We start from the raw sequence: 57,671 nt of genomic DNA, 5'->3' as shown, positions 1-57,671 counted from the left end.
GAAATCGTCTGCGGTCACCGGCTTGTCGGTGTGCAGCAGGAAGTGGCAGATGTAGCAGTCACGATGGTTGACCCCGGCGCGGTGCATCATGCCGGTCATGCGCGCCACTTCAGCGATCAGCGCGCGCTTGAGTTTTGGCTCCGGCGGCTGCTTGGACCAGTTGATGCTGAAATCTTCAAGGCTGACGGTCGGCGCCAGCTCTTCGGTGACGATGAACGAATGCTGGTCCGCCGGGTTGCTGCCTTTTTCGCCATAGGCGACGGCGGTCATGGTAGGCACGCCGACTTCCTGCAGGCGCTGGATGGCCTTCCACTCCTGGCCGGCACCCAATACCGGCAGCTTGGCGGTGAGCAGGTTCTTGAAGATCTCGCCCCAGCCGATGCCACGGTGGATCTTCACGAAAAACCCGTTGCCGTCCACCTCGGTGCGCAGGGTACGGCGAGCTTCGAGCTCACGGTACACCTCGCCCTGCAATCCCTCGACTTCGGCGAACGGGTCGCGTCCGGCCCAGAGGCTCTTGAACGGTTCAGCCAGCATCAACTTCATTTAAGCGTGCTCCGCCAGAATCACATCGGCCGCATGTTGCGGCATGCTGTAGAGGTCGGCCGTCTCGGCGAAGGCCACACCGTTGCGGCTCCAGGCCGCCCTTGCTTGAGCGTCGTTCAACATGCCGGTCAGGTACTGGGCCAGCTGGGCTTGATCGAACGGCTCGTCCAGCACCAGGCCAGCGTCGGCCTCGGCGATGTAATGGGCGTACCCGCAGACCGCGCTCACCAGCACCGGCAGCCCGGCCACCAGCGCTTCGAGCAGCACGGTACCGGTGTTTTCGTTGTAGGCCGGGTGGATCAACAGATCGGCGCCCAACAGGAAACGCGGAATATCGCTGCGGCCCTTGAGGAACGTCACGTTGTCGCCGAGCCCCAGCGTGGCGCTCTGCATCTGGAATAACTTGGGGTCGTCCTGGCCAATTACAAACAGCCGGGTGCGCTTCTTCAGATCAGCGGGCAATGCCGCCAAGGCCTTGAGGCTGCGATCCACACCCTTGGTCTTGAACCCGGAGCCGATCTGCACCAGCAGCAAGTCATCGTCCTTCAGATTGAATTCGGCGCGGAACCCGGCGCGAATCTCGTCCGCATCCGCCGGCCGACGACGATCCTGTGCAATGCCTGGCGGCAGCAGGTGGAAGCGTTCCAGCGGCGTGCCGTAATGCTTGATGAACAGCGGTTGCTGGACCTCGGAAATCATCAGCACTTCGGTCTTCGCCTCTTTGGCGAACACCGCCCGCTCGTACTCGGCGAAGTGGCGGTAGCGGCCCCAACGTCGGTACAGCGAGTTGCGCAGGTTCTGCGCCTTGTCTTCGAAGCAGCCGTCGGCGGCGTAGTAGACATCCAGGCCCGGCATCTTGTTGAAGCCGATCAAGCGGTCCACCGGACGCTTGGCCAGGTCCGCTTCCATCCACTCGCTGAGCTTTTCGTTGCGTCGATGGTTGAAGAAGGCCTTGACCGGCGCCACCAGCACTTCGAAACCCGGCGGCACCTCACCTTCCCAGATCAGCGTGTAGACGCGGATCTGATGGCCGCGCTTCTGGCACTCCAGGGCGATGCGCATGAAATCGCGCTGCAGGCCACCAAAGGGAAAATACTTGTACAGGACAAATGCCAATTGCATCAGCGCAGCTCCTCAGCCAGTAATAACGTGCTCAGTCGGCTCGCGACACGCTCGGGATTCAGACGCGTGAAGCACAATGGCCACTCGCGTTTCAGGTCAAACTGACGGGCATCTTCGGCCGTCGGTTGATAGGTGCATTTCTTTTGCAGGCACGGCGCGCAGGGGAAGTCGCTGGCCAGGTGTATCTGCGACTTGCCGTAGGCCCCGGTCAGGCCCGGATTGGTCGGGCCGAACAGCGACAGCGTCGGCACATCCAGTGCCGCGGCCAGATGACCGAGACCGGTATCCACCGCCACGCAGGCTTGCGCGCCAGCCAGGACTTTACCGACCCCGGCCAGATTCAGCTTGGGCAATACCTCGGCGTGTTTGAAGCCGGCGGCGATGCGCTCGGCGCGGGCCTTCTCCGCCGCGTTGCCCCACGGCAGTTTCACGCCCACCCCGAGATATCCGACCCGTTCGGTCAACTCGCGCCAGTAGGCTTCGGGCCAGTGCTTGGTGTCCCAGGTGGTGCCGTGCAGGAACACCACATACGGATTCTTGCGCGGCAGCTCGACCAGGCGTTCGACGTTCAGGCCGTAGTCGCCCAGGCCCTTGGGCAGGTCATAACCCAGGGCGATGGCGAACAGCTGACGCACCCGCTCCACCGCATGCTGTCCGCGGGCAACCGCCAGGCGACGGTTATAGAACCGCGCGGCGACGGGCTCGCGTGCCGAACTTTTATCGAGACCCGCCACCGGGGCTTTCACATACCGGGTGAGCAAAGCGCTTTTCAGCAGGCCCTGGGCGTCGATGACCAGATCGTATTGGCTGGCGCGCACGTTTTGCTTGAAGCGCTTCCACTCGCCACTCTTGATGGTCTGCCAGATGTTCTTGCGCCAGCGCCGGATCGCCACCGGGATCACCTGGCCCACCGCTGGGTGCCAGCTCGGAATTTCGGCAAAACCTTCCTCCACCACCCAGTCGAACGTGATGCCGGGGATGGCCCGCGAGGCGTCGGTCAGCGCCGGCAGCGCATGAATCACGTCGCCCAGCGATGAAGTCTTGATCAGCAGTACCCGCAAACTATTTGACCTCGACCACAGTGCCCTGCAAACGCTGCAAGGCTTCGTTCACCGCTTGCGGCATCAGCTGGCGCAGGCAGTTGTAATGGCCGAAACGACATGTGCGGTCGAAGCATGGGCTGCATTCAATGCCCAGGCGCACGATCTCGACATGCTCGGCCAGCGGCGGCGTGAAGCCCGGTGACGTCGAGCCGTAGACCGCCACCAGCGGGCGGTTCAGCGCAGCGGCAACGTGCATCAGGCCAGAATCGTTGGACACCACGGAATCGGCGCAGGACAACAAATCGATGGCCTCGGCCAACGATGTGCCGCCACTGAGGTTCACCGACTCTTCACGCAAGCCGGGGATCAGCCGCGAACGGATGTCTTCACCCACGGCATGATCGTTCTTCGAACCAAACAGCCAGACTTGCCAGCCTTCGCGAATCTTCGCTTCGGCGACTTTGGCGTAGTGCTCCGACGGCCAGCGCTTGGACTCGCCGAACTCGGCACCGGGGCACAAAGCCAACACCGGACGGTCGAGGGCCAGGCCGAACTTGGCCAATGCGGCCTCGCGAGTCACCGGATCGATCCGCAGGCTCGGGCGCGGGTAAGGCTTGGGCAGTTCAACGCCCGGCTCATAGGCCAGGGCCATGAAGCGCTCGATCATCAGTGGGTAACGTTCTTTGTCCAGCGTGCGCACATCGTTGAGCAGGCCGTAGCGGAACTCGCCACGCCAGCCGGTGCGCTTGGGGATGCCGGCAAAGAACGGCACCAGTGCCGACTTCAGGGAATTGGGCAGCAGGATCGCCTGGTCGTACTGGCCGCCCAGGGATTTTCCGATGCGTCGACGCGTGGCCAGTTCCAGTGCACCGTGGCCGAGCGGAAAGCTCAAGGCCTGGCGAACTTCGGGCATGCGCTCAAGAATCGGCCGGCTCCACTCGGGGGCCAGCACGTCGATTTCGCATTGCGGGTGGCGTTGCTTGAGACACTGAAACAGTGTCTGCGCCATCACCATGTCACCGACCCAACTGGGCCCAACGATCAGAATTTTCATGTGGTTTCCATAAACGAACCGGGGAGGCCTACGCCTCCCCGCCTCGAGAATCACTGTGGGGCAAGGCGGCTTGCGATGGGTCATCACCTCCAACATTGCTGTCGACTGTCACTCCGCTATCGCGAGCAGGCTCGCTCCCACATTGGGTATTGGTGTACCTCGACCTGCATGACACTGCAGATCTACTGTGGGAGCGGGCTTGCTCGCGAAGGGGCCATCACATCCAACATTGATGTTGCCTGACACTCCACTTTCGCGAGCAAGCCCGCTCCCACATTTGAATCCAGTCGCTCCGACAGGCGCGTTTCAGCTTAGCCCCAGCCCACGCCAGATCCTCATGACCTGTCGCCGCTCGTCCGCGAACTGGTCGCCCGGTATCACCCCGGCATCCTTCTGCAAAGCCTGCCGGTGGGCGGCGGAGCGGTAGGCTTTATAAGCCTCACGCAACAGGCTGGCATCCTCGACGGGCATCAGCCCTGCCTTCTCCAGCTCTTCCAGAATGCGGATGTTGTCCGTCCAGCGCAGCAGTGGCGGGTGTGTTTCGGACCACGCCAGGGCCGCGTATTGCACCATAAATTCAATATCGACGATACCTCCGGCGTCCTGCTTGAGGTCGAAGGGCGCCGTGGCCTCGAAGGCATTTGCCCCGGTGCCGGCCGCGGTACTCTTGCTGCCCAGGTTATCGCGCATCTTGGCGCGCATCTCGCTGACCTCCTGGCGCAGGGTCGGCAAGTCGCGCGCCTTGCCCAGAATCGCCGCGCGAACCTGCTCGAACGCCCGACCGACATCCTCGCTCCCCACCAGCACCCGCGCCCTGACCAGCGCCTGATGCTCCCAGGTCCAGGCTTCATTTTCCTGATAGCGGGCAAAGGCCCCCAGCGAACTCACCAGCAGCCCCGATGCACCGGACGGCCGCAGGCGCATGTCGACTTCATAGAGCTGACCGGAGTTGGTCTGCGCCGTCAGCAAGTGAATGATCCGCTGCCCCAGCCGGGTGAAAAATTGCGCGCCATCGATCGACTTCGGCCCGTCGGTTTCTGCCTGTGGATCGCCATCATGGATGAACACCAGGTCCAGGTCCGAACCATGCCCCAATTCCAGGCCACCGACTTTTCCATAACCGACAATGATGAAGCCGGGATCGCACAAGGTGCCATCGGTGCGCAGCGGTGTGCCGTACTTGGCGACCGTTTGCCGCCAGGCCAGGGCCAGCACTTGCTCCAGGATCGCTTCGGCGAGCCAGGTCAGGTAATCGCTGACCTTCATCAACGGCAGGCTGCCGGCGATTTCCGAAGCGGCGACCCGCAAGCGGTGCGCCAGCTTGAAATGCCGCAAGGCTTCCATTTGCTGCTCGAGGTCGTCCTCGGGAATCCGCGTCAGGCGTTCGCGCAACTCGGCGGCCAACTCCGGCGCCAACGGCGGTTTGAACAATCGGCCTTCGTTGAGCAACTCGTCGAGCAACAGCGGAAAACGGGTGATCTGTTCGGCGATCCACGGGCTAGCCGCGCACAGGGTCAGCAAGCGTCGCAGTGCGCCGGGGTTTTCGGTCAACAGCACCAGGTAGGCAGAACGACGCGCCACGGCTTCCACCAGTGGCAATACCCGTTCCAGCACCAGATCCGGATTGGCATGCTCTACGGCCTGAGCCAGCAAGCGCGGAATAAAGGCATCGAGACGTTCGCGCCCCAGACGCTGCATGGCGCGCAACTGCGGGCTGCCACGCAAGTTGGCCAAGGCCTTCAATGCTTTGCTGGCATCAAGGAAGCCGCCCTCCTGCAACTGACGGCAGGCGGCTTCTTCATCCTGGGCTTCCTCCCACAACGGCAGCCATTCACCGCCCACCACCACTTCGCTTTCGGCACCCTGCTCTTCATCGGGGTCGGCGATCACCTGACCGAAATGCCAGGCCACACGGCCACGCCAGTACATCAATTGCTCATGGAACGCCGACCAGTCGGCGAAGCCCAGCATGAAGGCAATGCGCGCCTGGTCCTGGACACCGTCGGGCAGCATTTGCGTCTGGCGATCGGCAATCGCCTGGATCGCGTGTTCGGTATAACGCAGGAATTCGTAGCCTTCGCGCAGTTCACTGATCACCGCTGGCGGCAGGTAACCTTGACCCTCCAGCGTACTCAGCACTTTTAATAATGGACGCTGTTGCAGACTCAGATCGCGACCGCCATGAATCAGCTGGAAGGCCTGGGCGATGAACTCCACCTCACGGATGCCACCGGAGCCGAGCTTGATGTTGTCGGCCATGCCCTTGCGCCGCACTTCCTGCTGGATCAGCTGCTTCATGGTGCGTAGCGCTTCGATGGCGGAAAAGTCCAGGTAGCGCCGGTAAACGAAGGGGCGCAGCATCTCTTGCAGCTGCGCACCGGCCACTTGATCGCCGGCGACCACCCGCGACTTGATCATCGCGTAGCGTTCCCAGTCGCGACCCTGGTCCTGGTAGTACTGCTCCAGCGCGTTGAAACTCAATACCAGCGCGCCCGACGATCCATAAGGTCGCAGGCGCATGTCGACGCGGAACACGAAACCGTCGACGGTCATCGGGTCCAGGGCCTTGATCAGGCGCTGGCCGAGACGAATGAAGAATTCCTGGTTATCCAGCGAGCGTTTAACGCCGACCGTTTCGCCGCCTTCGGGGTAGGCGAAAATCAGGTCGATATCCGACGACAGATTCAGCTCAACGGCACCGAGCTTGCCCATGCCAAGGACGACCATCTGCTGCGGCTCGCCGCTGCGGCGGCCGGTCGGCACGCCGAACTGCTGACAATGCCGCGCGTATAGCCATTGATAGGCTTGATCGATGCTGGCGTCGGCCATGTCCGAAAGGTCGCGGCAGGTCTGGATCAGATCAGCCTGGCGGGTCAGGTCCCGCCAGATGATTCGCACTTGGTGGCGCGCCCGTTGGCGGCGCAACGCCCGACCGAGTTGATCATCGGTTTCGGCCAGGTTCACGGCTGCCGCAATTTGCGCGCACAACTCGCCGGAGGCAAAGCTTCGGTCCAGCTCGCCGGACTGCACCAGTTCCAGCAGCATCCGCGGATCACGCACGCTTTGTTCAGTGACGAAGTCGCTGGCAGCGGTGACGCGGGCAAATTGCGCCCAGCGTTCAGGTGTCCACGCGGACAGGCGATGGTCGTCATCCAATGCCTCGACGGCAGTACGGAACGACTGCTCGGCGCGAGTGACAAACGGCAACAGAATGGCGGGCAGGTCGGCAAGCGGGGGCAGGCTCATGGTCTATCCTTGATCGGCGTGTGACGGTCAGCATGTAGTGAATCTCGCAAACCCACTACCTGAAGGAGTGTCGAACAAAGGTTAGAAATAGCTGAAAATTCTTTTTTATCGGCAGCGAACATCAAGCTTTCACCTTTTTCGGTTGGCAAAATACCAACCTTAACGATTATTCTCACAACGCAGCCGGGGGCCACAAGCCGCTCATCTGTAGTTTTACTACTCGTATATACATTAGCAAGGCTGAAATGCCGGATGATTTGTAGTAAAACTACACACCGCCGGACCAACCTATCGGCAATCCAAGAATTCATAACGTCTGCCCACAAGGCCAGTCGCTAACTCAGGCAACCGATTCTGGTAGCCTTTCCGCCCTGGAGCAAGCCATGCAAGACCTCGATCCCGTCGAAACCCAGGAATGGCTGGACGCCCTGGAATCGGTTCTCGACAAAGAAGGCGAAGACCGTGCTCACTATCTGATGACCCGTATGGGTGAACTCGCAACCCGCAGCGGTTCGCAGTTGCCTTACGCCATCACCACGCCTTACCGCAACACCATCCCGGTAACCCACGAAGCACGCATGCCTGGCGACCTGTTCATGGAACGCCGCATTCGCTCGCTGGTACGCTGGAACGCGATGGCCATGGTAATGCGTACGAACCTGAAAGATTCTGACCTCGGCGGTCACATCTCCAGCTTCGCTTCCAGTGCGACCCTGTATGACATCGGCTTCAACTACTTCTTCCAGGCCCCGACCGACGAACACGGCGGCGACCTGATCTACTTCCAGGGCCACACCTCGCCAGGCGTTTACGCCCGTGCGTTCATGGAAGGCCGCATTTCCGAAGACCAGATGAACAACTTCCGTCAGGAAGTGGACGGTCAGGGCCTGTCGTCCTACCCGCACCCTTGGCTGATGCCTGACTTCTGGCAGTTCCCGACCGTATCCATGGGTCTGGGCCCGATCCAGGCGATCTACCAGGCGCGTTTCATGAAGTACCTGGAAGCCCGCGGCTTCATTCCTGCCGGCAAGCAGAAAGTCTGGTGCTTCCTGGGCGACGGCGAGTGCGACGAGCCGGAATCCCTGGGCGCGATCTCCCTGGCTGGCCGCGAGAAGCTGGACAACCTGATCTTCGTCATCAACTGCAACCTGCAGCGCCTCGACGGCCCGGTTCGCGGCAACGGCAAGATCATCCAGGAACTCGAAGGCGTGTTCCGCGGTGCCCAGTGGAACGTGACCAAAGTCATCTGGGGCCGTTTCTGGGACCCACTGCTGGCCAAGGACGTCGACGGTATCCTGCAACGTCGCATGGACGAAGTCATCGACGGCGAGTACCAGAACTACAAAGCCAAAGACGGCGCGTTCGTGCGTGAACACTTCTTCAACACGCCAGAACTCAAGGCGATGGTCGAAGACCTGTCCGATGACGAGATCTGGAAACTCAACCGTGGCGGCCACGACCCGTACAAGGTCTACGCGGCGTACCACGAAGCGGTCAACCACAAGGAACAACCGACCGTCATCCTGGCCAAGACCATCAAGGGTTATGGCACCGGTGCCGGCGAAGCGAAGAACACCGCGCACAACACCAAGAAGGTTGATGTTGAAAGCCTGAAGCTGTTCCGCGATCGCTTCGACATTCCAGTTAAAGATGAAGAGCTGGAAAACCTGCCGTTCTTCAAGCCGGAGCCAAACAGCGCCGAAGCCCGCTACCTGAGCGAGCGCCGCACTGCACTGGGCGGTTTCGTGCCACAGCGTCGCGCACAAAGCTTCAGCGTACCGACGCCGCCACTGGATACCCTCAAGGCTATCCTCGACGGCTCGGGCGATCGTGAAATCTCCACCACCATGGCCTTCGTGCGCATTCTCGCGCAACTGGTCAAGGACAAGGAAATCGGTCCGCGCATCGTGCCGATCATCCCGGACGAAGCCCGTACCTTCGGTATGGAAGGCATGTTCCGTCAGTTGGGCATCTACTCGTCCGTCGGCCAGCTCTACGAGCCAGTCGATAAAGACCAGGTGATGTTCTACAAGGAAGACAAGAAGGGCCAGATCCTCGAAGAAGGCATCAACGAAGCGGGCGCCATGAGCTCCTTCATCGCTGCCGGTACTTCGTACTCCAGCCACAACCAGCCGATGCTGCCGTTCTACATCTTCTACTCGATGTTCGGTTTCCAGCGTATCGGCGACCTCGCGTGGGCCGCTGGCGACAGCCGTACCCGTGGCTTCCTGATCGGCGGTACCGCCGGCCGTACCACCCTGAACGGTGAAGGCCTGCAACACGAAGACGGTCACAGCCACCTGCTGGCCGCGACCATCCCGAACTGCCGCACCTACGATCCAACCTACGGCTACGAGCTGGCGGTGATCATTCAGGACGGCATGAAGAAGATGACCGAAGAGCAACAGGACGTCTTCTACTACATCACCGTGATGAACGAGTCCTACCAGCAGCCAGCCATGCCGGCCGGTGCCGAAGAAGGCATCAAGAAAGGCATGTACCTGCTCGAGGAAGACACCCGCGAAGCGGCGCACCACGTCCAGCTGATGGGCTCCGGCACCATCCTGCGTGAAGTCCGTGAAGCGGCGAAGATCCTGCGTGAACAGTTCAACGTCGGCGCCGACGTGTGGAGCGTCACCAGCTTCAACGAACTGCGTCGCGACGGCCTGGCCGTTGAGCGCACCAACCGTCTGCACCCTGGCCAGAAGCCTAAGCTGAGCTATGTGGAAGAGTGCCTGAACGGCCGTAAAGGTCCGGTCATTGCCTCGACCGACTACATGAAGCTGTTCGCCGAGCAGATCCGTCAGTGGGTACCGTCCAAGGAATTCAAAGTCCTGGGCACCGACGGTTTCGGCCGCAGCGACAGCCGCAAGAAACTGCGTCATTTCTTCGAAGTTGACCGTCATTTCGTGGTGTTGGCAGCCCTGGAAGCACTGGCTGACCGTGGTGACATCGAACCTAAGGTCGTGGCTGAAGCCATCGCCAAGTTCGGTATCAACCCGGAAAAACTCAACCCACTGGACTGCTGAGGAGAGATTCTGTGAGCGAACTCATTCGCGTACCTGACATCGGCAGCGGTGAAGGTGAAGTAATTGAACTGTTTGTGAAGGTCGGCGACCGTATCGAAGCCGAGCAAAGCATCCTGACGCTGGAATCGGACAAGGCGAGCATGGAAGTGCCTGCGCCGAAGGCCGGTATCGTCAAGAGCCTGAAAGTTAAGCTGGGCGATCGCCTGAAAGAAGGCGACGAACTGCTGGAGCTGGAAGTCGAAGGTGCCGCTGCTGCTCCTGCGGCTGCAGCTGCGCCTGCTGCTGCAAAAGCAGAAGAGAAACCGGCCGCCGCACCAGCGCCGGCCGCTCCTGCTGCTGCGCCTGCTGCCGCTTCGGTTCAGCAAGTGCACGTGCCGGACATCGGTTCGTCGGGCAAGGCACAGATCATCGAGATCCAGGTCAAGGTCGGCGACACCGTCGCAGCTGATCAGTCGCTGATCACCCTGGAATCCGACAAGGCCAGCATGGAAATCCCGTCGCCTGCCGCTGGCGTGGTCAAGGCCATCAGCGTCAAGCTCAACGACGAAGTCGGCACCGGCGACCTGATCCTGGACCTGGAAGTGGCGGGTGCTGCGGCACCGGCTGCTGCCGCTCCGGCCCAGGCTGCCGCTCCTGCTGCCGCTGCTCCTGCGCCAGCCGCTGCCGCTCCGGCTGCTCCGGTTGCCGACAGCGTCCAGGACATCCACGTTCCGGACATCGGTTCGGCGGGCAAGGCCAAGATCATCGAAGTGTTGGTCAAGGCCGGCGACACCGTTGAAGCCGACCAGTCGCTGATCACCCTGGAATCCGACAAGGCGAGCATGGAAATTCCATCGCCTGCCGCTGGCGTGGTGGAGAGCGTCTCCGTCAAGCTGGACGACGAAGTCGGTACCGGCGACCTGATCCTCAAGCTGAAAGTCAAAGGCGCTGCCCCGGCAGCTGCTGCGGCACCTGCCGCTGCCGCTCCGAGCGCTCCTGCTGCCGCTGCGGCTCCTGCTGCTGCAGCACCTGCGGCTGCCGCACCGGTTGCCGCTCCAGCCAGGCCTGGCGCCAAGGTTCACGCCGGCCCTGCCGTGCGTCAACTGGCCCGCGAATTCGGTGTCGAGCTGAGCGCCGTTGGTGCCAGCGGTCCTCACGGTCGCATCCTCAAGGAAGACGTGCAGGTTTACGTCAAAGCCATGATGCAGAAGGCCAAGGAAGCACCGGCCGCTGCTGCTGGCGCTACCGGTGGCGCGGGCATCCCGCCGATTCCGGTCGTGGACTTCAGCCGCTTCGGTGAAATCGAAGAAGTGCCGATGACCCGCCTGATGCAGGTCGGCGCCGCCAACCTGCACCGCAGCTGGCTGAACGTGCCGCACGTGACGCAATTCGACTCGGCGGATATCACCGAGCTGGAAGCCTTCCGTACCGCCCAGAAAGCCGTCGCAGAGAAGGCCGGCGTCAAGCTGACCATCCTGCCATTGCTGCTCAAGTCCTGCGCGCACCTGCTCAAGGAACTGCCGGACTTCAACAGCTCGCTGGCGCCAAGCGGCAAAGCGATCATCCGCAAGAAATACGTGAACATCGGCTTTGCCGTCGACACCCCGGATGGCCTGCTGGTACCGGTCATCAAGAACGTCGACCAGAAGAGCTTGCTGCAACTGGCCGCCGAGGCTGCTTCCCTGGCTGAAAAAGCCCGGACCAAGAAGCTCTCGTCGGACGAGATGCAAGGCGCCTGCTTCACCATTTCCAGCCTCGGCCACATTGGCGGCACCGGCTTCACGCCGATCGTCAACGCGCCGGAAGTGGCGATCCTCGGTGTTTCCAAGGCAACCATCCAGCCAGTCTGGGACGGCAAAGCCTTCCAGCCGAAACTGATGCTGCCGCTGTCGCTGTCCTACGATCACCGTGTGATCAACGGCGCCGCTGCTGCACGCTTCACCAAGCGTCTGAGCGACCTGCTGGCGGACATCCGCACCATCCTGCTGTAACACCGGCCGGCCCTCCCTTACCGGAGGGCCTGTCGCGTTTCACGTTTTCCGAGCGCCACGCTCGTACCTCAACCCCGCCAATTTGGCGGGGCTTTTTTTGCCCGGTGTTTTTTACTCATTAGATGAGTTCCTACATTTGTGGCTGATATCCCCCACAAGTCGAGTCCATTTCAGCCCGGTATTTTTCAAGGCCAAATAACTAGCCTGCTTGCACGGCCATTTAAAGCCGATTGCTCGTTAATACCAACCGAATGGATTCGAACATGTTTAAACCTACAGTCGGGCCAATCATTGGCCACACCACAACTAACCACGCACGCATCTTTTTGCGTGGAGAGGCAAATAAAGACGCACGTGCATTTGCCGGCATTCGTTATCGGCGCCTCGGTGACGAGAACTGGTCAAAGGGTACTTTCGCCGAACTCGAGAAAGCCCGTGACATGTCCGCCGTCCTGGTTCTCAACAACCTGACCGCCGACACCGTGCATGAATATCAAGCCGGCTGGTTCAACCCGATCAAGCCTGTTTCCTCTGTAGAGACAATCCAGGAACTGCCCTTGCAGTGGCCTCGGCAAATCCATCGTCTGCGCACCCGCTCGAGCCAGGCCGCACAACCCAAGGCCTATGTCACGGGCTCTTGTCGCTATCTGCGGCTGACCGCAGGCATTGCGGCCGAACCGCATCTGGGTGACAGGATATTCGCGTCAATAGCAAGACTGGCCGAGCAGGCCGATCCGCCTGTCAGTGCAATGTTGATGACCGGTGACCAGATCTACGTCGATGATCTGAACTTCATTGCCCCGGACCGCGAACTCAAGGATATTCTTCGCAAATATCGCGTGGCCTTTTCACAGCCACACATCGCAAAGTTAATGTCAGCCCTGCCAACTTATATGACCCTCGATGATCATGAGATCGAGGACAATTGGCCAGCCAACAGAAACAAGTCCGATGACTTTCTATATGCCAATGCGATGAACGCCTATGAGTTGTACCAGGCCAGCCATGGCCCGGCATACGAACTCTGCGCCGATGGGCAAATCAACCGAAAACTGGACAAATACTGGTACCAGTTCACCGACGGTGATATCGAATGGTTCGTCACCGACACCCGTACCCGACGCAATCTTGCAGCCAGCGACCGACGCATCCTCGATATCGAGCAGGAGCAGGCCTTGTGCGAGTGGCTGATCAACAGTTCGGCCCGGGTCAAATTCGTGGTCACCAGCGTCATGTTCTACCCCGACAACAAACGCCCGGACAACGACGCCTGGCAAGGCTTTCCCGCGCAACGACTACGGCTGCTTGAAACGATTCGCACATACGCCATCAAAAATGTCTTCATCATTTCAGGCGACGTCCACGGCTCATTGACCAGCCGTCTGACCCACAGCACGGACCCGAGCTTCGAAGTGCATACCATCGTCTCCTCGCCCCTGTGCAACAGCAAGCTGCTGCCCTATGCCAAGGCCTCCACCTTCATCCTCGATAAACCCCTGGCCCGAACCGCTGGGGGCGATTACCGACACGCGCTGACCAGTGATGTGATCAGCCAGGATAACTTCGCGCACCTGATCGTCGATTCGGAGCAGGTTCATGTGCGCTATCACGACCGGGATGGCGGCCTGTTACAGGCGGTCAGTATTTTGCTGCGTTAAACGCAAAAGATCGCAGCCTTCGACAGCTCCTACAGGAGTACACAACCCCCTGTAGGAGCTGCCGAAGGCTGCGAACCTTTTGGCCTAATACAATCTTTCAGTCGTGCGCTGGAGAAATCTTCACTGCTGCCGACATATTCTTATAGCACTTGGCCTTCATCTCTCTTGTCAGTCAGTGTCGCAATGATGCAACCTTGCCGCAGGCAACAGTAAAGAGGGCGAGAGCCCGGCGCGATCAGCATATTCGAAGCGAGTTTCCCTCCATGAAAAGCCAACCCGATGCCGCCAGCCGTATGGTGGCCGAGGTAGTGACGCAGCTGCCTGTGCCCTCGCGGCTCGGCATGCTGCGTTTCGAACGGCTGAATGAACCAAGCTGGGCGCTGCTGTTTCTCGACCCCAATTGCGAACGCCAGTTCGGCCTGCCGGCGGTGGAGCTGTGCGCCCTGGTCGGCTCGCCCTACGCCAGCCTGATGGAGCCGGAAGCTCGCTATCAGCTGCACGATGCGATTCAGGCGCAGTTGAGCGAAAGCACCCACTATCTGATCCGCTACACCCTGCACACCGCCTCTGGCTCGCTGAGCCTGCTGGAACTGGGCGAAGCCTACAAACAACACAATCGACACCTGTTGCGCGGTTACCTGCTGGTCATTGACGGCCTGTTCGAGGATGACCCGCTGCTGCCGGCGCTGGACCTCGAAACCCAGAACTCGCGCCTGCAAATCGCCCTGGAGCTCAACCAGCGCGCCCAGCAGGAGCAACTGCAACATCTGGACCGGGCGCGTGCCCAGCAGGACCTGATCCTGCTGCTGACCCGCCAGCGCTACAGCAGCAACAATTCCCTGCGGGAAGCCGCCGAACTGATCACGCGCAGCGCCTGCGAGATTTACCAGATCGACTGCGCCAGCCTGTGGCACCTGGAAGGCTCGATGCTGGCGCCCATCTCGGCCTATCACCGCTCGACCCAGGAATACCTGTTGCCGGCGCCGATCGACGTCAGCATATTCCCCGATTACCTCGACGCCCTGCATACCGGCCGCGCCATCGATGCCCACAACGCCATGCGCGACCCGCGCACCCGGGACATGGCCGAAAGCCTGCGCCCGCGGGACGTCAATGCGATGCTCGATGCCAGCATCCGTGTCGACGGCCAGGTGGTCGGCGTGTTGTGCCTGGAACAAACCGGTGCGACCCGCGCCTGGCAGTCGGACGAAATCGCCTTTGCCGGCGAGTTGGCGGATCAATTCGCCCAGGTCATCAACAATCACAACCGACGCACCGCCACCAGCGCCCTGCATCTGTTCCAGCGGGCGGTCGAGCAAAGCGCCAACGCCTTTTTGCTGGTCAATTGCGATGGCATCGTGGAGTACGTCAACCCGAGCTTCACGGCGATTACCCAGTACACCACCGAAGAAGTCCACGGCCAGCGCCTGGCGGAATTGCCGGCACTGGAGAACCTCAGTGAACTGCTGTTCGACGCGCCCTCCGCGTTGGCCAAGAGCAACAGCTGGCAGGGCGAGTTCAAGAGCCGCCGCAAAAACCTCGAACCCTACTGGGGCCAGCTGTCGATCTCCAAGGTCTATGGCGACAACCGCGAGCTGACCCATTACATCGGCATCTATGAAGACATTACCCAGACCAAGCTCGCCCAGCAACGCATCGAGCGCCTGGCCTACACCGACAACCTGACCAACCTTGGCAACCGCCCGGCCTTCATTCGCAACCTCGACGAACGCTTCGCCCGCGACAGCGACGCGCCGATCAGCCTGTTGCTGGTCGACATCGACAACTTCAAGCGGATCAACGACAGCCTCGGCCATCAGACCGGCGACAAGCTGCTGATCAGCCTGGCCCGGCGCCTGCGCAACAGCCTCAACCCGGGTGGTAGCCTGGCGCGGTTTGCCAGTAACGAATTCGCGGTGCTGCTGGACAACACGGGCCTTGAACTCGGGCAGCAGGTCGCCAACCAATTGCTCACGACCCTCGACAAACCGATGTTCGTCGACAACCAGCTGATCAGCGTGACCGGCTCGGTCGGCCTGGCCTGTGCCCCCTTGCATGGGCGCGACCCGCAGACCCTGATGCGCAACGCCGGGCTGGCCCTGCACAAGGCCAAGGCCAACGGCAAACATCAGGTGCAGGTCTTCACCGAAGCCCTGAACGCCGAGGCCAGCTACAAGCTGTTCGTCGAAAACAACCTGCGTCGCGCCCTGACCCAGAACGAACTGGACGTGTTCTACCAACCCAAGCTCTGCCTGCGCAGCGGACGCCTGCTGGGGATGGAAGCGCTGTTGCGCTGGAATCACCCGGAAAAAGGCATGATCCGCCCAGACCAGTTCATCAGCGTCGCGGAAGAAACCGGCCTGATCATACCGATCGGCAAATGGATCGCCCGCCAGGCCTGCCGCATGAGCAAGGCGCTGACGGCCGCCGGCCTGGGCAACCTGCAGGTGGCCATCAACCTGTCACCCAAGCAGTTCTCCGACCCGGACCTGGTGGCGTCCATCGCCAACATCCTCAAGGAAGAAGCGCTGCCGTCGCGCCTGCTGGAGCTGGAACTGACCGAAGGCCTGCTGCTGGAAGCCACCGAAGACACTCACCTACAACTCGACCAGCTCAAGCGCCTGGGCCTGACCCTGGCGATGGACGACTTCGGCACCGGTTACTCGTCGCTCAGCTACTTGAAAAAATTCCCCATCGACATCATCAAGATCGATCGAAGCTTCATCCACGAGATCCCGGATAACCAGGACGACATGGAAATCACCTCCGCGGTGATCGCCATGGCCCACAACCTGAAACTCAAGGTCGTGGCTGAAGGCATCGAGACCGCCGAGCAGTTGGCCTTCCTGCGTCGCCACCGTTGCGACGTTGGCCAGGGCTACCTGTTCGACAAACCGATCCCGGGCCTCGACCTGATCGACAGGCTCAAACGCTATCCGCGCGGCCCGATCGCCTGACAGCGAGCCAACACTCGGGCACACTGCATCTCTAACTATTTCAATGACTGAGAGGACTGAAGATGGTTCTGCGCTCGGAAATTCTGGTGAACAAAAACGTGCTCCCTACCAAAGAACAAGCTCTGCCTGGCCGTGAAACCCCCATGACCGTGCCGGAAAAACACTTCGTCCACGACGCGCCGCTGCTGGGTCCGTTCGCGATGGACGTGGATTTCGCGATCTTCGGCCTTGGCTGCTTCTGGGGCGCTGAACGCAGGTTCTGGCAGCGTGAAGGCGTGGTCAGTACGGCCGTGGGTTACGCTGGCGGCTTCACCCCGAACCCGACTTACGAAGAAGTCTGCTCTGGCTTGACCGGCCATAGCGAAGTCGTGCTGGTGGTCTACGAGCCGGCAAAAGTCAGCTACGAAGCGCTGCTGAAGATGTTCTGGGAACTGCACAACCCGACCCAGGGCATGCGCCAGGGCAATGACCTCGGCACCCAGTATCGCTCGGTGATCTACGCGACCAACCCGAGCCAACTGGAAGCCGCGAAAAAAAGCGCGCAGGTGTTCCAGGTCGAACTGACCAAGGCCGGCAAGGGCACCATCACTACCGAAATCGACGAAGCGCCGACGTTTTTCTTCGCCGAGGCTTATCACCAGCAGTATCTGGCGAAAAACCCGGAAGGCTATTGCGGGATTGGCGGTACCGGTGTGACCTGCCCTATCTGATCTGACGCAAAATCACTTGTAGGAGCTGGCTTGCCAGCGAAGGCGGCGGGAAGCCTTACGGTGATCTCCCGGACGCCTTCGCCGGCAAGCCGGCTCCTACAGGCCGAGCATTACTCGGCAATCAACCAATCCATCCGCCACCCGCCCTGCGTCTGCCCAAGCTTCTCGGACAACCACGGCAGCAACTCACGCAACTCTTCCTCCAGCCCCCACGGCGGATTGGCAATCGCCAAACCGGAGCCGTTCAGGCTGTTAGGCGTATCCAACGGATGCACCAGCAACTCGACCCGCAACAACTTCGGCGCACCGGTACCGGCCAGATCCTGATAGAAACGCCGCAACGCGCGCTGATCCTTCACCGGATACCAGATCGCCGCCACGGTCTGGCGCATCCGCCCCACAGCCTCTTTCAAGGACGCTGCACAGCGCTGCATCTCGTCGAGCTTTTCGAACGGCGGATCGATCAACATCACCGCGCGCTTCTCGGGCACTGGAAGCAACGCCCGCGGCACATGCCAGCCTTCACCAAGATGCACCTTGACCCGCCGATCCCCGGCCATATTGTCCTTGAGCAACACGCCGTCTTCCGGGTGTTTCTCGTTGAGCAACACACGGTCCTGCGCACGCGTCAGGCGCCGCGCCAACTCCGGCGACCCCGGGTAATAGCGTAACTGTCCATCCGGGTTCATCTCATGCAGCACCTGCATGTAATCAGCCGTCAGGATCGGCAGATCCGGCTGATCCCACAAACGCGCGATGCCTTCCAGGTACTCACCGGTACGGCTGGCCTGATCGCCTTGAAGGTCGTACAGACCAATGCCGGCGTGAGTGTCGAGATAGGCAAACGGCTGCTCCTTGCGCGACATCAGTGCGATGAGGCGGGTCAAGGTCAGGTGTTTGAACACATCGGCGTGATTGCCGGCATGGAAGGCGTGGCGATAATTCATGGTTGCTCCTGCGAAGGCCGGCAAGTTTACCTTTTACCGGCCAGCAAGTCAGGGGTTGGGGGCTGAGTGGCCCTCAACGTCAAAAGATCGCAGCCTTCGGCAGCTCCTACAGGGATCGCGCAAGATGGATCTGACACCTGTAGGAGCTGCCGAAGGCTGCGATCTTTTGATCTTGATCTTGATCTTGATCTTGTGACGATGCCTACGCCCCTGCTGAAGGCCACGCCCGCAACCGCCGCCCAACCACATCCAGCACGTCACAGCCATCGCGCAGCGGAATAGCGCAAAGCAAGGCAAAGTCGCTGAGGATAAAGGACTCACACTCGATGGAACCGCGCATCGACAGGTTCTCAAGCACCTGGGTAACTGCGCGTACTCTGTAGTTTGCGGCGTCCGCAAGGACGTCGAGTGGCGCGTGGGTGTCGACGAATAGGGTGGGCATATCGGTGCAGTTGCTGGTCAATGCCATGAAGCGGTTGTCGGGATAGGGAGTTGGTTTTTCGTAGGGCGGATCGGGGTGAATTGTTTTCATTAGTAGCTCCCAAAGATGAATCGGAGCTGCCATCAGCCTTCCTACAGGCTAGGGTGGCAGCTAAGCGCGGGGTAGGAATATCGAGACCTTGGGAAAACTCGACCACGCCGAAGCGTGCCCGCGCGTAGCCGCCGCAACTGATCTTACGGACGCATATAAACGACATCTTTAAGCTGCAGAGGCCGACTAGAAAATCTCCATTTCAACCATCGCTGCGAGGCAGAACATAATCAATAGAAGAACGATCACAGACCACTGCAATACAATCAGCCTAAATCTAAGTGATGACGGTAGGCTTCTTATATCGTCGGCACTGATACGACCGCGTTTAATGTAGAAATCGGGGAATGTCACAAACCCGGAGATCCCCCCTACCACCATCAATTTCCCCCAAGGTCCGCCGCAGCTTAGAGGTGCAAGACTTATAACGGCAGGGCTGTTTTGGAAATAACCCAGCAAGACCTTCATTTTTGTATAGGCCAGGTACAGGGTAAATCCAATGCATGCGATGAGCCCTCCGAAATCAATTAGTCCGACTACGAGAAATAATGTATCAGCTGTGCTCAAAGTCACTTCACTAACTCATAAATTTTCTCAGCGATATTCTCACCAACTTTTTCACCCGCTTGACCTGCAGAAAAGGTTGCTCCTCCGACCACCAAAACTCCGCAAGCCAATACGGATAATCCTCTGGTATAACCACCAAGGCCCACGCAGAGCCCTCCAACTACAGGGGCACTTAACACAATACCGGATGCCCAGCCACCGGCCAGACCTCCAGCAAAGCTTCCCGCCTCAGTGAATTTGACTCTCTCACAAGCTTCGGTGTTTCCCGCAGAACACACATCCTGAACCGCCGCAGGAAACGCGGTCGCCTTCACGCGCATGGGCGATACCAAACATCATGACGCGGGTGTCGGCTTCCAACACCTTGCCGCCGCAAGTGGTCTCGTCACCCAGGCGAATGAAATGTCCTTTGGCCATTGCTGATCTCCCTCTCTGCTGGCGCCCCAGTCATGGAAAGCGCACCACTGTTAACCATCGATAAGCCGACTCGGGATGAGCGGCTTAACGCAAAGTACGTGGACAAAGAGGAAACTCAAGACGGTCTAGAAAATCAGGAAATGCCTTACGAGCTGGACGGAAAAGGACCACGGAAACGGGATGACTAACGCCGGTTTTCGGTCCTGGCACGCCAAAAAAAACGGCCCGCACCTTGAGGCTGCGAGCCGTTCTTTCATCAGCGATGGGGAACGTTCACCCCATCACTTATCACTTGTTCAAACGGAAATCCGCCTCGGCAGCAGCAAAGCGCGAAAGCATGCCGGCAGTCGGCGTGCCCAGCTTGCTGACGATGTAGATCGCCAGGCTGGCGAAGATGAAGCCAGGGATGATTTCGTACAGGCCCAGCAGTTCGAAATGCTTCCAGACGATCACGGTGATCGCGCCGACCAGGATGCCGGCCAGTGCGCCGTTGCGGGTCATGTCTTTCCAGATCACGGAGATCAGTACGACCGGACCGAATGCAGCGCCGAAACCGGCCCAGGCGTAGCTCACCAGGCCCAGTACGCGGTTTTCCGGGTTGGCGGCCATCGCGATGGCAATCAGGGCAACCAGCAGCACCATGGCGCGACCGACCCAGACCAGTTCAACCTGGGAAGCGGATTTACGCAGGAAGGTCTTGTAGAAGTCTTCGGTCAGGGCGCTCGAGCACACCAGCAGCTGGCAGCTCAGGGTGCTCATGACCGCCGCCAGAATGGCCGACAGCAGTACACCGGCAACCCATGGGTTGAACAGGATTTTCGCCAGTTCAATGAACACACGCTCGTGGTTTTCGGTCACAGGACCGGCCACATCAGGGTGCGCCGAGAAGTACGCGATGCCGAAGAAGCCTACGGCCACAGTGCCGCCCAGGCACAGGATCATCCAGGCCATGGAGATGCGACGGGCCTTGGCGATCGACTTCACGGAATCGGCTGCCATGAAACGCGCCAGGATGTGCGGCTGGCCGAAGTAGCCCAGGCCCCAACCCATCAGCGAGATGATGCCGATGAAGGTGGTGTTCTTCAGCATGTCGAAGTTGCTGGCGTCTTGCGCTTCGATGGCCAGGAACGTGGTGTCGACGCCACCGGTGGCCAGCAGCACGATGATCGGCGTGAGCAACAGGGCGAAGATCATCAGGGTCGCTTGTACGGTGTCAGTCCAGCTCACTGCCAGGAAACCGCCGACGAAGGTGTAGGCAATCGTCGCCGCAGCGCCGGCCCACAGCGCAGTCTCGTAGGACATGCCGAAGGTGCTTTCGAACAGACGGGCGCCGGCCACGATGCCGGAAGCGCAGTAGATGGTGAAGAACACCAGGATCACGACGGCGGAGATGATCCGCAGCAGGCCGCTTTTGTCTTCGAAACGACTGGAGAAGTAGTCCGGCAGGGTCAGCGCATCGCCGTTGTGCTCGGTCTGCACACGCAGACGGCCAGCGACGAACAGCCAGTTGAGGTACGCACCGACGATCAGGCCGATGGCGATCCAGCTTTCGGACAGACCGGACATGTAGATCGCGCCCGGCAGGCCCATCAACAACCAGCCGCTCATGTCGGAGGCACCAGCGGACAACGCGGTCACGACGCTGCCCAGGCTACGGCCGCCCAGGATGTAATCGGAAAGGTTGTTGGTAGAGCGATAGGCCATGAAGCCGATCAGCACCATTGCTGCGATGTAGATCACGAACGTGATCAGGGTTGGATTGCTTACGCTCATTTAAGTGACGCCCTGGCTTTGTTTTTATGTAGCGGCGGCTGGTGAACCGCTGGCAAACGGTGACGTTTGACAGGCGATCCGGGATCCCGCGCATTTATGACTGATGTTTCCCCAGGAAAGCCATCAGCCGGAGCACCCGAATCGAGTTCGGGTTGCACCTTGGGCGCGAATGCTATTCAACAAAGCAAATAAGGTGCAACCAGTTTCTCGAGAATAAGTTGCACCTAGTCGGAAATAAATTTCAAAACCGGTTTTTTGCTCCTTTTCGGAGCAAGAAGAAGGAGCAGCCACCCTAAAAAGCACCAAGCAGAGGCGGCACTTGTGTACCAGAATTTATTTCCTGACGAGCTGCGTAACATTCCGACAAAAAAAGGGTTGCACCCGGTTGCACCTCAACAGTCGCACGGCTAATCTTGCCGCCAGCTGATGCCACGCAGTCGTGGCAAACATGAGGATAAAAACATGGCTACCACCACCCTTGGGGTCAAACTTGACGACCCGACCCGCGAACGCCTCAAGGCTGCCGCGACCTCGATTGATCGCACGCCGCATTGGCTGATCAAGCAGGCAATCTTCAATTACCTGGAAAAACTCGAGGGTGGTGCAACCCTGTCCGAGCTGAACGGTTTGACCAAGGATTCCGACGACAGCGTCGACGCGCCTCTGGATCATGCCCACCAGTGCTTCCTCGAATTCGCCGAAAGCATCCTGCCGCAATCGGTCCTGCGCGCTTCGATCACTGCCGCCTACCGTCGCCCTGAGCCGGAAGTGGTGCCGATGCTGATCGAGCAGGCTCGCCTGCCGGCGCCTATGGCCGAAGCCACCAACAAACTCGCCGCGTCTATCGCGGAAAAACTGCGCAACCAGAAGAGCGCTGGCGGCCGTGCCGGTATCGTTCAGGGCCTGCTGCAGGAATTCTCCCTGTCGTCCCAGGAAGGCGTAGCGCTGATGTGCCTGGCCGAAGCGCTGCTGCGCATCCCGGACAAAGGCACCCGCGACGCCCTGATCCGCGACAAGATCAGCACCGGCAACTGGCACCCGCACCTGGGCAACAGCCCGTCGTTGTTCGTCAACGCCGCGACCTGGGGCCTGCTGCTGACCGGCAAGCTGGTGTCCACGCACAACGAAGCTGGCCTGACGTCGTCCCTGAGCCGCATCATCGGCAAGAGCGGCGAGCCGATGATCCGCAAGGGCGTCGACATGGCCATGCGCCTGATGGGCGAGCAGTTCGTCACCGGCGAAACCATCGCCGAAGCCCTGGCCAACGCCAGCAAGTTCGAAGCCAAGGGTTTCCGCTATTCCTACGACATGCTCGGTGAAGCCGCACTGACCGAGCACGATGCGCAGAAGTACCTGGCCTCGTACGAACAAGCCATCCACTCGATCGGCAAAGCGTCCCACGGTCGTGGGATTTATGAAGGCCCGGGCATTTCGATCAAGCTGTCCGCCCTGCACCCGCGTTACAGCCGTGCGCAGTACGAGCGTGTGATGGACGAGCTGTACCCGCGCCTGCTGTCGCTGACCCTGCTGGCCAAGCAATACGACATCGGCCTGAACATCGACGCCGAAGAAGCCGACCGACTGGAGCTGTCGCTGGATCTGCTCGAGCGCCTGTGCTTCGAGCCGCAACTGACTGGCTGGAACGGCATCGGTTTCGTCATCCAGGCTTACCAGAAGCGTTGCCCGTACGTGATCGACTACGTGATCGACCTGGCTCGCCGCAGCCGTCATCGCCTGATGATCCGCCTGGTGAAAGGCGCGTACTGGGACAGCGAGATCAAGCGCGCCCAGGTCGAAGGCCTGGAAGGCTATCCGGTCTACACCCGCAAGGTGTACACCGACGTGTCCTACATCGCTTGCGCACGCAAACTGCTGTCGGTGCCGGAAGTCATCTACCCGCAGTTCGCCACGCACAACGCCCACACCCTGTCGGCCATTTATCACATCGCCGGTCAGAACTATTACCCGGGCCAGTATGAGTTCCAGTGCCTGCACGGCATGGGTGAACCGCTGTACGAACAGGTTGTAGGCAAAGTTTCCGAAGGCAAGCTGAACCGTCCGTGCCGCGTGTACGCACCGGTCGGCACCCATGAAACCCTGCTGGCCTACCTGGTGCGTCGCCTGCTGGAAAACGGCGCGAACACCTCGTTCGTCAACCGGATTGCCGACCAGTCGATTTCGATCCAGGAACTGGTAGCCGACCCGGTAGCCAGCATCGAGCAGATGGCGACCGTGGAAGGTGGTTTCGGCCTGCCGCACCCGCGCATTCCGCTGCCGCGTGACCTGTACGGTGCCGAGCGCGCCAACTCCAGCGGCATCGACATGGCCAACGAACATCGTCTGGCTTCCCTGTCCTGCGCCCTTCTGGCCACCGCGCACAACCACTGGAAGGCCGCGCCGATGCTCGGTTGCGCGTCCAGCAGCGAAACCCCCGCGCCAGTGCTGAACCCGTCCGACCTGCGTGACGTGGTTGGCCATGTACAGGAAGCGACCGTCGAAGACGTCGACAACGCGATCCAGTGCGCCCTGAACGCTGCGCCGATCTGGCAGGCCACCCCGCCGGCCGAACGCGCTGCGATCCTGGAACGCGCTGCCGATTTGATGGAAGGTGAGATCCAGCCGCTGATGGGCCTCCTGGCTCGCGAAGCCGGCAAGACCTTCGCCAACGCCATCGCCGAAGTGCGTGAAGCCGTGGACTTCCTGCGTTACTACGCGGTGCAGGCACGCAACGACTTCACCAATGACGCCCACCGTCCGCTGGGCCCGGTGGTGTGCATCAGCCCGTGGAACTTCCCGCTGGCGATTTTCAGCGGCCAGGTAGCTGCGGCACTGGCAGCCGGTAACCCGGTCTTGGCCAAGCCTGCGGAACAGACTCCGCTGGTCGCTGCTCAAGCCGTGCGCCTGCTGCTCGAAGCCGGCATTCCCGAGGGCGTGCTGCAACTGCTGCCGGGTCGCGGCGAAACCGTCGGCGCTGGCCTTGTGGGTGACGATCGCGTCAAAGGCGTGATGTTCACCGGTTCCACCGAAGTCGCTCGTCTGCTGCAACGCAACATTGCCGGTCGCCTGGACAGCCAGGGTCGCCCGATTCCGCTGATCGCCGAAACCGGTGGCCAGAACGCGATGATCGTCGACTCTTCGGCACTGACCGAACAGGTTGTGATCGACGTGGTTTCCTCGGCCTTCGACAGCGCCGGCCAGCGGTGCTCAGCCCTGCGCGTGCTGTGCCTGCAGGAAGATTCCGCCGACCGCGTGATCGAAATGCTCAAGGGCGCCATGGCTGAAAGCCGCCTCGGCAACCCTGAGCGCCTGTCCGTGGACATCGGCCCGGTGATCGACGCCGAAGCCAAGGCTGGCATCGAGAAGCACATCCAGGCCATGCGCGACAAAGGTCGCAGCGTGTACCAGGTGGCCATCGCCGACGCCGAAGAAGTCAAACGCGGCACCTTCGTGATGCCGACGCTGATCGAACTGGAAAGCTTCGACGAACTGCAACGGGAGATCTTCGGTCCGGTGCTGCACGTGGTGCGCTACAAGCGCAAGGACATCGATCAACTGATCGCGCAGATCAACGCTTCCGGCTACGGTCTGACCCTGGGTGTGCACACCCGCATCGACGAGACGATCGCCAAGGTGATCGACAACGTCAATGCCGGTAACGTCTACGTGAACCGCAACATCGTCGGTGCCGTGGTCGGCGTGCAGCCGTTCGGCGGCGAAGGCCTGTCGGGTACTGGTCCGAAAGCCGGTGGCCCGCTGTACCTGTACCGCCTGCTGTCGACTCGTCCTACCGATGCGATCGAACAATCCTTCGCTCGCGGTGATGCCATCGCAGCACCGGACGTTCGCCTGCGCGACGCCATGAGCAAGCCGCTGACCGCCCTGAAAGCCTGGGCCGACAGCAACAAGTTCGCCGACCTGAGCACCCTGTGCGTACAGTTCGCCGCACAATCGCAAAGCGGTATCACCCGCGTTCTGGCTGGCCCGACCGGCGAGCGCAACAGTTATGCGATCCTGCCGCGTGAGCACGTGCTGTGCCTGGCGGAAGTCGAAGGCGATCTGCTGACGCAACTGGCGGCAGTACTGGCTGTCGGCGGTTCGGCGGTATGGCCGGAAGCTGAGCTGACCAAGGCTTTGTTCGCCCGCCTGCCGAAAGACATTCAGGCACGCATCAAACTGGTGTCCGACTGGAACAAGGACGAAGTGGTGATTGATGCAGTTCTGCATCACGGCCATTCCGACCAGTTGCGCGCGGTTTGCCAGCAAGTGGCCAAGCGTGCCGGCGCCATTGTCGGGGTTCAGGGCTTGTCGCAGGGTGAGACCAACATTGCGTTGGAGCGCCTGGTGATTGAGCGGGCCTTGAGCGTTAACACGGCTGCGGCGGGTGGTAATGCCAGCTTGATGACCATCGGATAAACCGCAACACGATCGGGCAGCCGCAATGGCTGCCCGATATGCAATACCCCTGTGGGAGCGGGCTTGCTCGCGAAGGCTGTGTGTATTCAACAAAGATGTTGAATGACACACAGCCTTCGCGAGCAAGCCCGCTCCCACATTTGTTATTGTGGCGCCGGCTAAGGCCCTGCTCTGTCCTACCATCACGCTCATCAATCATCCTGTTCAACCACTATTCCCACGCCTAGACTCGGCCCATCCCAACAAAAGGTAGGCCGCCATGTCCGAGACGTTGCTCAGTTCCCGCAATCTGGCTTTCGAGCTGTATGAAGTCCTCGATGCCGAGGGCCTGACCCAGCGTGAGCGTTTCGCCGAGCACAATCGCGAGACCTTCGATGCCGCCCTCGGCACCGCCCGCAACATCGCCGAGAAGTTTTTCGCCCCGCACAACCGCAAGGGCGACGAGAACGAGCCTCGTTATGAAGACGGCCAGGCGATTTTGATTCCGGAAGTGAAACCGGCGGTGGATGCCTTCCTCGAAGCCGGTTTCCTCAATGCCGCACGCAGTTTCGACGCCGGCGGCATGCAACTGCCCACCCTGCTGTCCCAGGCCTGCTTCGCCCACTTTCAATCCGCCAACGCGGCGACGACGTCCTATCCCTTCCTGACCATGGGCGCGGCGAACCTGATCGAAAGTTTCGGCACCGAAGAACAGAAGCGCCGCTTCCTGCAACCGATGATCGACGGTCGCTTCTTTGGCACCATGGCCCTGACCGAACCCCATGCGGGCTCGTCGCTGTCGGACATTCGTACACGGGCCGAGCCTGCGCCGGACGGCACCTATCGACTCAAGGGCAACAAGATCTTCATCTCCGGCGGCGATCATCCGCTGTCGGAAAACATCGTGCACATGGTCCTGGCCAAGCTGCCGGATGCACCCGCCGGGGTGAAGGGCATTTCGCTGTTCATCGTGCCCAAGTTCCTGGTCAACGATGACGGCAGTCTTGGCCAGCGTAACGACGTGCTGCTGGCAGGGCTGTTCCACAAGATGGGCTGGCGCGGCACCACGTCTACCGCGCTGAACTTCGGCGATAACGGTGAGTGCGTCGGCTATCTGGTGGGCAAGCCGCACCACGGCCTGAGCTACATGTTCCAGATGATGAACGAAGCGCGGATCGGCGTCGGCATGGGCGCGGTGATGCTTGGCTACGCCGGCTACCTATATTCCCTGGAGTACGCCCGCGAGCGTCCGCAGGGTCGCGTGCCGGACAGCAAGGACCCGAACACTGCGCCCGTGGCGATCATCCAGCACGCCGACGTCAAACGCATGCTGCTGACCCAGAAGGCTTACGTCGAAGGTTCGTTCGACCTGGGTTTGTACACCGCCCGCCTGTTCGACGACACCACCACCCTCGAGACCGAAGCCGAACGCAAGCAGGCCCATGAACTGCTGGACCTGCTGACGCCCATCGCCAAATCCTGGCCGTCGGAGTTTTGCCTGAAAGCCAACGAGCTGGCGATCCAGATCCTCGGCGGTCACGGCTATACCCGCGAATATCCGGTGGAACAGTACTACCGCGACAACCGCCTCAACCCGATCCACGAAGGCACCCACGGCATCCAGTCGCTGGACCTGCTGGGGCGCAAACTGGCACAGAACGGCGGTGCCGGGCTTAAGCAACTGATCCGCCTGATCGCCGACACCACCGAGCGCGCGCACGCCCATGAATCGCTGACTGCACTGCGTGAGCCGCTGGAGAAACTGGTGGCGCGCCTGCAAACCGTGACCATTGGCCTGCTGACGGACCTGGCCCAGGGCAAGGTCAACAGCAGCCTGGCGAACTCCGCGCTGTACCTGAAAGTGTTCGGCCATGCGGTGATTGGCTGGCGCTGGCTGGAACAGGCGATTCGCGCCGAGGAAGGGCTGGCCAAGGGGAATGCGGCGGATGTGAGTTTCTATAAAGGCAAGTTGCAGGCGGCACGGTACTTCCTGACCTGGGAAGTGCCGGGTTGCCACCATGAACTAGCGATTCTTGAGGCGCGGGATGATGTTTGCTTGAACATGCAGGATGAGTGGTTCTGATCCAAGTCTTGAGGTGCAGCTGAAATCCATTCGCGAGCAAGCCCGCTCCCACAGTTGAAATGCGATCCACTGTGGGAGCGGGCTTGCTCGCGAAGAGGCCCGCACCGACAACCCATCAGCTCAAGCGAAACCCACCCATCTGCCGCGCCAGATCATCCGCCAACCGCTGCAACGTCTGACAATCCTCCCGGCAAGCCCTGACCTCCCCCGCCGTCGCCCGCGCCAGGTCGGAAATCCCCTGCACGTTGCGATTGATCTCCTCGGTCACCGCCGACTGCTCTTCAGTCGCCGTCGCCACCTGGTGGTTCATGTCGCTGATGCGTTCGACCTGCCCGGTAATCGCCGTCAACGAGGCCCCGGTGCGCTGGCTCGACTCAACCCCCGTGCCCGTGGCCGCTTGCCCGGAATGCATCGAAGACACCGCGTTCTCCGCGCCCTGTTTGAGGCTGCCGATTATCTGCTGGATCTCATCGGTGGAAGCCTGGGTACGCCGAGCCAAAGTGCGCACTTCATCGGCCACCACCGCAAATCCGCGGCCCATGTCCCCGGCCCGCGCAGCTTCGATGGCGGCATTGAGCGCCAGCAGGTTGGTCTGTTCGGAAATCCCGCGAATCACCGCCAGCACCTGATCGATCGATGCCACCTGATTGGCCAGCTCGCCCACGGCGCTGGCGGCGACACCGATTTCGTCGGACATGCTTTCAATATGGCGGATCGAACCGCCGACCACTTCCCGAGCCTGCAGGGCTTCATCCCGGGCGTTTTGCGAAGCGACTGCCGCGTTGCCGGCGTTTTGCGCAATTTCCTGCACGGTCAAGCCCATTTCGTGAACAGCGGTGGCAACCATGTCGGTCATCTCCTGCTGGCGTCCGGAACGCTCTGCGGTGTTGTCCACCACCCGCGCCACCTGGCCGACTGCGGTGCGCAAGCGTTCGCTGGTGGCCAGCACTTCGCCGATCATCTCGCGCTGGCTATCAAGGAACCGATTGAACCCGCGCGCCAGATCTCCCAGTTCATCGGCGCGACTGGCATCCAGCCGATGGGTCAAATCTCCACCACCGCTACCGATGGCGACCAGCGCCGCTGTTACCTGACGAATCGGCCGTACCAGGCCACGGGCCAGCAACACCACCAGCAGCAGGCACACCAGTGCCACCGCCAGGCCGATACCGCCGCTCATCCACATGGCGCGACGGGCCTCGGCGTAGATTTGCGCCTGTGGCACTTCGGCCACCAGGGTCCAGCCGAGATCGCGCAGGGGCAGGCTCAATGCCAGGAAATCTTCGCCATCGCGCTGGAAGTTGCTGCTCGCTGCGCTTCCTTGACTCATGACCGCTTGCGCCGCAGGGCCACCCACCTGCTCAGCCAAGGTGCGTTTGCCACTGAATTGCGCTTCAGGATGGACCTGGATCAAACCGTCGGAACGCACGAGATAGACCTTGCCGCGCTCACCGAAACTGAAGTTGTGAATCAGCTCCGAGAGTCCTTTCATGCTCAGTCCCAGCCCGGCGACGCCCACCACCTTTCCTGCCTTCTCGACTTTAAGGTCGATGAACAGCGCCAATTCTCCGGTGGCCGTGTCGTTGTCGATATTGAGCGTGCGCGGCTGGTTGCTGTCGAGAAACGAGTAGAACCAGGCGTCTTTCGGATTGGAACGACTGAGGGTCCGGTCCAGGCCTTTTTCGTTGAAGTAATGATTGGACGCGGTACCGACGATAATCGTGGTAAAGGCCTTGTGCTCGGCGCGGATGCCTTCGAGATAGGCAGTAAAGGTGTCGACCTGGGCACTGTCTTCACCCGCAGCCAGCCAGTCACGCACCATGCTGTTGCTGGCGATGTCCTTGGCGGCGGTGAGGGGTTGGACGAGGATGCGTTCGATGTCGTTGCGCATCGCTTCGATGCTCGACGGCAGCGCCTGTTCGACCAGATAGCGCTGGGCGAGGCGGTTGACCACGAGGGTATAAACGCCAACCACGATCACGATGCTGACCAGCAGGGCGGTGCCCATGCTCAGGATCAATTGCCACTGAATACTGCGACGCCAGAACTGCATGGAGCACCCCCAAAGAATAAGAGGCTGAAACACTGCAACAGCCGTGCCGATTGTATACAACTAAACCGACAATTTATTCTTTGGTTGTGCGCAAAGCCGATCAGGCCTGATTGATCGTCTTGGAGATCACTTCAACCGTGGCGCTGACTTGCTCTTGGTAACGGTCGAGTTCCTGTTTGTGCTGCTTTTGCATTTCGATCTGCTGGGAACACAGATTCATCGCCGCCAGCACCAGCAGTCGGTCACCGATCAGGGTCGGGTACTTCTTTTTGGTGTCGGCCAGGGCAGCTTTCAGCATCAACGCAGCGTCCAGCAGGGTCTGCTCTTCCCCGGCCGGTGCCTTGATCGAATAGTCTTCCCCCAGGATCGAGACGACTTTCACACCTGGGCCGTAACTCATGCGTTGACAGGGCCAGCGCTGACGCGCTCAACCAGGGCCTGGATGCGTGCTACGGTGGCGCCTTGCTTCTCTTCCTGTTCCATCAGGCTCAGTTGCAGGCTTTCGTTTTCGTCCTTGGCCTGGGCCAGTTCGGCGCTCAGGGCCTGGTTGGTGCCGACCAACGCCTGGTTCTGTTGCACGAGGTCGCTGACCAGTTGTTCCAATTGGCTTAGGGATGCTTCCAACATTTTGATTTTCCGGGCATTTTCAAAGGGCGCGTACGATAAAGAAAAGTCACGATGGATGCCAGGGTTATGCGGGCGCAAGGCCTTGATTTTCCTGGCCGGTGACCATTCTCGCGAACTGTAGAGACTGTGATTGGCCGATCTGGTTCCTGCACTTCGTCGCCATGGTGCAAATCCACGAGCATCGACCGTGTGCCCGTGCAAAGCTTTTTGACAGCATCACATTTCAACAGGTTAGAATCGCTGGCACGCAGACTGCATGGTCAGTTTGTGCCCGCTTTCCAGCCTTCCGGAGTACTGCCTTTGAATGCGACGACCATCAACAGCCTGTTCTTGATCGGCGCGTTGCTGGTAGGTGCGAGCATTCTGGTGAGTTCACTCTCGTCGCGCCTCGGCATCCCGATCCTGGTGATCATCCTGGCCGTGGGTATGGCGGCCGGCGTCGATGGCGGCGGCATTATCTTCGACAACTACCCCACCGCTTATCTGGTGGGCAACCTGGCATTGGCGGTGATCCTGCTCGACGGCGGATTGCGTACCCGCGTGTCGAGTTTCCGCGTGGCGTTATGGCCGGCGCTGTCGCTGGCCACGGTCGGGGTGTTGATCACCACCGGGTTGACCGGCATGGCCGCGGCCTGGCTGTTCGACCTGAACCTGATCCAGGGCCTGCTGATCGGCGCCATCGTCGGCTCCACCGACGCCGCTGCGGTGTTTTCGCTGCTGGGCGGCAAAGGCCTGAACGAACGGGTGACCGCCAGCCTGGAGATCGAATCCGGCAGCAACGACCCGATGGCGGTGTTCCTCACCGTGACCCTGATCGACATGCTCGCCAGTGGCCAGACCGGCCTGCACTGGAGCCTGCTGACCCACCTGCTGCGCGAGTTCGGCATCGGCGGTGTGATCGGCCTCGGCGGTGGCTGGCTCATGCTGCAACTGGTCAACCGGATCAACCTGGCCACCGGCCTCTATCCCATCCTGGTCATTGCCGGCGGCCTGGTGGTGTTCGCCCTGACCAACGCCCTGCATGGCAGCGGTTTCCTGGCCGTGTACCTGTGCGGGCTGGTCATCGGTAACCGGCCGGTGCGCAGCCGCCACGGCATTCTGCACATGCTCGACGGCATGGCCTGGCTGGCGCAGATCGGCATGTTCCTGGTGCTGGGGCTGCTGGTCACGCCCCACGACCTGTTGCCGATTGCATTGCCGGCGCTGGGACTGGCGCTGTGGATGATCCTGTTTGCCCGACCGTTGTCGGTGATGGTCGGCCTGCTGCCGTTCAAGGCCTTCCACGGGCGAGAGAAAGCGTTCATTTCCTGGGTTGGTCTGCGCGGTGCGGTTCCGATCATTCTGGCGGTGTTCCCGCTGATGGCGGGCCTGCCCAACGCCCAACTGTACTTCAACCTCGCCTTCTTTATCGTGCTGGTGTCGCTGCTGGTGCAAGGCACTAGCCTGCCATGGATCGCCAAGCTCCTGAAGGTAACCGTGCCGCCCGAGCCTGCGCCAATTTCCCGCTCCGCCCTGGAAGTGCACGTCACCAGCGAGTGGGAACTGTTCGTTTATCGTCTTGGCGCCGAAAAATGGTGCATCGGCTCGCCCCTTCGCGAACTGAAAATGCCGGAAGGCACGCGCATCGCCGCCCTGTTTCGTGGCCAGCAACTGCTCCATCCGTCGGGTAGTACGGTGCTCGAAGTCGATGATTTACTGTGTGTTATCGGCCACGAACACAACCTGGCGGCCCTCGGAAAACTGTTCAGCCAGGCACCGCAACGCGGCCTCGATTTGCGCTTCTTCGGCGACTTCGTACTCGAAGGAGACGCCCAGCTGGCCGCGGTTGCTGCCCTGTACGGGTTGAAGGTCGAAGGCATCGATCCGGACATGTCCCTGGGCCACTTCATTGCCCAGAAAGTTGGCGGTGCACCCGTGGTCGGTGACCAGGTGGAATGGAACAATACCATCTGGACCGTCGCGGTCATGGAGGGGAACAAGATCGGCAAAGTGGGCGTCAGATTCCCCGAAGGAAGTCGCCCGGGTCCGGGACTCTTCCTCTAAACTCCACTCTTCGTCCTGTTTTTGATCGGTCTCTATGTCAAGCCTGCGCACTTTTTTCGTCATGGTCCTTTTGGGGCTGAGCCTCTCTGTCGGTACAGTACAAGCCGCCGAACCGCCGAACCGCGAATCCGTGCAGGCGAGCCTGGACAAGATCGCCGACCGCAAACTGCCCGAAGCCGACCAGAAGGCCCTGCAATCGGTCCTGCAAAGCACGCTGACACAGCTCAACAACCAGCGCGACTACGAGCAGAAGCTGGTCGACCTCAAGCAACAACTGGCGACCGCGCCCAAACTGACCATCGAGAACCAGCGTGAACTGGCCCGCCTGAAGGCCAGCAGCGTGGTGCCGGTGGCGCAACGCTTTGCCAAGGAGTCGATCCAGCAGCTTGAGCAAATGCTCACCGAACGGGCAACCCAGCAAAGCGATCTGCAAAAAGCCCTGGGCGACGCCAACAGCCTGATCATCACCGCCCAGACTCGCCCCGAACGCGCACAGGCGGAAATTTCCGCCAGCCAGACGCGCATCCAGCAGATCAACAACATCCTCAAGGCCGGCAAAGACGCCGGCAAGACCCTGAGCGGCGAGCAACGGGACCAGCTCAATGCCGAGCTCGCGGCCTTGAACGCCCTGATCCCGCTGCGCCGCCAGGAACTGGCGGGCAACACTCAGCTGCAAGACCTGGGCAACAGCCAGCATGATCTGCTGTCGGAAAAATCAGATCGCCTGGACCAGGAAATTCAAGAGCTGCAAAACCTGATTAACCAGAAGCGCCTCGCGCAGTCCCAGGAAACGGTCACCCAGCAATCGATCGAAGCCCAGAAGGCCGGCGGCAGCAGCCTGCTGGCCATCGAAAGCACGGCCAACCTGAAGCTCTCGGACTACCTGCTCAAAAGCACCGACCGCCTCAACGAAGTCACTCAGAAAAACCTGCAGACCAAGCAGCAACTGGACAGCCTGACCCAGAGCGATTCCGCCCTGGACGAACAGATCAACGTGCTCAAGGGCAGCCTGCTGCTCTCCAAGATTCTCTACAAACAGAAACAGGCCTTGCCGCGCCTTCGGGTCGACCGTGACCTGGCGGACCAGATCGCCGACATTCGCCTGTATCAGTTCGAAGTCAGCCAGCAACGGGAGTTGCTCAGCAACCCGGCCGCCTACGTCGACAACCTGCTGTCGACCCAGCCGCCGGAACAAGTCACGCCGCAGCTGCGCAAGAGCCTGCTGGAACTGGCCACCACCCGCGCCGACCTGCTGGAGCGGCTGAACCGCGAACTGAGCGCGGTGCTTAACGAATCCATCACCCTGCAACTGAACCAGAAACAACTGCTCAGCACGGCGCAAAGCCTGCGCGCGACCCTCGATGAGCAGATGTTCTGGATTCCCAGCAACAAGCCACTGGATGTGGAGTGGATGCGGGCTGTTCCAGAACGCCTGAACCGTCAGGTCGACACCCTGCCCTGGGCCTCAAGCCTGAGTGAACTGGTCGACGGCCTGACCCAGCGCCCCCTGCTGTTCCTGCCGCTGGCGTTGCTGATTGGCGCACTGCTGTGGCGACGCAAGCAGCTGTATGCGCGCCTCAACAAGGTTCACCAGGACATCGGCCACTTCAAGCGCGACAGCCAGTGGCACACGCCCCAGGCCATCCTGATCAACATCCTGTTGGCGATGCCGGTGTCGCTGGGCCTCGCCCTGTGTGGCCTGGCCCTGCAAATCGACGCCCGCGGGCAGAACGCGAGCATGGGCGCGGCGTTGCTGCAAATGGCCGGGGCCTGGCTGGTGTTCTACACCGCCTACCGCATCCTGGCGCCAGGTGGCGTAGCGGAACTGCATTTCCGCTGGGAAAAACCCCAGGTCGAATTCCTCCGCGGCTGGGTTCGTCGCCTTGGCATGGTGGTGATGGCGCTGGTCACCGTGGTGGCGGTTGCCGAGCTGCAACCAGCGGCTTTGGCCGATGACGTGCTCGGCATGCCGGTGGTGCTGATCTGCTACGCCTTGATGACCTGGCTGCTCAGCCGCTTGCTGATCAGCAGCCCGACCCACGAAAACGCCTCGCTGTTCCGCAAGGTCTTGGGCATCGGGTTTACCGCGTTGCCCATCGCGCTGTTCGTGGCCGTGTGCTTTGGCTACTACTACACCGCGCTGAAACTCAGTGACCGGCTGATCAACACCCTTTACCTGCTGATGTTCTGGCTGGTGATCGAAGCGACTTTCGTGCGCGGCCTGAGCGTGGCGGCACGCCGCCTGGCTTACCAGCGCGCCCTGGCCAAACGCCAGGCGGCGAAGGAAGCTGGCGATGGCGAAGCGGTCATCGAAGAACCGACGATGGACATCGAGAAGGTCAACGAACAGTCCCTGCGCCTGATCCGCCTGGCGCTGCTGGGCGGCTTCATCGCCGCGCTCTACTGGGTCTGGGCCGACCTGATCACGGTGTTCTCGTACCTGGACAACGTCACCCTCTACGAATACACCAGCGGCACCGGTGCCAACATGAGCATGGTGCCCATCAGCATCGGCGACATGCTCGGCGCGCTGATCATCATCGGCATCACCTTTGCCCTGGCGCGTAACTTGCCGGGTCTGCTGGAAGTGTTCGTGCTGTCGAAGCTGAACCTGGCCCAGGGCAGCGCCTACGCCACCACCACGCTGCTGTCCTATGTGATCGCCGGCATCGGTTTCGTCTCGACCCTGTCGACCCTCGGCGTGAGCTGGGACAAGCTGCAATGGCTGGTCGCGGCACTGTCGGTAGGCCTTGGCTTCGGCATGCAGGAGATCTTCGCCAACTTCATCTCCGGCATCATGATCCTGTTCGAACGCCCGGTGCGCATTGGCGACACCATCACCATCGGCAACCTGTCGGGTACGGTGAGCAAGATCCGCATCCGCGCCACCACCATCACCGACTTCGACCGCAAGGACATCATCGTCCCGAACAAGACGTTCATTACCGGGCAACTGATCAACTGGTCGCTGACCGATACCATCACCCGAGTCACCCTCAAGCTCGGGGTCGACTACGGCTCGGACCTCGACCTGGTGAAAGAACTGCTGTTGAAAGCCGCACGGGAAAACCCGCGGGTGCTCAAGGAACCCGAGCCGCACGTGTACTTCCTGAACTTCGGCGAAAGCACTCTCGACCACGAACTGCGCATGCATGTGCGCGACCTGGGCGACCGCAACCCGGTGCTCGATGAGGTCAACCGCTTCATCAACCGCGAGTTCAAGAAGCAGCACATCAACATCTCGTTCCGCCAGATGGAGGTCTACCTCAAGAACCTTCACGGCCAGGAATATAAATTGGTGCCGATCGAACCGGAAACGAAAACCATCGTGCCAATGGTCGACGGCAAGCCGGCGCAGGAACCGCCCACCGCCAAACTCGACTAACCGGCCAATCCCCAGCAGAATGCTCGGACATTCTGCTGGAGCCGGCCCTTGAAAGCCCTCGACGAACTGACCTTCGACAACCGCTTCGACCGCCTGGGCGATGCGTTTTCCGCCCACGTGCTGCCCGAACCTATCGACAACCCACGCTTGGTAGTCGCGAGCCCGGCTGCCATGACCCTACTCGACCTCGACCCCGCAGTGGCCGAGACCCCAGAGTTCGCCGAGCTGTTCAGCGGCCACAAACTCTGGGCCGACGCGATCCCCAGGGCGATGGTCTATTCCGGTCATCAGTTCGGCTCCTACAACCCGCAACTGGGCGATGGTCGCGGCCTGTTGCTGGGCGAGGTGTACAACGAGGCAGGCGAGCATTGGGACCTGCACCTCAAGGGCGCCGGCCAGACGCCCTTTTCGCGCATGGGCGATGGCCGTGCGGTGCTGCGTTCCTCGATCCGCGAGTTCCTCGCCTCCGAAGCCTTGCATGCCCTGAACATCCCGACCACCCGGGCGCTGTGCGTGATCGGCTCCGACACCCCGGTCTGGCGGGAAAAACAGGAGCGCGCGGCCATGGTCCTGCGCCTGGCACCGAGCCATGTGCGCTTTGGGCATTTCGAATATTTCTACTACACCAAACGCCCCGGGCAGCAGAAAGTGCTGGGTGAGCATGTTCTGGCCATGCACTTTCCCGAGTGCCTGGAACAACCGGAACCGTACCTGGCGATGTTCCGCGAAATCGTCGAGCGCAACGCCGAACTGATCGCCAAGTGGCAGGCTTATGGCTTCTGCCACGGGGTGATGAACACCGACAACATGTCGATCCTCGGTATCACGTTCGATTTCGGCCCGTTCGCCTTCCTCGATGACTTCGACGCCAATTTCATCTGCAACCACTCCGATGATCAGGGTCGCTATTCATTCAGCAACCAGGTGCCGATCGGCCAGTGGAACCTCAGCGCCCTGGCCCAGGCCCTGACACCGTTCATCAGTGTCGAAGCCCTGCGCGAAACCCTGGGCCTGTACCTGCCGCTGTTCCAGGCCCATTACCTGGACCTGATGCGCCGCCGCCTGGGCCTGACCACCGCCGAGGACGACGACCAGAAGCTGCTGGAGCATCTGCTGCAATTGATGCAGAACAGCGGCGTCGATTACAGCCTGTTCTTCCGGCGCCTGGGTGAAGACTCACCCGAAGCGGCTATCTCCCGTTTGCGCGATGATTTCGTCGACCTCAAGGGTTTCGATGCCTGGGGCGAGCTCTATGTCGCGCGCGTGGCCCGAGAAGGCGAGGTGGATCAGGAGGAGCGTCGCAAGCGGATGCATGCCGTGAATCCGCTGTACATCCTGCGCAACTACCTGGCGCAGAAGGCTATCGATGCGGCGGAAAGTGGCGACTACTCGGAGGTTCGCCGACTGCACGCCGTGCTGAGCAAACCGTTCGAGGAACAGCCGGGGATGGAAAGCTACGCCGAACGGCCGCCGGAGTGGGGCAAGCATCTGGAGATCAGTTGTTCGTCGTGAGACGCGTCAGATAAAGACGTCCACCGGCACATTGAAGCGCTCGGCCAACCAGCGGATCTGCCGCAGGTTGAGCTGGCGCTTGCCGCTCAGGATCTCGGAAACGACCGACTGAGGCCCGACGCCTGGCAGGTCGCTTTGAGTCAAACCATGTTCGCGCATCATGTATCCAAGCACTTCAGCACCTGTGGCTTGGGGCATTGGGTGATGCCTGTGATCCCATTCCTCAATCCAGTCACCGATGATGTCCACCAGACTCATCAGAGGATGCGACTCGTCAACTCCGGTCATCTCGAGTAACTCGTCGAGTGCCTGCACCAGCGTGTCATAGTCGTCTTCGTTTTTGGGTTTGCGTAGCAATGGCGCTACAAACTCCCAGTGCTCCGCTGCGTTTTTTATCAGAATGCTCATACCCTACCCTCCTTCCATTTACCGCGGTCATATTCGCGGTGATCCAGCACATGCTTGATGTAGATTTTTTGATGCCGATATCGAACGTAGGCGATCAGCCGTAATTTGTTACCACCAATATCGAAAACATGAAGCTCACCAACCTTGTCGGTTGCGGGAAATGAAGACTTCATTGCTGCAAAATCATTTGGCGTGACGCGCTTTACCGTTCGATACCACTGGTCCAGTGCACTGGCCGCCTGCGGCCACTTTTCCTTGGCATCCCAGATTCGTTTTTCGGAAAACACTCGCATGCAACATCCTTATCGCATTTCGCTATGGTGAGTTAATCACAAACTGAAAATATCGCAATATGCGATAACCCAAAGCAGACCAGTGGTCTCGCTTAGTACGACTCAGCCTAGTTTTATCGAGCGACACCGCACAATTGAAAATATGAGCAAACGTCTCCAAATAGCAATGATCGGCTTCTCAACAGGACCTTCCTCATGACCGACCCACTCCTCATCCCCTGCCCCCACTGCAACGGCCTGAACCGTATTCCGGCGGAGCGCCTCAACGACCATCCGAAATGCGGACGCTGCAAGGCCGAACTCCTGCTGAATAAGCCTTTCGAACTCAAGCAAGGCGATTACGCCAGTCAGATCAAGGGCGATCTGCCGCTGCTGGTGGATGTGTGGGCTGACTGGTGCGGGCCGTGCAAGTCGTTTGCGCCGGTGTTCGAGCAGGCGGCGGGGCAATTGGCGGGCAAGTGTCGCCTGGCCAAGCTGGACAGCGAGGCGAACCAGCAACTGTCGGCGCAATTGGGGATACGCTCGATTCCGAGCCTGATTCTGTTCAAGAACGGCCGGGAAGTTGCCCGCCAGAGTGGGGCCTTCCCGTTACCGCAGTTGATGAGCTGGTTACGTAGCCAGGGGATCTGAGACCGCCATAAAAGATCGCAGCTTGCGGCAGCTCCTACATAGAAATCAGTGTTGAAACGATCTCTGTAGGAGCTGCCGCAGGCTGCGATCTTTTGATCTTCAGGTGTTTTCCAGCAGGTTGTGCAACTCGACAAACTGCTGAGTCAGCTTGTGCCGCGGATCGAGATGGATCAGCGGCGTATTCGCCTGGTGGGATTCGCGCATACGCACCGAGCTGGCCAGGTACACCGGCAGCACCGGCAGGCCCTCGGCGATCAGCTCATCGAGAATTTGCTGTGGCAGGCTGGCGCGGGCCTGGAACTGGTTGACGACGATGCCCTCGACTTCCAGCCCTTCGTTATGGTCTTCCTTGAGCTCTTCGATTTCCGCCAGCACACCGTATAGCGCCTGACGCGAGAAACTGTCGCAATCGAAGGGAATTAGCACACGATCGGCGGCAATCAATGCTGAAACAGCATAGAAATTCAAAGCAGGAGGGGTATCGAGGTAAATCCGGTCGTAATCCTCGTCCAGCTCTTCAAGCAATTTTCGCAGCTTGTTGATCTTGTGCTTGGCCTCAAGCTTTGGCTGCAGGTCCGCCAATTCGGCAGTAGCGGTCACGACATGGAGGTTTTCGAACGGGGTTTCGTAGATGTCGACCTGGTTCTTCCTGGAGAAAGGCCCGGAGGACAGGGTCTGCTTGAAGAAATCGGCTATACCCATCGGGATATCGTCACCGGTGAGGCCGGTCAGGTACTGAGTGGAGTTGGCCTGGGCATCGAGATCGACCAACAAGGTGCGATAACCCTCGCTGGCGCTGACAGCCGCCAGATTGCAGGCAATACTGGATTTGCCCACGCCACCTTTCTGATTGAACACCACGCGCCGCATTGCAAAACCTCCGTGTATCAAAGAATGACCGAGTGTAGTGGTCCACGGCATGGCTTCGCTACCTCACAAACACAGGGACTACACGGTCATCAGCCTTTTCCTGCTGAAAAAGCCGCTGGCGCCTTATTGAACCGAGTCCAAAGCCGACAGACGGCCCATGAAAACGTGAATGATTGCCAATCGTTCAGTTTTTGCGAACTGACCGGTAAATCCCACTGGGCAAAATGTAACCAGCATTTGCTACAGGTTCGCCGCACCGGGATAATGCGCACCACTCGGCGCCAAGCGCCACGTAGGGTGTGCCGTGCCAATGCGTCACTCACCGCGTCAGGAAGCCTGCAAGGGCGGGATTGAATGTCTGTGATCAATTTCAACATCGCCCAGTGGCGCGCTTGGGCCCCAGGGCTTGAAAGCGTGGATGACTGGCAGGCCTGGTGCCGGCAACCCTCGATGTTGCCGGGCAGCGATGCCGCACCCGATGTCTCGTTCCTGCCGGCCATGCAGCGTCGGCGGCTCAGCCGTCTGGCGCGGATGGCCTTCAGTGTCGGCTGGCCATTGGCCGAAGGTCGTCAGGACCTGCCATTGGTCTTTGTTTCCCGTCACGGCGAAACCCCACGGACCTTCGATATTCTCAGCGACCTGGCCGTCGACCAGCCGCTGTCGCCGACCCAGTTCAGCCTGTCAGTGCATAACGCGATCATCGGCCTGTGGTCGATCATGCGCGGTGAAACCAGCGAAATGACTGCCCTGGCCGCCGCTGGCGACGGCCTGGAGCACGGCATGCTGGAGGCCGCGGCCCTGCTGGCTGAAGGCGCACCTGCGGTATTGCTGGTGATCACCGAAGAGCAGCCACCGCAGGCCTATTCGACCTGGATCGACGATGTGCCCTTCCCCTATGCCGTCGGCCTGCTGATTACCCCGGGCAATGACTGGCAGTTGACCCTGAACAGCGCCACGGATGCGTTGTCCAAAGCTCGCTGGCCTCACGCGTTGAATCTGTTGTGCACGCTGCTCGGCCCGCAAACCACCTGCCAACATGCCTGGAAAAATCGTGTATGGACCTGGCAACGCAGCCTGTGACTGAAAAAAACCGCGATGCCTATTATTGGCGGCTGCTGGCCACGGCCGCGAGCTTTGCCCTGTTCGGGCTGGGTGGCCTGTGCCTGCGCCTGGTGGTTTTCCCGCTGCTGGCCTGCCTGCCGGGTGATGCCCGGACCCACCGGTTGCGCGCGCGACAAACCGTCAGCCGCTGCTTCTGGTTGTTCGTCCGGTTCATGGCCCGCACTGGCGTGCTGACCTACGAGATTCAGGGTGCGGACAAACTCGGGCGACCGGGCCAGATGATCATCGCCAATCATCCATCGCTGATCGATGTGGTGTTCCTGATCGGGCTGGTCCCCCACGCCAACTGCGTGGTCAAGCAAAGCCTTTGGGATAACCCGTTCACTCGCACCCCCCTGCGTCGCACCGAATACATCAGCAACGACGGCAGCATGGACATGCTCGATGCCGCCGCCGATGCGCTCAAACAAGGCCAGCCCCTGATCATCTTTCCCGAAGGCACCCGCACCCAGCCGGGCCAGGCACCCGCCTTTCATCGGGGGGGCGCGGCAATTGCCCTGCGGGGTGCGAAAATCCTCACCCCCGTGGTGATCAAGGTCAGCCCGACCACACTGACCAAGGCCGAACCCTGGTATCGGATCCCCAAGCGCCGCGTACACTTCAGTATTCGCGTCGGGGCCGATATGGATCCCCAGACTTTCGCAGCGCTAGGCCCTGCCCCTCAGGCCTCGCGCAAGCTCAACGATTACTTGCATACCTATTTTACTAAGGAGCTCGCCAAAGATGAGCGATCTGCAGACTCATAACCTGGTGCTGGAAATAAAAACCCTGATCATCGACGCCCTCGGCCTCGAAGACATCAGCGCCGACGACATCGGCGACGAGCAGACGCTGTTCGGCGAAGGCCTGGGCCTGGACTCGGTGGATGCCCTGGAACTCGGCCTGGCCATCCAGAAAAAATACGGCATCAAGATCGATGCCGACGCCAAGGACACGCGCAATCACTTCAGTAACGTGGCGAGCCTTGCGGCCTTCGTCACCGCAAAACAGGCAGCTTGAGACCGGACCATGCAAACTCGTGACGACATTTTCATAACCCTGCGCGATGCCTTGGTCGAGCTGTTCGAACTGGACCCCGAACGGGTGAGCCTCGAATCCAACCTGTATCAGGACCTGGAAATCGACAGCATCGATGCGGTCGACCTGATCGATCACATCAAGCGCCAGACCGGCAAGAAGATCGCGGCCGAAGAATTCAAATCGGTGCGTACCGTCAGCGACGTGGTCGAGGCGGTCTACCGTCTGGTTCAACCGGCCGCATGAGTCGACTGATCGGCCTCAGCCTGCTGCTGGCGGGCCTGCTATACCCTTTTGCGGTGTATTTCGGCATGGAGCATTTCGCGCCGTGGCAGTTCGGGCTGCTGCTGGGCAGCCTGTGGCTGGCCCGCGCGCTGACCGGCAAGCGACGACCAGGCAGCTTGTGGATGGCATGCGTGGCCATCCTGTTCTGCCTGTTGCTGGCGCTGTTCGACAGTCCGTCGCTGCTGCGTTGGTATCCGGTACTGATCAGCGGGTTCATGCTGGGACTGTTCGGGCTGAGCCTGAAATACGGCCCGCCGATGGTTGAACGCCTGGCCCGCCTGCGCGAAGCGCATTTGCCGGTCAAGGCCATCCGCTATACCCGCCAGGTGACCATCGCCTGGTGCGTCTTTTTCCTGTGCAACGGGATCTGCGCTGCAGCCCTGACACTGTGGGCGCCGCTGAGCTGGTGGATGCTGTACACCGGCCTGATCTCCTACGGATTGATAGGCCTGATGTTTGCCATTGAATGGCTGATACGACAACGGGTACGAGGCCGCCCATGAACTGGATAAAACTTGAGCACCTGCTGCTCAAGGCCGAGCCGGAGCGTGCCGTGACGGCCGAACCGCAGCTCGATCACACACAATTGCGCGAGCAGGCCCTGCGCCTGGCCGCCAGCCTGCAAAACCGCGGTGTGCGGCGCATTGCCGTGCACCTTGAAGACGCCGCCGACCTGGCGATTGCCCTGTTGGGCGCATGGCGTGCCGGGGTAGGCGTGCTGCTGCCGGCCGACCTGCAACCGCAGACCCGCCAGCGCTGGTCCGGTGAAGTGGATGTATGGCTCACCGATCAGCCGGACGATGCACACCTGGGCGATTACCAGGATTCCCCCCTTGGCGCCGCCGCCCTCGACCTTGAAGGCTGCTCGCTGAGCCTGTGCACCTCCGGCTCCAGCGGCGAACCCAAGCGCATCGAAAAAAACCTGGGCCAACTGGTCAATGAAGTTGAGGCCCTGGAACAGCTGTGGGGCGCCGACCTGGGTTCGGCTTGCATCATTGGCAGCGTCGCCACCCAGCACATCTATGGCCTGCTGTTTCGGGTACTGTGGCCACTGTGCGCGGGGCGCCCGTTCGTGCGCAGGCAACTGGCCTTCCCGGAAGACCTGCAGCGCGCCAGTCGCGAGTACCCGGCCTTCGCCTGGGTGGCCAGCCCGGCCCTGCTCAAGCGCATGGGCGACAACCTCGACTGGGCAGCGCTGAGCGCGGTGCGTCGGGTATTTTCCTCCGGTGGCGCACTGCCAGCCGAGGCCGCACAGCGCCTGCAACAACGCCTTCACCAATGGCCGACGGAAATTTTCGGCAGTTCGGAAACGGGCGGCATCGCCTGGCGCCAGGGTCAGTCCCTGTGGCAGCCCTTTGCCAACGTTCAGGTGAGCCAGGACGACCAGGGGGCCTTGCTCATCACCTCGCCCTACTTGCCTGACGGCCATATCGAGCACACGGCCGATGCCGCGCGAATTGCGGCTGACGGCCGCTTCGAACTGCTCGGACGCCTGGATCGGATCGTCAAGCTGGAAGAGAAACGCATCTCGCTGCCGATGCTGGAGCAGGCGCTGATGGCCCACGACTGGGTGGCCGAAGCGCGCCTGGGTGTCGTTCAGGAAAACCGCGCCTCGTTGGGCGCGCTGGTGGTCCTGACTGACGCGGGCCTGCATGTACTGCGCAATCAAGGACGACGCACACTCACGGAACAATTGCGGCAACACCTGAGCCTGCATTGCGAAACCCTGGCCTTGCCAAGGCGCTGGCGCCTGCTGCAACAACTGCCGCTCAACGCCCAGGGCAAACTGCCCCAGGCCGACGTCGAAGCCCTGCTGCTGGCGCCGCGCCCCAAGGCACCTGTGGTGCTCGAACAGGTCGAAGCCAACGGTGAGTGGAGCCTGCAACTGGCTGTACCCCCGGACCTTGCCTATTTCAGCGGGCACTTCCCTACCGCGCCGGTGCTGCCCGGTGTGGTGCAGGTGGAGTGGGCAATGCATCTGGGCCAACAGCTGATGAACCTGCCAGAGACATTCGCCGGCATGGAAGTGCTCAAGTTCCAGCAACTGATCCGTCCCGGCGATGAAGTCCAGTTGCACCTGCGCTTCGACCCGAGCCGCGGCAAACTGTATTTCGCCTATCGCAACGAAACCGCCACCTGCTCCAGCGGGCGGATCCTGCTGGTGGCGGCGCATGCATAATCCCTGCGCCGTGGTGCCGGTCTACAACCACGAAACCGCGATCACCACCGTGGTCGATGCGCTGCTCGCCAGCCACCTGCCGTGCATTCTGGTGGACGACGCCAGCAGCCCGGCCTGCGCCAGGGTGCTCGATCAATTGGCGCAGCGCGACAACGTGCATCTGGTCCGCCTCGCCGCCAACCAGGGCAAGGGCGGTGCGGTGATGACCGGTTTTCGCGAAGCCTCGCGCCTGGGTTTCAGCCACGCCTTGCAGGTGGATGCCGACGGCCAGCACGACCTGCAGGATGTGCAACGTTTTATCGAACGCTCCCGCGCCCATCCCGAAGCCGTAGTCTGTGGCTATCCGCTCTACGATGACAGCGTGCCGAAGGGTCGTTTGTACGCCCGCTACCTGACCCACGTGATGGTCTGGATCAACACCCTGTCGTTGCAGATTCGCGATTCCATGTGCGGCTATCGCGTCTATCCCTTGCCGCCGGTGCTGGCGCTGATCGAATCGGCGAAGATCGGCAAGCGCATGGACTTCGACTCGGACATCCTGGTCCGCCTGGCCTGGCGCGGACTGCCGATGTTATGGCTGCAAACCAGGGTGCATTACCCGATGGACGGTGTTTCACATTTCCGCATGTTCCACGACAACGTGCTGATTTCGAGCATGCACACCCGGTTGTTCTTCGGCATGTTATTGCGCTCGCCGGTGATTCTCTGGCGACGGTGGCGCCCATGAGCGTCAACAAGGAGCACTGGGCCGATCGCGAGGAACGCGGCAGCTTCTGGCTGATGAAATTCACCGCCGTCGCCGCCAAACTGCTGGGTCGTCGACTGCTGAGCCCGTTGCTGTACGGCATCGTCCTGTACTTTTTCCTGTTCGGCCGCAGTGCCCGCCACAGTGCCTGGCAGTACCAGCAACGGCTCGCCGACTGGAGCGGTCGCGACGAACTGCGCCCGAGCCATTGGCGAGTGTTCGGCCAGTTCATGGCTTTCGCCGACTCCCTGCTCGACAAGCTCGACGTGTGGAACGGCAAGCTGAGCATCGAGCAGATCGAAATCATCGACCCGGCGCTGCTGCGCAACCAGCTGCGCGGCACCCGCGGGCAAATGCTCGTGGGCGCTCACCTGGGCAATCTCGAAGTCTGCCGCGCCCTGGCGGAGATCGGCGAACGTGTCACCATGAACGTGCTGGTGCACACCAAGCATGCCGAACGCTTCAATCGCTTGCTGGGCGAAGCCGGTGCGACCAATCTGCGGCTGATCCAGGTCAGTGAGCTGGACCCGGTGATCATGCTGCAACTGCACGAACGCCTGGAACGCGGCGAATGGCTGGCGATTGCCGGCGACCGCGTGCCGCTGCACGGCGGGCGTAGTGTGACGGTGGACTTCCTGGGTCACCCGGCAAAATTCCCGCAAGGGCCGTGGCTGCTGGCCGGGCTGCTGAAATGCCCGGTCAACCTGCTGCTGTGCCTGAAGAAGCCCGATGGCGACTATCGACTGACCCTCGAGCCCTTCGCTGACGCGATCGCCTGGAAACGCAGCGACCGTGAACAGGTCATTCATCAGTGGGCCTCCCGCTATGCCGAGCGCCTGAGTCACTATTGCCTCGAAGCGCCTCAGCAATGGTTCAACTTTTACCCTTTCTGGAAGACCGATGACGACGCCAACGCTTGAGCCTGTAATCTTCGGCGAACGCCCTTTGCGCATCGACGATGTGCTGGCCCTGGCCAACCGCCAGGCGCCGGCGCAATTGCAGGGCGACCCGCCGTTCCGCCAGCGCATCGCCAAAGGCGCGCAGTTCCTCGATTCCCTGCTGGACAAGGAAGGCGTGATCTACGGCGTTACCACCGGCTACGGTGATTCCTGCGTGGTCGCGGTGCCGCTGCATCACGTCGAGGCCTTGCCGCGTCATCTGTACACCTTCCACGGCTGCGGCCTGGGCAAGCTGCTGGACGCGCAGGCCACCCGCGCGGTGCTGGCGGCCCGTTTGCAGTCGCTTTGCCAGGGTGTGTCCGGGGTGCGCGTGGAACTGCTGGAACGCCTGCAGGCGTTCCTTGAACACGACATTTTGCCGCTGATCCCGGAAGAAGGTTCGGTGGGCGCCAGCGGCGATCTGACGCCGCTGTCGTACGTCGCCGCCACACTGTCCGGCGAGCGTGAAGTGATGTATCGCAGCGAGCGCCGGCAAGCCGCCGATGTGCACCGCGAACTTGGCTGGCAGCCGCTGGTGCTGCGGCCCAAGGAAGCCCTGGCGCTGATGAATGGCACCGCGGTGATGACCGGGCTCGCCTGCCTGGCCTACGCCCGCGCCGATTACCTGCTGCAACTGGCCACGCGCATCACCGCGCTGAATGTGGTGGCGCTGCAAGGCAACCCGGAGCATTTCGACGAGCGCCTGTTCGCCGCCAAGCCGCACCCAGGGCAGATGCAAGTCGCCGCGTGGCTGCGCAAGGACCTGGCCATCGACGCACCGACCGCGCCGCTGCATCGCCTGCAGGATCGCTATTCGCTGCGTTGCGCGCCCCATGTCCTCGGCGTGCTGGCCGACAGCCTGAACTGGCTGCGCTCGTTCATTGAAATCGAGCTCAACAGCGCCAACGACAACCCGATCATCGATGCCGAGGCCGAGCGCGTGCTGCATGGCGGGCACTTCTACGGCGGGCACATCGCGTTCGCCATGGACAGCCTGAAAAACCTCGTGGCCAACGTCGCCGACCTGCTCGATCGACAACTCGCCCTGTTGGTGGATGAGCGCTACAACCACGGTTTGCCAAGCAACCTGTCCGGCGCCACGGCCGACCGCGCCATGCTCAACCACGGCTTCAAGGCCGTGCAGATCGGCACCAGCGCCTGGACCGCCGAAGCACTGAAAAACACCATGCCCGCCAGCGTTTTCTCGCGCTCCACCGAGTGCCATAACCAGGACAAGGTGAGCATGGGCACCATCGCGGCCCGTGATGCGATCCGCGTGCTGGAGCTGACCGAGCAGGTCGCCGCCGCGACCTTGCTGGCCGCCAACCAGGGCGTGTGGCTGCGCGCCCAGGCCGAGGATGCACGGCCGCTGCCACCGGCCTTGGCAGCCATGCACGAAGCATTGGCCAAGGATTTCCCGCCGGTCATCGAAGACCGCGCGCTGGAAGGCGAATTGCGCCTGTGTCTGCAACGAATCGCCGCACAACACTGGAGGCTGCATGCGTAGCAAGGGAGTGCTTCACACCGATACACAAATCGTCGTGCCGTTCTTCGACGTCGACCGGATGAACGTCGTCTGGCACGGTCATTACGTCAAATACCTGGAAATCGCCCGCTGCGCATTGCTCGACAAGATCGGCCACAACTACACGGCGATGTCCGAGTCGGGTTATGCGTGGCCGGTGATCGACCTGCAATTGCGCTACGTACGCGGTGCGGAGTTCGGGCAGAAGCTCAACGTGCGCGCCAATCTGGTGGAATGGGAGAACCGGTTAAAGATCAACTACCTGATCAGTGACCTGGAAACCGGCGAGCGCCTGACTCGCGCCGTGTCCGTGCAGGTTGCGGTCGACATGAGCAATCGCGAAATGCAATTGGCTTCGCCCAAGGTGTTCACCGATGCCGTAGCGAGGGCTCTGCCATGATTGTGTCCCCTGTAGGAGCGGGCTTGCCCGCGATGGTCGTTAACGGTGACGCTGGGCACCTGACACTCCGCGGTGCTCTCAGGTTTTTCGCGAGCAAGCTCGCTCCTACAGTGTTTTGCGTATTGCTGGGCATTCCAGGGCTGGCCAACGCCTTCGACCTGCAGCAACTCAGCGAGCAACTGGCCAGGCCCGAGGTGATCCACGGCAACTTCATCCAGGAAAAACACCTGCGCGCCCTGCCCCAGCCACTGACCAGCAAGGGCACTTTCGTCCTGGCGAAAAATCATGGCCTGTTGTGGCTGCTGAAAACGCCGTTGCAACAGGACTACCGCATCAACGCCGCAGGCATTGCCCGGCGTGACGCCAGCGGCTGGCAGATGCTGCCGGGCAAGAGTGCCGGCGCCGAGCAGAACCGCTTGTTCCTGGCCGTCCTGCAAGGCGACAGCAGCGGGCTGCAACGGGACTTCGAGCTGTCTCTCGCGGGCGACGCGCAGAACTGGACACTGACATTGACGCCGCGCTCGATGCTGCTCAAGCAGGTGTTCAACCAGATCAACATCACCGGCGGCGAACTGGTGCACAGCATCGAGTTGCTGGAAACCCAGGGCGACAGCACCCTGTTGCGCATGCAGGACAGCACCAGCGCGCAACCCTTGAGCGACACGGAGCAGCATGACTTTGCCGAGTGAACGCAGGCTGCCGTGGCTGTTCCTGATCCTGCTGGTGGCAGTGCTGGCGCTCGCCGGCTGGCAATGGCGCAACGGCGCCCCACTGTCGGCCAACCTGATGGAACTGGTGCCCGGCACCGCGCCGGATGCGCTGGAACTGCGCGCCGAACAACGCATGCAGGAGCCGCTGAACCGAGAAATGCTGGTGCTGGTTGGCCATAGCGATAGGCAGCAAGCCATCGCCATGGCGCAAACGCTGGGGGATCAGTGGCAAGCCAGCGGCCTGTTCGAAAAGGTCCAATGGAACCTGCAAGCCGACTTGCCGGCGTTGCGCACGCAACTGCTGCAAGGCCGACTGGCCATGCTCGCGGCCGACGATCGCGAGCAATTGATCGACCACCCCGACGCCTTTATCCAGCAACGGGTGCAGGCGCTATTCGACCCCTTCACCGGCTTCAGCCTGGTGCCGAGCCAGGATGACTGGCTGGGCCTGACCGGGCGCATCCAGAACAGCCAGCCACAGCACGGTGCCGTGCAACTGGACATTGGCAGTGGCGCCTTGATCGCCGAGGCCGATGGCAAGCACTGGGTGCTGTTACGGGCGCGGGCCACCGGCAACGCCTTCGACATGAACCTGCCGCTGCAAGTGGCCGACCTGCTCCAGCACAGCCGCGATGAAGCCGCCCGGGCCGACGTGCAACTGCTCGCCGCCAGTGGCTTGTTGTACGCAGCCAACGGCCAGCGCCAGGCGTCCCGGGAGATGACCTGGGTCGGGGGCGGTGCCACCGTCGGGATCCTGTTGTTGCTGTTGCTGGCCTTCCGCCGCTGGCGTGTCCTGCTGGCGTTCGTTCCGGTGCTGGTGGGCATGCTGTTCGGCGCGGTGGCCTGCGTGGCACTGTTCGGCCACATGCATGTGATGACGCTGGTACTGGGTTCGAGCCTGATCGGTGTCGCCGTCGATTACCCCCTGCATTATTTGTCCAAGAGCTGGAGCCTGAAACCCTGGCACAGCTGGCCGGCGCTGCGCCTGACCTTGCCGGGCCTGACCCTGAGCCTGGTCACCAGCGCCATCGGCTACCTGGCCCTGGCCTGGACGCCCTTTCCGGCCTTGACCCAGATCGCCGTGTTTTCGGCGGCAGGCCTGCTGGGTGCCTATTTATCCGCGGTGTGCCTGCTGCCGGCGCTGCTCAAGGGTGCCGAGCTGCGCCCGGCGCAATGGCCACTGCGGCTTTGCGAATATTTACTGGGCTGCCGCGAAGCGTTACTGCGGTATTTGAGCACGCCGGTATTGCTGGCATTGCTGATCGCTTTTTGTGCCGGCGGCCTGGTGCAGCTCCAGACTAAAAACGACATCCGCCAGTGGGTCGGCGCGCCGCAGCAGTTGACCGACGAAGCGCAGACCATTGCGCGAATCACCGGCTATCAACCCACCAGCCAGTTCTTCCTGGTGCAGGCGGCCGACCAACAGCAATTACTCGAACGCCAGGGCGCCCTGAGTGAACGCCTGGATCAGTTGGTTGGCCTGGAGAAACTCCAGGGGTACCTGTCACTCAATCAACTGGTCAGCCCGCCCAGCGAACAACGCAAGGTTCGCGAGGCATTGAGCAAATTGCCGGCGTTCTGGCAGCCGTTGCTCGATGTCGGCGTCCCGGCTCAGGCGCTGCAGGCGGAGTTGAGCCAATTGCAGGCGCTGCCCGTCGAAGACATCGACAGCGCGCTGGCCGGTCCCTTGGCCGAGCCGTATCGCCTATTGTGGCTGGGGCCGACCGCTGACGGCGTGGCAGCGATGGTCAGCTTGCAGGGCCTGAACAATCCTGCCCTGTTGCGGGTACAGGCCGAGGATTTGCCAGGCGTGAAACTGGTGGACCGACTGGGCGAGTTGAACAGCGTGTTCGCCGCCACCCAGATCAGCGCCGCCGAACTGAAACTCGCCTCCTGCGTGCTGATCGTGCTGGTGCTGATCCTGCCGTTCGGTCTTGGCGGCGCACTGCGCATCGTCTCCCTGCCCTTGCTGGCGGCCTTGTGCAGCCTGGCCAGCCTCGGCTGGCTGGGGCAGCCGTTGACCCTGTTCAGCCTGTTCGGCCTGCTGCTGGTGACGGCGATCAGCGTCGACTACGCCATCCTCATGCGCGAACAGGTTGGCGGCGCCGCCGTGAGCCTGCTGGGCACCTTGCTGGCCGCGCTGACCACCTGGCTGTCGTTCGGCCTGCTGGCGGTATCGAGCACGCCAGCGGTGAGCAACTTCGGCCTGTCGGTGAGCCTGGGGCTGATTTTCAGCTTCCTGCTCGCGCCCTGGGCCGGTCGCCAGGTGCACGCCGCCAGCCTCACGGAGCCAACTCAATGATGATCGGGCTGTTCTGGGCGATGGCCCTGGTACTGTTCGCCGTAGCGACCCGGGTCGGGCGCCATTTCGGCCTGATCCCCATCGTCAGCCAGTTGCTGCTGGCGACCCTCGGCTTGCCCCTGCTGATGTACTTCTGGATCGAACCACAATGGCAACTGAGCGGCGCAGCACTAGTATCACCGGGCTGGCTGAAGAACCTCTACAGCCTGAGTTTCGCCCTGCTGCTGGGCTATATCCTCAGCGATGTGATCGATCTGCAACTGGACCGCCAGAGCTTGAAAATCGCCCTGCCGAGTTTCTGCATTCCGTTCGCGTGCGGCCTGGCCACGGCCATCTGGCTGTTGCCGCCGCAACACTGGATCAGTTCGCTGGCGGTCGGGCTGCTGTTCGCCATCACCGCGATCCCGGTGCTATACCTGTACCTGCGGCATATTAATTACCCGCACAGCGCCACCCGGCGACTGGTGCAGACCGCGATCATCATCGACCTGGCCTGCTGGACCCTGTTCGCCATCGCCCAAGGCAGCCTGCACCTGAGCAGCCTGTTGCTGCCCCTGGCCGGCGCCTGCCTGCCCGTGCTGCTGCGGTTGTTGGGCCTGCGGCAAACCTGGCTCTACAGCCTGGGCTTTTTCGCCTTGCTGGTGGTCGCCGAACACTACAAGCTCAACGCGCTGATTTTCGGCATCGGCTATGTACTGGTCATGGCGGCGCTCAAGGCGCCGCTGGTGCTGCCATTGCCGGCGATCTGGATGAACCGCTTGCAGACGTACATCGCCATTCCGCTGATACTCACCTTCGGTATCGTGCAGATCAACGTGCACAGCGCCATGGACAGCCTCGGCTGGGTGCAGCTGGCGGCCCTGCTGCTGTTGCCGATCGCCAGCAAGCTGCTGGGCAACTGGCTCGGCCTTGGCTGGGCCGGCGCCTCGTTCCAGGGCGCCAGTCGCTGGCGCGAAAGCGTATTGCTGAACATTCGCGGCTTGAGCGAAATCGTCTTTCTCAACCTGCTGCTGCAACAACAGCTCATCAGCCCGGCGCTGTACTTTGCGCTGATGCTGATGGGCCTGGTCGCGACCCTGCTGCCGGCATTGGCCGGCATGCACCGGATCCCATTGATAGCTGCCGCCCAGGCAAGGAGCCCCCATGCCAACCGTTGAAACGCAACGTCGTCAGATCGTGGTCATCGGCGCGGGTCCCTCAGGGGCCATCGCCGCCGCGCTGCTCAAGCGCAAGGGGCATGACGTACTGGTGATCGAGCGCCAGCATTTCCCGCGGTTTTCCATCGGCGAAAGCCTGTTGTCCCACTGCCTGGATTTCGTCGAGGAAGCGGGCATGCTCGACGCCGTCAATGCGGCGGGTTTCCAGTTGAAAACCGGCGCGGCGTTTGCCTGGGGCGAGCGCTACAGCACCTTCGATTTCGGCGACACCTTCACCCAGGGCAAACCCACGACTTTCCAAGTCCAGCGCGCCGATTTCGACAAACTGCTGGCTGACCAGGCAGCGCTGCAGGGCGTGGAAATCCGCTATGGCGAAACCATCGTCAGCGTCGATATCGAACAGCCCAAGCCGTTGCTCGGCGTACGGCGCGAAGACGGCAGCGAGTACCGCATCGAGGCTGACTTCATGCTCGACGCCAGCGGTTACGGCCGTGTCCTGCCGCGCCTGCTCGACCTTGAAGCACCGTCGAATTTCCCGGTGCGCCAAGCGGTGTTCACCCATGTCGAAGACCATATCGACCACCCGAACTTCGACCGCACCAAGATCCTCATCACCACCCATCCCACCCAGCGTGACGTCTGGTTCTGGACCATTCCGTTCAGCAATGGCCGCTGCTCGGTCGGTGTGGTGGCCGCGGCGGAACATTTCGAGGGCCGCAGCGACAACCTCGACGATTGTCTGCGCGGTTTCATTGCCGAGACTCCCAGCCTGGCCGGGGTACTGGACAACGCCGTGTGGGATACGCCGGCACGCACCATCGGCGGCTACTCGGCCAACGTCAAAACCCTGCACGGTCGCGGTTTCGCCTTGCTGGGCAATGCCGCGGAATTTCTCGACCCGGTGTTTTCCTCCGGCGTGACCATCGCCATGCGCTCGGCGAGCATGGCCGCAAGCGTCCTGCACCGCCAGCTGCAAGGCGAGTCCGTGGACTGGCAGCGTGAATTCGCCGAACCGCTCAAGCGCGGGGTCGATACGTTCCGCTGCTACGTCGAGGGCTGGTACGCCGGGACTTTCCAGGACGTGATCTACTACCCGGATGGCAATCCGGAAATCCGCCGCATGATCAGCTCGATCCTCGCCGGTTATGCCTGGGACGAGCGCAATCCATTCGTCGCTGAACCGAAACGCCGGCTGCGGATGTTGTCAGAACTCTGTGCAAGGGATGCGACATGAGCAACGTAGTGCGCCAGCCCGTTGAAGGGTGCGTCTGATGATTCGATGCCTGCTGCTCGGTTGCCTCCTGCTGCTGAGTGCCTGCGCCAGCCAGGCGCCGCTGCCCGAGCAGACCCCGAGCATGGCGTTGCCGCTGCAATTGCACATCCAGCGCCTGCAGGCCGAACAGCGCCAGGACTGGGTATTGGTCATCCAGCGTGAAGGCCCGGCGATACGCTGGTCGATGATGGACCTGCTGGGCATTCCCCAGGCCCGTCAGAAACTGATCGACGGCCATTGGCACGCCGATGGCCTGTTGCCGCCGAACCCGGAAGCCCGGGAGCTGTTCGCCGCACTGCTGTTTGCGCTGACCCCCAGGGATGAGCTGTCTGGCAACTACCCGGACGCGTGGCAACATGGCGCACAACGCTCGCTGCCAGAGCGCTGGGATGTCCGTTATTCACAACCATTGAGCTTCGAATTGAACCTGCCCAAAGGCCCGAAATATCAAATCACGTCCCTGAGCGGTGACACGCCATGACGGCCTACCTCAATGCCCTCGGGGTCGTCTGCGCCCTGGGCCGCGACAAGCACGAAGTCGCCCGCAACCTGTTTGCCGGCGATTGCTCCGGCATGCGCACCGAGGTCGGCTGGGTGGCGCAGAAGTCATTGCCGGTGGGCGCTGTCACTGGCGAACTCGTACCGATTCCCGCAGAGTTGGCCTGCCAACGCAGCCGCAACAATCAACTGCTGATGGAGGCCGCGCTGCAGATTCGCCACGACATCGACCAGGCCATCCAGACTTACGGCCGCGAGCGCATCGGTATCGTGCTGGGCACCAGCACTTCGGGCATCGACGAAGCCAGCCAGGGCCTGGCGCGTTACGTGCGCGAACAGCAATTCCCCGCCGACTACGACTACCAGCAACAGGAACTCGGCGCGCCGGCGAATTTTCTCGCCGACTGGCTGCAATTGAGCGGCCCGGCCTATGTGATCTCCACTGCCTGCACCTCCAGCGCACGCGCGTTGATGAGTGCCCAGCGCCTGCTCGACCTGGGCATCTGCGACGTGGTGCTGTGCGGAGGTGTCGACACCCTGTGCAAGCTGACCCTCAACGGCTTCTCGGCACTCGAAGCGGTGTCCGGGCAACGCTGCAATCCGTTTTCGGTGAACCGCAACGGCATCAATATCGGCGAAGCAGCCGTGCTGTTCCTGATGAGCAAACAGCCTGGCGACACCCAGCCGATTGCCCTGCTGGGCAGTGGCGCCAGTTCCGATGCGCACCACATTTCCGCCCCGGAACCCACCGGCCGTGGCGCCCAGCAGGCGATGCGCAAGGCGTTGAGCCGGGCCGGACTGGAGCCTGAGCAGATCGCCTACCTGAACCTGCATGGCACCGCCACCCAACACAACGACGCCATGGAAAGCCACGCGGTGGCGGCGTTGTTCCCGGCCGGCGTGCCCTGTTCTTCGAGCAAACCCATGACCGGTCATACCCTTGGCGCGGCCGGCGCGCTGGAAGCCGCGTTCTGCTGGTTGAGCCTGAGCAGCGACAACCGCGAGCACCGTCTGGCGCCGCATGTCTGGGACGGCCAGCCCGACCCGGAACTGCCGGCCCTGAAATGGGTGACTCCCGCCGATCGCCTGGCGTCCACTGGACCTCGCTACCTGATGAGCAATTCCTTCGCCTTCGGTGGCAACAACGTCAGCCTGATTATCGGAGACGCCCCATGATTGACTGGCCGCTCGCCGAACTGCTGCCCCATGCTGGCGACATGATCCTCATCGAGCAGATCCTGGCATTCGATGAAGAACAGATTCATACCCGCCTCAGGGTCAAGCCCGACGGCCTGTTCAACCTGCCCGACGGCAGCCTGCCCGCCTGGGTCGGTATCGAGCTGATGGCCCAGAGCGTCGCGGCCTTCGCCGGTTGCCATGCGCGCCAGCGCGGCGATGCCGTGGAGCTGGGCTTTTTGCTCGGTTCGCGCAAGTTCGAATGCAACGTCGACCGTTTCCCCGCCGGCACCGAGCTGACCCTGCATGGGATTCGTTCGCTGGAAGACGACAACGGCATGGGCGTGTTCGAGTGCCACATCAACGCACCCGGCATTCATGCCAGCGCCCGGCTGAACGTGTATCGCCCGCCTCAGGCGGCTCAATATCTTCATGAATCCGAAGGAGTCCAGTCATGACTGAATCCGTACTGGTCACCGGTTCCAGCCGTGGCATCGGCCGCGCCATCGCCCTGCGCCTGGCACGGGCCGGGCATGACATCGTGCTGCATTGCCGCAGTGGCCTGGCGGACGCCCAAGCCGTGCAAGGCGAGATCGAGGCCCTGGGTCGCACTGCGCGCATCCTGCAATTCGACGTGTCCGACCGCGCCGGTTGCAAGGCCAAGCTTGAAGCCGACGTCGAAACCCATGGCGCCTATTACGGCGTGGTGCTCAACGCCGGGCTGACGCGTGATGGTGCTTTTCCGGCGCTGAGCGAGGATGATTGGGATGTGGTGATGCGTACCAACCTCGACGGTTTCTACAACGTGCTGCACCCGGTGATGATGCCGATGATTCGTCGTCGCGCCGCCGGGCGGATTGTCTGCATCACGTCGGTGTCGGGCTTGATCGGCAATCGCGGCCAGGTCAACTACAGCGCCTCCAAGGCTGGCTTGATCGGCGCGGCGAAAGCATTGGCGATCGAGCTGGGCAAGCGCAAGATCACCGTCAACTGTGTCGCACCCGGCCTGATCGACACAGCCATGCTCGATGAAAACGTGCCGGTGGATGAACTGATGAAAATGATCCCCGCAGGGCGCATGGGCACCGCTGAAGAGGTGGCCGGCGCAGTGAATTTCCTGATGTCGGCGGAAGCCTCGTACATCACCCGGCAGGTTCTGGCCGTCAACGGAGGCCTGTGCTGATGAAGCGCGTCGTCGTCACCGGCATGGCCGGCATCACCTCCCTGGGCAGCGACTGGGAAACCATCGCTGGCCACTTCGCGGCCAACCGCAGCGGCATTCGTCGAATGGATGAATGGGACCGCTTCACCGAACTCAATACGCGCCTGGCCGGGCCCATCGATGACTTCAAGGTGCCGAGCCACTGGACGCGCAAACAACTGCGCAGCATGGGCCGCGTTTCACGGCTGGCCGTCGGCGCGGCGGAACAGGCGTTGGCCGACGCCGGACTGCTCGGTGACGAATCGATCAAGGACGGGCGCATGGGCGTCGCCTGCGGTTCCTCGACCGGCAGCACCGACGAGATCAAGGCATTCGGCAACATGCTGCTCAACTCGGTGGCCGAAGGCCTGAACGCCAATTCCTACGTGCGCATGATGCCGCACACCACGGCGGCCAACATCAGCATTTTCTTCGGCCTCACCGGCCGCCTGATCCCCACCTCCAGCGCTTGCACCAGCGGCAGCCAGGGCATCGGCTATGCCTACGAAGCCATCAAGTTCGGCCGCCTGCCGCTGATGCTCGCCGGCGGCGCCGAAGAACTGTGCCCGACCGAAGCCATGGTCTTCGACGCGCTCTACGCCACCAGCCTGAAAAACAGCGCCCCGCACACCACCCCACGCCCCTACGACAAAGGGCGCGACGGCCTGGTGATCGGTGAAGGCGGCGGCATGCTGGTGCTCGAAGAACTGGAACACGCCCTGGCGCGGGGTGCCCGTATCCATGCCGAACTCGTCGGCTTCGGCAGCAATGCCGACGGCCAACACACCACCCGCCCGGAGCAAGTCACCATGCGCCGGGCCATGGAGCTGGCCCTGGAAGACGCGGGCTTGAGCCCTGCCGACATCGGCTACGTCAACGGTCACGGCACGGCCACCGAACAGGGCGACATCGCCGAAACCCTCGCCACCAGCAGCCTGTTCGGCGAACACATGCCGATCAGCTCGCAAAAGAGCTTCCTCGGCCACACCCTTGGCGCCTGTGGTGCGCTGGAGTCCTGGTTCAGCATCGAAATGATGAACCGCGATCTGTATGCACACACACTGAACCTTGATGAGGTCGACCCGCACTGCGGCAAGCTGGACTACCTGCGTGGCGAGTTTCGGCAGATGAGCAACCAGTATGTGATGAACAATAATTTTGCGTTTGGCGGGGTGAATACTTCGTTGATTTTCAAGCGCTGGGCGTAAGCAAAATCAAAAGATCGCAGCCTGCGGCAGCTCCTACAGGGAATGGTGTACACCTGTAGGAGCTGCCG

45 protein-coding genes and 1 pseudogene (1 of these 46 running past the window's edge) are annotated in these 57,671 nt (G+C 61.5%); 30 read left to right on the top strand and 16 right to left on the bottom strand.

Features of this window, described 5'->3' with window-relative positions:
* From rfaP to glnE, 5 genes are all read right to left on the bottom strand, one after another.
* Positions 1-546: the 5' portion of a lipopolysaccharide core heptose(I) kinase RfaP gene (rfaP, locus tag SOP85_RS08965; protein ID WP_274076034.1), read on the bottom strand. 261 nt of this gene lie to the left of the window's left edge; only the first 546 of its 807 coding nucleotides appear in the window; it begins with the start codon at positions 544-546; the stop codon falls past the left edge of the window.
* A complete protein-coding gene (locus SOP85_RS08960) occupies positions 547-1,668 on the bottom strand; it encodes a glycosyltransferase family 4 protein (RefSeq protein WP_323608925.1) in 1,122 nt (373 codons plus the stop codon).
* Entirely contained in the window at positions 1,668-2,729 is a 1,062-nt protein-coding gene (waaC, locus tag SOP85_RS08955; protein WP_323626726.1) for a lipopolysaccharide heptosyltransferase I, read from the bottom strand. Before waaC ends, SOP85_RS08960 begins: the two co-directional genes overlap by 1 nt.
* Position 2,730: 1 nt before the next feature.
* A complete protein-coding gene (waaF, locus tag SOP85_RS08950; protein ID WP_274076037.1) occupies positions 2,731-3,765 on the bottom strand; it encodes a lipopolysaccharide heptosyltransferase II in 1,035 nt (344 codons plus the stop codon).
* Positions 3,766-4,071: 306 nt separating this feature from the next.
* The gene (glnE, locus tag SOP85_RS08945; RefSeq protein ID WP_323626725.1) at positions 4,072-7,011 is read right to left on the bottom strand and encodes a bifunctional [glutamate--ammonia ligase]-adenylyl-L-tyrosine phosphorylase/[glutamate--ammonia-ligase] adenylyltransferase; all 2,940 of its coding nucleotides are present in this window, start codon (positions 7,009-7,011) and stop codon (positions 4,072-4,074) included.
* Between the two features lie 383 nt (positions 7,012-7,394).
* Here glnE and aceE point away from each other — a divergent pair, with 383 nt between their 5' ends.
* From aceE to msrA, 5 genes are all read left to right on the top strand, one after another.
* Positions 7,395-10,040, top strand: coding sequence for a pyruvate dehydrogenase (acetyl-transferring), homodimeric type (gene aceE / locus SOP85_RS08940; protein WP_323626723.1), 2,646 nt, complete (start codon positions 7,395-7,397; stop codon positions 10,038-10,040).
* Between the two features lie 11 nt (positions 10,041-10,051).
* Complete coding sequence (gene aceF, locus SOP85_RS08935; protein WP_323626722.1) at positions 10,052-12,010, top strand: dihydrolipoyllysine-residue acetyltransferase; 1,959 nt, start codon at positions 10,052-10,054, stop codon at positions 12,008-12,010.
* Positions 12,011-12,273: 263 nt separating this feature from the next.
* A complete protein-coding gene (locus SOP85_RS08930; protein ID WP_323626755.1) occupies positions 12,274-13,668 on the top strand; it encodes an alkaline phosphatase D family protein in 1,395 nt (464 codons plus the stop codon).
* Positions 13,669-13,931: 263 nt separating this feature from the next.
* Positions 13,932-16,625 (top strand): putative bifunctional diguanylate cyclase/phosphodiesterase, encoded by a 2,694-nt coding sequence (locus SOP85_RS08925; RefSeq protein ID WP_323608929.1) that lies wholly within the window; start codon positions 13,932-13,934, stop codon positions 16,623-16,625.
* Between the two features lie 62 nt (positions 16,626-16,687).
* Positions 16,688-17,335: a peptide-methionine (S)-S-oxide reductase MsrA gene (gene msrA, locus SOP85_RS08920; protein WP_274076042.1), complete on the top strand. Its 648-nt coding sequence runs from the start codon at positions 16,688-16,690 to the stop codon at positions 17,333-17,335.
* Between the two features lie 110 nt (positions 17,336-17,445).
* On the opposite strand, the gene SOP85_RS08915 is transcribed toward msrA, so the two are convergent.
* The 4 genes from SOP85_RS08915 to putP form a co-directional block, all read right to left on the bottom strand.
* A complete protein-coding gene (locus tag SOP85_RS08915; protein ID WP_323608931.1) occupies positions 17,446-18,282 on the bottom strand; it encodes a 23S rRNA (adenine(2030)-N(6))-methyltransferase RlmJ in 837 nt (278 codons plus the stop codon).
* A 202-nt stretch (positions 18,283-18,484) separates the two neighbouring features.
* The gene (locus SOP85_RS08910; protein ID WP_323626721.1) at positions 18,485-18,814 is read right to left on the bottom strand and encodes a hypothetical protein; all 330 of its coding nucleotides are present in this window, start codon (positions 18,812-18,814) and stop codon (positions 18,485-18,487) included.
* A gap of 813 nt (positions 18,815-19,627) precedes the next feature.
* Positions 19,628-19,798, bottom strand: a complete 171-nt coding sequence (locus tag SOP85_RS08905; RefSeq protein ID WP_274076045.1) for a PAAR domain-containing protein — start codon at positions 19,796-19,798, stop codon at positions 19,628-19,630.
* A gap of 288 nt (positions 19,799-20,086) precedes the next feature.
* Complete coding sequence (gene putP, locus SOP85_RS08900) at positions 20,087-21,571, bottom strand: sodium/proline symporter PutP (protein ID WP_323626720.1); 1,485 nt, start codon at positions 21,569-21,571, stop codon at positions 20,087-20,089.
* A gap of 462 nt (positions 21,572-22,033) precedes the next feature.
* Between putP and putA the strand changes: the two genes are divergently transcribed.
* The gene (gene putA / locus SOP85_RS08895; protein WP_323626719.1) at positions 22,034-25,984 is read left to right on the top strand and encodes a trifunctional transcriptional regulator/proline dehydrogenase/L-glutamate gamma-semialdehyde dehydrogenase; all 3,951 of its coding nucleotides are present in this window, start codon (positions 22,034-22,036) and stop codon (positions 25,982-25,984) included.
* 259 nt (positions 25,985-26,243) lie between these two features.
* On the top strand, positions 26,244-28,046 hold the full coding sequence (locus tag SOP85_RS08890) for an acyl-CoA dehydrogenase (protein WP_323626718.1): 1,803 nt from the start codon (positions 26,244-26,246) through the stop codon (positions 28,044-28,046).
* A gap of 115 nt (positions 28,047-28,161) precedes the next feature.
* On the opposite strand, the gene SOP85_RS31350 is transcribed toward SOP85_RS08890, so the two are convergent.
* The 4 genes and pseudogenes from SOP85_RS31350 to SOP85_RS08875 form a co-directional block, all read right to left on the bottom strand.
* Complete coding sequence (locus tag SOP85_RS31350; protein WP_442967900.1) at positions 28,162-28,893, bottom strand: methyl-accepting chemotaxis protein; 732 nt, start codon at positions 28,891-28,893, stop codon at positions 28,162-28,164.
* A 132-nt stretch (positions 28,894-29,025) separates the two neighbouring features.
* Positions 29,026-30,054 (bottom strand): annotated as a pseudogene (locus tag SOP85_RS31345) (HAMP domain-containing protein); the annotation flags it as partial.
* Between the two features lie 145 nt (positions 30,055-30,199).
* The gene (locus SOP85_RS08880) at positions 30,200-30,499 is read right to left on the bottom strand and encodes a cell division protein ZapA (RefSeq protein ID WP_046819903.1); all 300 of its coding nucleotides are present in this window, start codon (positions 30,497-30,499) and stop codon (positions 30,200-30,202) included.
* Positions 30,496-30,726 carry a hypothetical protein gene (locus SOP85_RS08875; protein WP_046819963.1) on the bottom strand — a complete coding sequence of 77 codons (231 nt, stop codon included), beginning with the start codon at positions 30,724-30,726 and terminating at the stop codon, positions 30,496-30,498. The genes SOP85_RS08880 and SOP85_RS08875 overlap by 4 nt, the downstream gene beginning before the upstream one ends.
* Before the next feature lie 300 nt (positions 30,727-31,026).
* Between SOP85_RS08875 and SOP85_RS08870 the strand changes: the two genes are divergently transcribed.
* Genes SOP85_RS08870 through selO form a run of 3 tightly spaced genes read left to right on the top strand, consistent with a single transcriptional unit; the run spans position 31,027 to position 37,666 of the window.
* Positions 31,027-32,769 (top strand): potassium/proton antiporter, encoded by a 1,743-nt coding sequence (locus tag SOP85_RS08870; RefSeq protein ID WP_274076050.1) that lies wholly within the window; start codon positions 31,027-31,029, stop codon positions 32,767-32,769.
* A gap of 34 nt (positions 32,770-32,803) precedes the next feature.
* Positions 32,804-36,154 (top strand): mechanosensitive channel MscK, encoded by a 3,351-nt coding sequence (gene mscK / locus SOP85_RS08865; protein WP_323626716.1) that lies wholly within the window; start codon positions 32,804-32,806, stop codon positions 36,152-36,154.
* Between the two features lie 48 nt (positions 36,155-36,202).
* A complete protein-coding gene (gene selO / locus SOP85_RS08860) occupies positions 36,203-37,666 on the top strand; it encodes a protein adenylyltransferase SelO (protein WP_323626715.1) in 1,464 nt (487 codons plus the stop codon).
* A 6-nt stretch (positions 37,667-37,672) separates the two neighbouring features.
* On the opposite strand, the gene SOP85_RS08855 is transcribed toward selO, so the two are convergent.
* Both SOP85_RS08855 and SOP85_RS08850 read right to left on the bottom strand, forming a co-directional pair.
* The gene (locus tag SOP85_RS08855; RefSeq protein WP_323626714.1) at positions 37,673-38,074 is read right to left on the bottom strand and encodes a helix-turn-helix domain-containing protein; all 402 of its coding nucleotides are present in this window, start codon (positions 38,072-38,074) and stop codon (positions 37,673-37,675) included.
* A complete protein-coding gene (locus SOP85_RS08850; protein ID WP_274076054.1) occupies positions 38,071-38,367 on the bottom strand; it encodes a type II toxin-antitoxin system HigB family toxin in 297 nt (98 codons plus the stop codon). Before SOP85_RS08850 ends, SOP85_RS08855 begins: the two co-directional genes overlap by 4 nt.
* Before the next feature lie 195 nt (positions 38,368-38,562).
* On the opposite strand from SOP85_RS08850, the gene trxC reads away from it, so the two are divergent.
* Complete coding sequence (gene trxC, locus SOP85_RS08845; protein ID WP_323626713.1) at positions 38,563-38,997, top strand: thioredoxin TrxC; 435 nt, start codon at positions 38,563-38,565, stop codon at positions 38,995-38,997.
* A gap of 99 nt (positions 38,998-39,096) precedes the next feature.
* Here the strand turns inward: trxC and SOP85_RS08840 are convergent, their stop codons facing one another.
* A complete protein-coding gene (locus SOP85_RS08840) occupies positions 39,097-39,867 on the bottom strand; it encodes a ParA family protein (protein WP_274076056.1) in 771 nt (256 codons plus the stop codon).
* A 354-nt stretch (positions 39,868-40,221) separates the two neighbouring features.
* Here SOP85_RS08840 and SOP85_RS08835 point away from each other — a divergent pair, with 354 nt between their 5' ends.
* From SOP85_RS08835 to SOP85_RS08745, 19 genes are read left to right on the top strand one after another with little or no spacing between them, the layout of a single operon-like run.
* Entirely contained in the window at positions 40,222-40,947 is a 726-nt protein-coding gene (locus tag SOP85_RS08835) for a beta-ketoacyl synthase chain length factor (protein WP_274076057.1), read from the top strand.
* The gene (locus tag SOP85_RS08830) at positions 40,923-41,735 is read left to right on the top strand and encodes a lysophospholipid acyltransferase family protein (RefSeq protein WP_274076058.1); all 813 of its coding nucleotides are present in this window, start codon (positions 40,923-40,925) and stop codon (positions 41,733-41,735) included. Before SOP85_RS08835 ends, SOP85_RS08830 begins: the two co-directional genes overlap by 25 nt.
* Positions 41,713-41,988, top strand: coding sequence for a phosphopantetheine-binding protein (locus SOP85_RS08825; RefSeq protein WP_274076059.1), 276 nt, complete (start codon positions 41,713-41,715; stop codon positions 41,986-41,988). Before SOP85_RS08830 ends, SOP85_RS08825 begins: the two co-directional genes overlap by 23 nt.
* A gap of 9 nt (positions 41,989-41,997) precedes the next feature.
* Positions 41,998-42,252 carry an acyl carrier protein gene (locus SOP85_RS08820; RefSeq protein ID WP_046819912.1) on the top strand — a complete coding sequence of 85 codons (255 nt, stop codon included), beginning with the start codon at positions 41,998-42,000 and terminating at the stop codon, positions 42,250-42,252.
* Complete coding sequence (locus tag SOP85_RS08815; RefSeq protein ID WP_274076060.1) at positions 42,249-42,794, top strand: hypothetical protein; 546 nt, start codon at positions 42,249-42,251, stop codon at positions 42,792-42,794. The genes SOP85_RS08820 and SOP85_RS08815 overlap by 4 nt, the downstream gene beginning before the upstream one ends.
* A complete protein-coding gene (locus SOP85_RS08810) occupies positions 42,791-44,470 on the top strand; it encodes an AMP-binding protein (protein ID WP_323626712.1) in 1,680 nt (559 codons plus the stop codon). The genes SOP85_RS08815 and SOP85_RS08810 overlap by 4 nt, the downstream gene beginning before the upstream one ends.
* On the top strand, positions 44,463-45,197 hold the full coding sequence (locus tag SOP85_RS08805) for a glycosyltransferase family 2 protein (RefSeq protein WP_323626710.1): 735 nt from the start codon (positions 44,463-44,465) through the stop codon (positions 45,195-45,197). The genes SOP85_RS08810 and SOP85_RS08805 overlap by 8 nt, the downstream gene beginning before the upstream one ends.
* A complete protein-coding gene (locus SOP85_RS08800; RefSeq protein WP_274076063.1) occupies positions 45,194-46,135 on the top strand; it encodes an LpxL/LpxP family acyltransferase in 942 nt (313 codons plus the stop codon). The genes SOP85_RS08805 and SOP85_RS08800 overlap by 4 nt, the downstream gene beginning before the upstream one ends.
* Complete coding sequence (locus tag SOP85_RS08795) at positions 46,116-47,660, top strand: HAL/PAL/TAL family ammonia-lyase (protein WP_274076064.1); 1,545 nt, start codon at positions 46,116-46,118, stop codon at positions 47,658-47,660. The genes SOP85_RS08800 and SOP85_RS08795 overlap by 20 nt, the downstream gene beginning before the upstream one ends.
* The gene (locus SOP85_RS08790) at positions 47,653-48,078 is read left to right on the top strand and encodes an acyl-CoA thioesterase (RefSeq protein ID WP_274076065.1); all 426 of its coding nucleotides are present in this window, start codon (positions 47,653-47,655) and stop codon (positions 48,076-48,078) included. Before SOP85_RS08795 ends, SOP85_RS08790 begins: the two co-directional genes overlap by 8 nt.
* On the top strand, positions 48,075-48,767 hold the full coding sequence (locus SOP85_RS08785; protein ID WP_323606462.1) for an outer membrane lipoprotein carrier protein LolA: 693 nt from the start codon (positions 48,075-48,077) through the stop codon (positions 48,765-48,767). Before SOP85_RS08790 ends, SOP85_RS08785 begins: the two co-directional genes overlap by 4 nt.
* Entirely contained in the window at positions 48,751-51,090 is a 2,340-nt protein-coding gene (locus SOP85_RS08780; protein WP_323626709.1) for an MMPL family transporter, read from the top strand. The genes SOP85_RS08785 and SOP85_RS08780 overlap by 17 nt, the downstream gene beginning before the upstream one ends.
* Positions 51,087-52,247 carry a sodium:proton antiporter gene (locus SOP85_RS08775; protein WP_323626708.1) on the top strand — a complete coding sequence of 387 codons (1,161 nt, stop codon included), beginning with the start codon at positions 51,087-51,089 and terminating at the stop codon, positions 52,245-52,247. The genes SOP85_RS08780 and SOP85_RS08775 overlap by 4 nt, the downstream gene beginning before the upstream one ends.
* Positions 52,234-53,481: an NAD(P)/FAD-dependent oxidoreductase gene (locus SOP85_RS08770; RefSeq protein WP_323626707.1), complete on the top strand. Its 1,248-nt coding sequence runs from the start codon at positions 52,234-52,236 to the stop codon at positions 53,479-53,481. The genes SOP85_RS08775 and SOP85_RS08770 overlap by 14 nt, the downstream gene beginning before the upstream one ends.
* Positions 53,482-53,518: 37 nt before the next feature.
* Positions 53,519-54,001 (top strand): hypothetical protein, encoded by a 483-nt coding sequence (locus SOP85_RS08765; protein ID WP_323606466.1) that lies wholly within the window; start codon positions 53,519-53,521, stop codon positions 53,999-54,001.
* Complete coding sequence (locus tag SOP85_RS08760; RefSeq protein WP_323626706.1) at positions 53,998-55,194, top strand: beta-ketoacyl-[acyl-carrier-protein] synthase family protein; 1,197 nt, start codon at positions 53,998-54,000, stop codon at positions 55,192-55,194. Before SOP85_RS08765 ends, SOP85_RS08760 begins: the two co-directional genes overlap by 4 nt.
* Positions 55,191-55,652, top strand: a complete 462-nt coding sequence (locus tag SOP85_RS08755) for a hotdog family protein (protein WP_274076072.1) — start codon at positions 55,191-55,193, stop codon at positions 55,650-55,652. The genes SOP85_RS08760 and SOP85_RS08755 overlap by 4 nt, the downstream gene beginning before the upstream one ends.
* Complete coding sequence (gene fabG, locus SOP85_RS08750; RefSeq protein WP_323606468.1) at positions 55,649-56,377, top strand: 3-oxoacyl-ACP reductase FabG; 729 nt, start codon at positions 55,649-55,651, stop codon at positions 56,375-56,377. Before SOP85_RS08755 ends, fabG begins: the two co-directional genes overlap by 4 nt.
* Positions 56,377-57,603, top strand: coding sequence for a beta-ketoacyl-ACP synthase (locus tag SOP85_RS08745; protein WP_046819927.1), 1,227 nt, complete (start codon positions 56,377-56,379; stop codon positions 57,601-57,603). Before fabG ends, SOP85_RS08745 begins: the two co-directional genes overlap by 1 nt.
* The last annotated feature ends 68 nt before the right edge of the window (positions 57,604-57,671 follow it).

Origin of the sequence: Pseudomonas sp. YuFO20 (assembly GCF_035064975.1) — a bacterium.
GTDB classification, from domain to species: Bacteria; Pseudomonadota; Gammaproteobacteria; order Pseudomonadales; family Pseudomonadaceae; genus Aquipseudomonas; species Aquipseudomonas putida_AE.
The sequence above is the reverse complement of the archived record's forward strand: the minus strand, read 5'-3'. Positions and strand labels throughout refer to the sequence as shown.

What these genes read in the sequence shown, in the direction of transcription:
- SOP85_RS08830 (WP_274076058.1), top strand. Translation starts at nt 40,923, where the DNA reads ATGGACCTGGCAACGCAGCCTGTGACTGAAAAAAACCGCGATGCCTAT.
- SOP85_RS08770 (WP_323626707.1), top strand. Translation starts at nt 52,234, where the DNA reads ATGCCAACCGTTGAAACGCAACGTCGTCAGATCGTGGTCATCGGCGCG.
- putA (WP_323626719.1), top strand. Translation starts at nt 22,034, where the DNA reads ATGGCTACCACCACCCTTGGGGTCAAACTTGACGACCCGACCCGCGAA.
- SOP85_RS08810 (WP_323626712.1), top strand. Translation starts at nt 42,791, where the DNA reads ATGAACTGGATAAAACTTGAGCACCTGCTGCTCAAGGCCGAGCCGGAG.
- SOP85_RS08765 (WP_323606466.1), top strand. Translation starts at nt 53,519, where the DNA reads ATGATTCGATGCCTGCTGCTCGGTTGCCTCCTGCTGCTGAGTGCCTGC.
- SOP85_RS08820 (WP_046819912.1), top strand. Translation starts at nt 41,998, where the DNA reads ATGCAAACTCGTGACGACATTTTCATAACCCTGCGCGATGCCTTGGTC.
- SOP85_RS08850 (WP_274076054.1), bottom strand. Translation starts at nt 38,367, where the DNA reads ATGCGAGTGTTTTCCGAAAAACGAATCTGGGATGCCAAGGAAAAGTGG.
- SOP85_RS08905 (WP_274076045.1), bottom strand. Translation starts at nt 19,798, where the DNA reads ATGGCCAAAGGACATTTCATTCGCCTGGGTGACGAGACCACTTGCGGC.
- SOP85_RS08875 (WP_046819963.1), bottom strand. Translation starts at nt 30,726, where the DNA reads ATGTTGGAAGCATCCCTAAGCCAATTGGAACAACTGGTCAGCGACCTC.
- SOP85_RS08755 (WP_274076072.1), top strand. Translation starts at nt 55,191, where the DNA reads ATGATTGACTGGCCGCTCGCCGAACTGCTGCCCCATGCTGGCGACATG.
- SOP85_RS08890 (WP_323626718.1), top strand. Translation starts at nt 26,244, where the DNA reads ATGTCCGAGACGTTGCTCAGTTCCCGCAATCTGGCTTTCGAGCTGTAT.
- SOP85_RS08795 (WP_274076064.1), top strand. Translation starts at nt 46,116, where the DNA reads ATGACGACGCCAACGCTTGAGCCTGTAATCTTCGGCGAACGCCCTTTG.
- fabG (WP_323606468.1), top strand. Translation starts at nt 55,649, where the DNA reads ATGACTGAATCCGTACTGGTCACCGGTTCCAGCCGTGGCATCGGCCGC.
- SOP85_RS08785 (WP_323606462.1), top strand. Translation starts at nt 48,075, where the DNA reads ATGATTGTGTCCCCTGTAGGAGCGGGCTTGCCCGCGATGGTCGTTAAC.
- SOP85_RS31350 (WP_442967900.1), bottom strand. Translation starts at nt 28,893, where the DNA reads ATGGTTGCCACCGCTGTTCACGAAATGGGCTTGACCGTGCAGGAAATT.
- SOP85_RS08805 (WP_323626710.1), top strand. Translation starts at nt 44,463, where the DNA reads ATGCATAATCCCTGCGCCGTGGTGCCGGTCTACAACCACGAAACCGCG.
- SOP85_RS08915 (WP_323608931.1), bottom strand. Translation starts at nt 18,282, where the DNA reads ATGAATTATCGCCACGCCTTCCATGCCGGCAATCACGCCGATGTGTTC.
- aceE (WP_323626723.1), top strand. Translation starts at nt 7,395, where the DNA reads ATGCAAGACCTCGATCCCGTCGAAACCCAGGAATGGCTGGACGCCCTG.
- msrA (WP_274076042.1), top strand. Translation starts at nt 16,688, where the DNA reads ATGGTTCTGCGCTCGGAAATTCTGGTGAACAAAAACGTGCTCCCTACC.
- SOP85_RS08775 (WP_323626708.1), top strand. Translation starts at nt 51,087, where the DNA reads ATGATGATCGGGCTGTTCTGGGCGATGGCCCTGGTACTGTTCGCCGTA.
- SOP85_RS08880 (WP_046819903.1), bottom strand. Translation starts at nt 30,499, where the DNA reads ATGAGTTACGGCCCAGGTGTGAAAGTCGTCTCGATCCTGGGGGAAGAC.
- trxC (WP_323626713.1), top strand. Translation starts at nt 38,563, where the DNA reads ATGACCGACCCACTCCTCATCCCCTGCCCCCACTGCAACGGCCTGAAC.
- SOP85_RS08930 (WP_323626755.1), top strand. Translation starts at nt 12,274, where the DNA reads ATGTTTAAACCTACAGTCGGGCCAATCATTGGCCACACCACAACTAAC.
- SOP85_RS08925 (WP_323608929.1), top strand. Translation starts at nt 13,932, where the DNA reads ATGAAAAGCCAACCCGATGCCGCCAGCCGTATGGTGGCCGAGGTAGTG.
- putP (WP_323626720.1), bottom strand. Translation starts at nt 21,571, where the DNA reads ATGAGCGTAAGCAATCCAACCCTGATCACGTTCGTGATCTACATCGCA.
- SOP85_RS08825 (WP_274076059.1), top strand. Translation starts at nt 41,713, where the DNA reads ATGAGCGATCTGCAGACTCATAACCTGGTGCTGGAAATAAAAACCCTG.
- SOP85_RS08910 (WP_323626721.1), bottom strand. Translation starts at nt 18,814, where the DNA reads ATGAAAACAATTCACCCCGATCCGCCCTACGAAAAACCAACTCCCTAT.
- glnE (WP_323626725.1), bottom strand. Translation starts at nt 7,011, where the DNA reads ATGAGCCTGCCCCCGCTTGCCGACCTGCCCGCCATTCTGTTGCCGTTT.
- SOP85_RS08760 (WP_323626706.1), top strand. Translation starts at nt 53,998, where the DNA reads ATGACGGCCTACCTCAATGCCCTCGGGGTCGTCTGCGCCCTGGGCCGC.
- SOP85_RS08855 (WP_323626714.1), bottom strand. Translation starts at nt 38,074, where the DNA reads ATGAGCATTCTGATAAAAAACGCAGCGGAGCACTGGGAGTTTGTAGCG.
- SOP85_RS08840 (WP_274076056.1), bottom strand. Translation starts at nt 39,867, where the DNA reads ATGCGGCGCGTGGTGTTCAATCAGAAAGGTGGCGTGGGCAAATCCAGT.
- SOP85_RS08960 (WP_323608925.1), bottom strand. Translation starts at nt 1,668, where the DNA reads ATGCAATTGGCATTTGTCCTGTACAAGTATTTTCCCTTTGGTGGCCTG.
- SOP85_RS08815 (WP_274076060.1), top strand. Translation starts at nt 42,249, where the DNA reads ATGAGTCGACTGATCGGCCTCAGCCTGCTGCTGGCGGGCCTGCTATAC.
- SOP85_RS08835 (WP_274076057.1), top strand. Translation starts at nt 40,222, where the DNA reads ATGTCTGTGATCAATTTCAACATCGCCCAGTGGCGCGCTTGGGCCCCA.
- mscK (WP_323626716.1), top strand. Translation starts at nt 32,804, where the DNA reads ATGTCAAGCCTGCGCACTTTTTTCGTCATGGTCCTTTTGGGGCTGAGC.
- SOP85_RS08790 (WP_274076065.1), top strand. Translation starts at nt 47,653, where the DNA reads ATGCGTAGCAAGGGAGTGCTTCACACCGATACACAAATCGTCGTGCCG.
- SOP85_RS08780 (WP_323626709.1), top strand. Translation starts at nt 48,751, where the DNA reads ATGACTTTGCCGAGTGAACGCAGGCTGCCGTGGCTGTTCCTGATCCTG.
- waaF (WP_274076037.1), bottom strand. Translation starts at nt 3,765, where the DNA reads ATGAAAATTCTGATCGTTGGGCCCAGTTGGGTCGGTGACATGGTGATG.
- SOP85_RS08800 (WP_274076063.1), top strand. Translation starts at nt 45,194, where the DNA reads ATGAGCGTCAACAAGGAGCACTGGGCCGATCGCGAGGAACGCGGCAGC.
- SOP85_RS08745 (WP_046819927.1), top strand. Translation starts at nt 56,377, where the DNA reads ATGAAGCGCGTCGTCGTCACCGGCATGGCCGGCATCACCTCCCTGGGC.